The sequence below is a fragment of the Burkholderia sp. AU44665 genome (genome assembly GCF_030504405.1).
Lineage (GTDB): Bacteria > Pseudomonadota > Gammaproteobacteria > Burkholderiales > Burkholderiaceae > Burkholderia > Burkholderia semiarida.
Genome location: NZ_JAUJRI010000010.1, coordinates 169,741 through 226,794 on the forward strand (window position 1 = coordinate 169,741; position 57,054 = coordinate 226,794).

Annotated in this window: 52 protein-coding genes (2 of these 52 cut by a window edge); 12 read left to right on the forward strand and 40 right to left on the reverse strand. The window is 66.3% G+C overall.

The window, feature by feature from the left end; genetic code table 11:
• The 4 genes from QZM15_RS21330 to QZM15_RS21345 form a co-directional block, all read right to left on the reverse strand.
• On the reverse strand, positions 1-485 hold the 5' portion of the coding sequence (locus tag QZM15_RS21330; protein ID WP_302107209.1) for a radical SAM protein. 394 nt of this gene lie to the left of the window's left edge; 485 of the gene's 879 nt are visible here — the first part of the coding sequence; its start codon is at positions 483-485; its stop codon lies beyond the left edge, outside the window.
• Position 486: 1 nt separating this feature from the next.
• Positions 487-1,485 (reverse strand): phosphotransferase enzyme family protein, encoded by a 999-nt coding sequence (locus tag QZM15_RS21335; RefSeq protein ID WP_302107210.1) that lies wholly within the window; start codon positions 1,483-1,485, stop codon positions 487-489.
• Positions 1,486-2,235, reverse strand: coding sequence for an FkbM family methyltransferase (locus tag QZM15_RS21340; RefSeq protein WP_059583491.1), 750 nt, complete (start codon positions 2,233-2,235; stop codon positions 1,486-1,488).
• Between the two features lie 233 nt (positions 2,236-2,468).
• On the reverse strand, positions 2,469-4,061 hold the full coding sequence (locus QZM15_RS21345) for an ABC-F family ATPase (protein ID WP_060318733.1): 1,593 nt from the start codon (positions 4,059-4,061) through the stop codon (positions 2,469-2,471).
• A gap of 168 nt (positions 4,062-4,229) precedes the next feature.
• Between QZM15_RS21345 and QZM15_RS21350 the strand changes: the two genes are divergently transcribed.
• On the forward strand, positions 4,230-4,682 hold the full coding sequence (locus QZM15_RS21350; protein WP_059583495.1) for a lipocalin-like domain-containing protein: 453 nt from the start codon (positions 4,230-4,232) through the stop codon (positions 4,680-4,682).
• Between the two features lie 86 nt (positions 4,683-4,768).
• Here QZM15_RS21350 and QZM15_RS21355 read toward each other — a convergent pair whose 3' ends face one another.
• Entirely contained in the window at positions 4,769-7,063 is a 2,295-nt protein-coding gene (locus QZM15_RS21355; RefSeq protein WP_302107211.1) for an AsmA family protein, read from the reverse strand.
• 152 nt (positions 7,064-7,215) lie between these two features.
• Here QZM15_RS21355 and QZM15_RS21360 point away from each other — a divergent pair, with 152 nt between their 5' ends.
• Positions 7,216-7,917 carry an ATP-binding cassette domain-containing protein gene (locus tag QZM15_RS21360; RefSeq protein ID WP_302107212.1) on the forward strand — a complete coding sequence of 234 codons (702 nt, stop codon included), beginning with the start codon at positions 7,216-7,218 and terminating at the stop codon, positions 7,915-7,917.
• Complete coding sequence (gene fetB / locus QZM15_RS21365) at positions 7,914-8,717, forward strand: iron export ABC transporter permease subunit FetB (RefSeq protein WP_059583499.1); 804 nt, start codon at positions 7,914-7,916, stop codon at positions 8,715-8,717. The genes QZM15_RS21360 and fetB overlap by 4 nt, the downstream gene beginning before the upstream one ends.
• Positions 8,718-8,872: 155 nt before the next feature.
• Here the strand turns inward: fetB and QZM15_RS21370 are convergent, their stop codons facing one another.
• Both QZM15_RS21370 and QZM15_RS21375 read right to left on the reverse strand, forming a co-directional pair.
• The gene (locus QZM15_RS21370) at positions 8,873-9,424 is read right to left on the reverse strand and encodes a DUF6013 family protein (RefSeq protein WP_060318844.1); all 552 of its coding nucleotides are present in this window, start codon (positions 9,422-9,424) and stop codon (positions 8,873-8,875) included.
• A gap of 161 nt (positions 9,425-9,585) precedes the next feature.
• Positions 9,586-10,602 carry a zinc-binding alcohol dehydrogenase family protein gene (locus QZM15_RS21375; RefSeq protein ID WP_302107213.1) on the reverse strand — a complete coding sequence of 339 codons (1,017 nt, stop codon included), beginning with the start codon at positions 10,600-10,602 and terminating at the stop codon, positions 9,586-9,588.
• A 126-nt stretch (positions 10,603-10,728) separates the two neighbouring features.
• Here QZM15_RS21375 and QZM15_RS21380 point away from each other — a divergent pair, with 126 nt between their 5' ends.
• On the forward strand, positions 10,729-11,667 hold the full coding sequence (locus QZM15_RS21380) for a LysR family transcriptional regulator (RefSeq protein ID WP_226231836.1): 939 nt from the start codon (positions 10,729-10,731) through the stop codon (positions 11,665-11,667).
• 169 nt (positions 11,668-11,836) lie between these two features.
• A complete protein-coding gene (gene serB, locus QZM15_RS21385) occupies positions 11,837-12,682 on the forward strand; it encodes a phosphoserine phosphatase SerB (RefSeq protein WP_302107214.1) in 846 nt (281 codons plus the stop codon).
• An 87-nt stretch (positions 12,683-12,769) separates the two neighbouring features.
• Here serB and QZM15_RS21390 read toward each other — a convergent pair whose 3' ends face one another.
• From QZM15_RS21390 to QZM15_RS21410, 5 genes are all read right to left on the reverse strand, one after another.
• Complete coding sequence (locus tag QZM15_RS21390) at positions 12,770-13,951, reverse strand: cystathionine beta-lyase (protein WP_059645971.1); 1,182 nt, start codon at positions 13,949-13,951, stop codon at positions 12,770-12,772.
• A 113-nt stretch (positions 13,952-14,064) separates the two neighbouring features.
• Positions 14,065-14,607 (reverse strand): hypothetical protein, encoded by a 543-nt coding sequence (locus QZM15_RS21395; protein ID WP_059583507.1) that lies wholly within the window; start codon positions 14,605-14,607, stop codon positions 14,065-14,067.
• Between the two features lie 119 nt (positions 14,608-14,726).
• Positions 14,727-15,653, reverse strand: a complete 927-nt coding sequence (locus QZM15_RS21400) for a sugar kinase (RefSeq protein WP_059583510.1) — start codon at positions 15,651-15,653, stop codon at positions 14,727-14,729.
• Between the two features lie 3 nt (positions 15,654-15,656).
• Positions 15,657-17,018 (reverse strand): 30S ribosomal protein S12 methylthiotransferase RimO, encoded by a 1,362-nt coding sequence (gene rimO / locus QZM15_RS21405; RefSeq protein WP_059583511.1) that lies wholly within the window; start codon positions 17,016-17,018, stop codon positions 15,657-15,659.
• A gap of 189 nt (positions 17,019-17,207) precedes the next feature.
• On the reverse strand, positions 17,208-17,477 hold the full coding sequence (locus tag QZM15_RS21410; protein ID WP_185716567.1) for a hypothetical protein: 270 nt from the start codon (positions 17,475-17,477) through the stop codon (positions 17,208-17,210).
• Here QZM15_RS21410 and QZM15_RS21415 point away from each other — a divergent pair.
• From QZM15_RS21415 to QZM15_RS21425, 3 genes are all read left to right on the forward strand, one after another.
• Positions 17,456-18,148: an AidA/PixA family protein gene (locus tag QZM15_RS21415; protein WP_302107215.1), complete on the forward strand. Its 693-nt coding sequence runs from the start codon at positions 17,456-17,458 to the stop codon at positions 18,146-18,148. The two genes, QZM15_RS21410 and QZM15_RS21415, sit on opposite strands and share 22 nt — an antisense overlap.
• A 353-nt stretch (positions 18,149-18,501) precedes the next feature.
• Positions 18,502-18,756 carry a hypothetical protein gene (locus QZM15_RS21420; RefSeq protein WP_059583515.1) on the forward strand — a complete coding sequence of 85 codons (255 nt, stop codon included), beginning with the start codon at positions 18,502-18,504 and terminating at the stop codon, positions 18,754-18,756.
• An 834-nt stretch (positions 18,757-19,590) separates the two neighbouring features.
• Positions 19,591-19,866: a hypothetical protein gene (locus QZM15_RS21425; protein ID WP_302107216.1), complete on the forward strand. Its 276-nt coding sequence runs from the start codon at positions 19,591-19,593 to the stop codon at positions 19,864-19,866.
• Positions 19,867-20,098: 232 nt separating this feature from the next.
• Here the strand turns inward: QZM15_RS21425 and phaR are convergent, their stop codons facing one another.
• The 6 genes from phaR to QZM15_RS21455 form a co-directional block, all read right to left on the reverse strand.
• The gene (gene phaR, locus QZM15_RS21430; protein WP_006485265.1) at positions 20,099-20,665 is read right to left on the reverse strand and encodes a polyhydroxyalkanoate synthesis repressor PhaR; all 567 of its coding nucleotides are present in this window, start codon (positions 20,663-20,665) and stop codon (positions 20,099-20,101) included.
• Between the two features lie 118 nt (positions 20,666-20,783).
• A complete protein-coding gene (locus tag QZM15_RS21435; RefSeq protein WP_059583517.1) occupies positions 20,784-21,524 on the reverse strand; it encodes a 3-ketoacyl-ACP reductase in 741 nt (246 codons plus the stop codon).
• Positions 21,525-21,686: 162 nt separating this feature from the next.
• Complete coding sequence (locus QZM15_RS21440; RefSeq protein ID WP_089464802.1) at positions 21,687-22,868, reverse strand: acetyl-CoA C-acetyltransferase; 1,182 nt, start codon at positions 22,866-22,868, stop codon at positions 21,687-21,689.
• 99 nt (positions 22,869-22,967) lie between these two features.
• Positions 22,968-24,830, reverse strand: coding sequence for a class I poly(R)-hydroxyalkanoic acid synthase (gene phaC, locus QZM15_RS21445; RefSeq protein WP_302107217.1), 1,863 nt, complete (start codon positions 24,828-24,830; stop codon positions 22,968-22,970).
• Between the two features lie 356 nt (positions 24,831-25,186).
• Positions 25,187-26,026 carry a peptidoglycan editing factor PgeF gene (gene pgeF / locus QZM15_RS21450; protein WP_060316871.1) on the reverse strand — a complete coding sequence of 280 codons (840 nt, stop codon included), beginning with the start codon at positions 26,024-26,026 and terminating at the stop codon, positions 25,187-25,189.
• A gap of 6 nt (positions 26,027-26,032) precedes the next feature.
• Positions 26,033-27,241 (reverse strand): RluA family pseudouridine synthase, encoded by a 1,209-nt coding sequence (locus QZM15_RS21455; protein WP_302107218.1) that lies wholly within the window; start codon positions 27,239-27,241, stop codon positions 26,033-26,035.
• Between the two features lie 41 nt (positions 27,242-27,282).
• Between QZM15_RS21455 and QZM15_RS21460 the strand changes: the two genes are divergently transcribed.
• The gene (locus QZM15_RS21460; RefSeq protein ID WP_046545840.1) at positions 27,283-28,107 is read left to right on the forward strand and encodes an outer membrane protein assembly factor BamD; all 825 of its coding nucleotides are present in this window, start codon (positions 27,283-27,285) and stop codon (positions 28,105-28,107) included.
• 122 nt (positions 28,108-28,229) lie between these two features.
• Here the strand turns inward: QZM15_RS21460 and QZM15_RS21465 are convergent, their stop codons facing one another.
• The 3 genes from QZM15_RS21465 to QZM15_RS21475 form a co-directional block, all read right to left on the reverse strand.
• Entirely contained in the window at positions 28,230-30,479 is a 2,250-nt protein-coding gene (locus QZM15_RS21465) for an ATP-dependent DNA helicase (RefSeq protein WP_302107219.1), read from the reverse strand.
• Between the two features lie 55 nt (positions 30,480-30,534).
• Positions 30,535-30,750 (reverse strand): YdcH family protein, encoded by a 216-nt coding sequence (locus QZM15_RS21470; protein ID WP_006478692.1) that lies wholly within the window; start codon positions 30,748-30,750, stop codon positions 30,535-30,537.
• Between the two features lie 76 nt (positions 30,751-30,826).
• On the reverse strand, positions 30,827-31,564 hold the full coding sequence (locus QZM15_RS21475; RefSeq protein WP_059585320.1) for a hypothetical protein: 738 nt from the start codon (positions 31,562-31,564) through the stop codon (positions 30,827-30,829).
• A gap of 163 nt (positions 31,565-31,727) precedes the next feature.
• Here QZM15_RS21475 and QZM15_RS21480 point away from each other — a divergent pair, with 163 nt between their 5' ends.
• Positions 31,728-34,052: a Tex family protein gene (locus QZM15_RS21480; RefSeq protein ID WP_059585319.1), complete on the forward strand. Its 2,325-nt coding sequence runs from the start codon at positions 31,728-31,730 to the stop codon at positions 34,050-34,052.
• 113 nt (positions 34,053-34,165) lie between these two features.
• Here QZM15_RS21480 and QZM15_RS21485 read toward each other — a convergent pair whose 3' ends face one another.
• The 17 genes from QZM15_RS21485 to ndk all read right to left on the reverse strand — a co-directional run bounded on the left by QZM15_RS21485 (position 34,166) and on the right by ndk (position 52,921).
• The gene (locus tag QZM15_RS21485; protein WP_059585318.1) at positions 34,166-36,082 is read right to left on the reverse strand and encodes a potassium transporter Kup; all 1,917 of its coding nucleotides are present in this window, start codon (positions 36,080-36,082) and stop codon (positions 34,166-34,168) included.
• A gap of 274 nt (positions 36,083-36,356) precedes the next feature.
• Complete coding sequence (locus QZM15_RS21490) at positions 36,357-36,953, reverse strand: phosphoribosyltransferase (RefSeq protein WP_059585317.1); 597 nt, start codon at positions 36,951-36,953, stop codon at positions 36,357-36,359.
• An 8-nt stretch (positions 36,954-36,961) separates the two neighbouring features.
• Positions 36,962-38,308 (reverse strand): adenylosuccinate synthase, encoded by a 1,347-nt coding sequence (locus QZM15_RS21495; RefSeq protein WP_059585316.1) that lies wholly within the window; start codon positions 38,306-38,308, stop codon positions 36,962-36,964.
• A 113-nt stretch (positions 38,309-38,421) separates the two neighbouring features.
• The gene (locus tag QZM15_RS21500) at positions 38,422-39,570 is read right to left on the reverse strand and encodes an ATP phosphoribosyltransferase regulatory subunit (RefSeq protein WP_302107220.1); all 1,149 of its coding nucleotides are present in this window, start codon (positions 39,568-39,570) and stop codon (positions 38,422-38,424) included.
• Positions 39,571-39,683: 113 nt separating this feature from the next.
• Positions 39,684-39,875, reverse strand: coding sequence for a DUF2065 domain-containing protein (locus QZM15_RS21505; RefSeq protein WP_006478685.1), 192 nt, complete (start codon positions 39,873-39,875; stop codon positions 39,684-39,686).
• Between the two features lie 36 nt (positions 39,876-39,911).
• The gene (gene hflC, locus QZM15_RS21510) at positions 39,912-40,811 is read right to left on the reverse strand and encodes a protease modulator HflC (protein ID WP_059645746.1); all 900 of its coding nucleotides are present in this window, start codon (positions 40,809-40,811) and stop codon (positions 39,912-39,914) included.
• Between the two features lie 15 nt (positions 40,812-40,826).
• The gene (gene hflK, locus QZM15_RS21515) at positions 40,827-42,173 is read right to left on the reverse strand and encodes an FtsH protease activity modulator HflK (RefSeq protein ID WP_089464806.1); all 1,347 of its coding nucleotides are present in this window, start codon (positions 42,171-42,173) and stop codon (positions 40,827-40,829) included.
• A gap of 47 nt (positions 42,174-42,220) precedes the next feature.
• Positions 42,221-43,393 carry a GTPase HflX gene (hflX, locus tag QZM15_RS21520; RefSeq protein ID WP_179231732.1) on the reverse strand — a complete coding sequence of 391 codons (1,173 nt, stop codon included), beginning with the start codon at positions 43,391-43,393 and terminating at the stop codon, positions 42,221-42,223.
• A gap of 72 nt (positions 43,394-43,465) precedes the next feature.
• On the reverse strand, positions 43,466-43,705 hold the full coding sequence (gene hfq, locus QZM15_RS21525; RefSeq protein ID WP_006399927.1) for an RNA chaperone Hfq: 240 nt from the start codon (positions 43,703-43,705) through the stop codon (positions 43,466-43,468).
• Between the two features lie 142 nt (positions 43,706-43,847).
• Entirely contained in the window at positions 43,848-45,185 is a 1,338-nt protein-coding gene (gene der, locus QZM15_RS21530) for a ribosome biogenesis GTPase Der (RefSeq protein WP_059585312.1), read from the reverse strand.
• Between the two features lie 247 nt (positions 45,186-45,432).
• Positions 45,433-46,578, reverse strand: a complete 1,146-nt coding sequence (gene bamB / locus QZM15_RS21535) for an outer membrane protein assembly factor BamB (protein WP_059645732.1) — start codon at positions 46,576-46,578, stop codon at positions 45,433-45,435.
• A 41-nt stretch (positions 46,579-46,619) separates the two neighbouring features.
• Complete coding sequence (locus QZM15_RS21540; protein WP_006761402.1) at positions 46,620-47,249, reverse strand: tetratricopeptide repeat protein; 630 nt, start codon at positions 47,247-47,249, stop codon at positions 46,620-46,622.
• Between the two features lie 54 nt (positions 47,250-47,303).
• Entirely contained in the window at positions 47,304-48,644 is a 1,341-nt protein-coding gene (gene hisS, locus QZM15_RS21545; protein WP_302107221.1) for a histidine--tRNA ligase, read from the reverse strand.
• 20 nt (positions 48,645-48,664) lie between these two features.
• Positions 48,665-49,969, reverse strand: coding sequence for a flavodoxin-dependent (E)-4-hydroxy-3-methylbut-2-enyl-diphosphate synthase (ispG, locus tag QZM15_RS21550; RefSeq protein ID WP_059585331.1), 1,305 nt, complete (start codon positions 49,967-49,969; stop codon positions 48,665-48,667).
• A 112-nt stretch (positions 49,970-50,081) separates the two neighbouring features.
• Positions 50,082-51,095 carry a helix-turn-helix domain-containing protein gene (locus tag QZM15_RS21555; protein ID WP_124659404.1) on the reverse strand — a complete coding sequence of 338 codons (1,014 nt, stop codon included), beginning with the start codon at positions 51,093-51,095 and terminating at the stop codon, positions 50,082-50,084.
• Positions 51,096-51,300: 205 nt separating this feature from the next.
• The gene (gene rlmN, locus QZM15_RS21560) at positions 51,301-52,440 is read right to left on the reverse strand and encodes a 23S rRNA (adenine(2503)-C(2))-methyltransferase RlmN (RefSeq protein WP_060316423.1); all 1,140 of its coding nucleotides are present in this window, start codon (positions 52,438-52,440) and stop codon (positions 51,301-51,303) included.
• A gap of 55 nt (positions 52,441-52,495) precedes the next feature.
• Entirely contained in the window at positions 52,496-52,921 is a 426-nt protein-coding gene (ndk, locus tag QZM15_RS21565) for a nucleoside-diphosphate kinase (protein ID WP_040144283.1), read from the reverse strand.
• Between the two features lie 249 nt (positions 52,922-53,170).
• Here ndk and QZM15_RS21570 point away from each other — a divergent pair, with 249 nt between their 5' ends.
• On the forward strand, positions 53,171-53,869 hold the full coding sequence (locus QZM15_RS21570; protein WP_059585309.1) for a Bax inhibitor-1/YccA family protein: 699 nt from the start codon (positions 53,171-53,173) through the stop codon (positions 53,867-53,869).
• Positions 53,870-53,933: 64 nt separating this feature from the next.
• On the opposite strand, the gene rlmD is transcribed toward QZM15_RS21570, so the two are convergent.
• Positions 53,934-55,238 carry a 23S rRNA (uracil(1939)-C(5))-methyltransferase RlmD gene (gene rlmD, locus QZM15_RS21575; protein WP_264162848.1) on the reverse strand — a complete coding sequence of 435 codons (1,305 nt, stop codon included), beginning with the start codon at positions 55,236-55,238 and terminating at the stop codon, positions 53,934-53,936.
• Positions 55,239-55,562: 324 nt separating this feature from the next.
• Here rlmD and QZM15_RS21580 point away from each other — a divergent pair, with 324 nt between their 5' ends.
• Positions 55,563-56,417 carry an endonuclease/exonuclease/phosphatase family protein gene (locus tag QZM15_RS21580; RefSeq protein ID WP_302107222.1) on the forward strand — a complete coding sequence of 285 codons (855 nt, stop codon included), beginning with the start codon at positions 55,563-55,565 and terminating at the stop codon, positions 56,415-56,417.
• A gap of 29 nt (positions 56,418-56,446) precedes the next feature.
• On the opposite strand, the gene QZM15_RS21585 is transcribed toward QZM15_RS21580, so the two are convergent.
• Positions 56,447-57,054 carry the 3' portion of a 3'-5' exonuclease gene (locus tag QZM15_RS21585; protein WP_059645787.1) on the reverse strand. The gene runs 169 nt beyond the window's last position, so the window shows 608 of its 777 coding nt (coding positions 170-777); its start codon lies beyond the right edge, outside the window; its stop codon occupies positions 56,447-56,449.

Consider the following 57,054-nt stretch of genomic DNA (forward strand, 5'->3'; position numbering starts at 1 on the left):
TGGCGCTCGACATGCGCGACCAGATCGGCGGAAAGCGCCGGCTTCGGATAGCGCGAGATCGTCAGCGCATCCACCGCTTGCCAGAACGCGTCGGGCATCTCGCCGAGTTTCAGGCCGTTCGTCGTGACCGAGATCACGGGCGCGATGCCGGTGCCGCGCGCGCGCTCGACGATTTCGACGAGCGCCGGATGCAGCAGCGGCTCACCGCCAACCAGCTTGAACATGCGAGGGCGCAACACCTTCGCGGCCTTGCGCAAATCGGCTTCGATCGATGCGGGGCTCGCATGCCACTCGGGCAGGAGCGGCGACAGCGAGCAGCATTCCGCGCAAGTGAGATTGCAGTGATCGACGATATGCGCTTCCAGCGAGCGTGTCTGGACGCGTCCGTCCTCGACGCGGTAATCGCGATCGAGCGGCGGCGGAAACACGTGCTGCCGCTCGCCGGCGCGCGGCCGATTCGGGATCTCGTTCGGGCTCGTACTCACATCAGCTTCCTGCTTCCACGCAACGGGAAAAGAAATCGATCAGATGGTCACGCGCGTCCACCATCGCGGACGCCATCGTCACCGCGCCGTTCAGGTGCGACGCGAAGCGCGACGGATCGTCGAGCCAGCCTTGCACGACCCACAGCTTCAGCGCGTGCTGCAAGCAGGCGGCATCGACCGCCCATGCGATGTTTGCCGGGTTCACCGGCCGCACTCGCTGGTACGCACGCACGAACGCTTGCGCGCGGTCCGGCGCCTCCAGCGGCAAATGATTCAGGCATCGCACCAGTTCGTATTCGCGCGGGGCACCGATCGATGCTTCCCAGTCGAGGATCAGCGGCGGCAGCGTGCCCGTGAACAGATAGTTGAACTGGTTGTAGTCGTTGTGAATGGGATGCTGCGGGTCGTCGGCCGGAAACGCTTCGATGCTGCCCGGATAGTAGCGGTCGAGCATGCGCAGCGCGAGATCGACGTAGCGGCGCAGGTTCGCGGCGGCGGCAGCGTTCGCATCGGCTCGATCGAGTGCATCCAGCAGGCTGCCGCGTATCGCATCCGCGTCGATGGAAGTCAGCCGCGCATGGATCGTGTCGAGCGACGGCAGATGCAGTTGTTCGAGACTCACGTGCAACGCGGCCAGACTGGCGCCGAGCGCATCCCATTCGGTTGTCGAGAACGTATCGTAGGTTTTGAATTGCCCGACTTCCCAGCGGGTCAGCATCGCATGGGAATTTTGTCCTGACCAAAGCGATTCGCCGGACCTTGTACGCTTCAGCGTCTGCACATGGAAGCGAGTATCGCGGTGCGTTTCCAGATGCGCGAGGACGGCGGTTTCCTTCACCGCACGCGCATGGTGTTCGCCGGCATAGCGCTTGACTGCCACGCCTGCGCCGCTGTCGGTCGGCAGATGCCACACCCGTTCGCTGACCTGCGCGGGCGGCCCGCCGCGACCGAGCCCGTAGGCTTCGCGAATCTCGTCGAAGGTGGCGGCGAGCGTATCCATTCAGATGTGCTCGGCCGGCCCGTGCCGATACGGATGACCGGTCAGGAACGTGTTGTGTCCGACGTAGCGCAGCTTGTACATCGCCGGTCGGAACAACACCGACGGGTCGTTGTTCGCGATGCCGAGCAGCGGGTACAGGTCGCGCCGCACGAAGAACGCGTTGTTGCCCATGTCGTCGCAGCACACGAGCTCATAGCCCTTCTGCCTGCCAAGATGCACGAGCGATTCGAGGCTCGCGCCGTAATAGGTCGAGCCGTCCCATTCGTGGTCCGGATTGAAGCACATGACCCAGCGCTCGGGCGGCGTGTAGTACGGGTTGTATTCGATCACGACGATGCGCGGCTGGAACGCTTGCAGGCCGCGCCACACCCAGTAGTCGTTGCCGTCGATGTCGATCGACAGCAGGTCGAAGTCGGTCGGCACGTTCGCCTCGGTGAGCAACTGATCGACCGTGTCGGGCTGGACGCGATCATGATGCAGGCGGACGCGCTCCGCACCGGCGTAGTGCGCGGCAAGCTTGCCGAACCGGTATGCGCTGCCTTCCACCAGTACGCCGGCCCAATCCTGTTCGCGCAGCAGCCGCGCGGTATTGCTGTTGCGCAGGCCGTCGCTCGCGCCGATATCGACGCAGAAGCGGTGGGTCGGCGCGATCCGCTCCATCAGGCGCGACAGGATGCCCTCCTCGGTGCCCTGCGCGTACAGGCTGGGCGCAAGGCCGGACAGGTCGAGCGGGAGAAGATGGTCCTGCATCGAGGGCGGCTCCGGGTGAAATGGGGAATGATGGGGGTGTTGGGTGGGTAATTTACCCGAAGTCGATCAAGCAGAGGAAACCGGCATGCGCGGCACGGCGGGGTTCGGGCGCGGCGGATATGAAAAAGCCCGCATCGACATGGCTGTCGATGCGGGCCCGTAGCACTTCCGGCGGTTCGCTCCGTGCGGTGATGCCCGACCTGGCCTCACGCCCGGAGGAAACCTCGGGGCACTTACTCCTGCCCCTGACTCGTCAGGAACTCTTCATAATTCCCGCCGAAGTCGAACAGCGTGCCGTCCGTGCGCACTTCGATGATCCGGTTCGCCAGCCCGCTCACGAACTCGCGGTCGTGCGACACGAAAATCAGCGTGCCTTCGAACTGCTCGAGCGCGATCTGCAGCGACTCGATCGACTCCATGTCCATGTGGTTGGTCGGCTCGTCCATCAGCAGCACGTTGTGGCGGCCGAGCATCAGCTTGCCCCAGATCATGCGGCCCTTCTCGCCGCCCGACAGCACCTTCACCGACTTCTTGATGTCGTCCGACGAGAACAGCAGGCGGCCCAGCGTGCCGCGCACCATCGTTTCGTCGTCGCCGTCCTTGCGGTACTGGTCGATCCAGTCCATCAGCGTGATGTCGTCCGGGAATTCCTCGTACGTGTCCTGCGGCATGTAGCCGACATTCGCGTTCTCGGCCCACTTCACCGTGCCGTGATCGAGCGGCAGGTTGCCGAGCAGCGAGCGCAGCAGCGTCGTCTTGCCCGCGCCGTTCTCGCCGATGATCGCGATGCGCTCGCCCGGCTGCACCGACAGGTTGAAGTTCTGGAAGATCGTGCGCTCGTACTTCTTCGTGATCTCTTCGGCGACCACCGCGACGTTGTGCAGCTTCTTCTCGAACTCGAAGCGGATGAACGGGTTCTGCCGCGACGACGGCTTGAATTCCTCGATCTTGATCTTGTCGATCTGCTTCGCGCGGCTGGTGGCCTGGCGCGCCTTCGACTTGTTCGCCGAGAAGCGGCGCACGAAGTCCTGCAGTTCGGCCACGCGCTCCTTCGCACGGGCGTTCGCCGCCGCCTGGCGCTCGCGCGCCTGCGCCGATGCGAGCATGTAGTCGTCGTAGTTGCCCGGCCAGACCTTCAGCGTGCCGAAGTCCATGTCGGCCATGTGCGTGCACACCGAGTTCAGGAAGTGACGATCGTGGGAGATGATGATCATCGTCGAGTTGTACTCATTGAGCGTGTGCTCGAGCCAACGGATCGAGTTGATGTCGAGGTTGTTGGTCGGTTCGTCGAGCAGCAGCACGTCCGGCTTCGAGAACAGCGCCTGCGCGAGCAGCACGCGCAGCTTCCAGCCCGGCGCGACGTCGGCCATCGTGCCGTTGTGGAACTTCTCCTCGATGCCGATGCCCAGCAGCAGCGCGCCCGCGCGCGCTTCGGCGTCGTAGCCGCCGTATTCGGCGAACTTGCCTTCGAGCTCGGCCGCGTGCATGTAGTCGTCGTCGGTCGCTTCCGGGTTCGCGTAGATCGCGTCACGCTCGGTCATCGCGGCCCACATCTCGGTGTGGCCCATCATCACGACGTCGAGCACGCGCACGTCTTCGTACGCGAACTGGTCCTGGCGCAGCTTGCCGAGGCGCACGTTCGGCTCCAGCGCGACGTTGCCGGCGCTCGGCTCGAGGTCGCCGCCGAGGATCTTCATGAAGGTCGACTTGCCACAGCCGTTCGCGCCGATCAGACCGTAGCGGTTGCCCTCGCCGAATTTGACCGAGATATTCTCGAACAAGGGCTTCGGCCCGAATTGCATCGTGATGTTGGCAGTAGAAAGCACGGCAGGTCCCGTAAGAGAGAAATCGACGGAAAACCGTGTATTTTAGCAGGTGTCGGAGAAACTGCCGATCGCCCCGCCCCGGCAGCGCTTTCCGGCCACGCCGGCCCGCCGCCCGGCGGCCCGTCAACACGACGGCACGCGCGTCACCGCCGTCTACCGGAATCCCGCATGCTCGCCAGCCAGCTTCGCGAACGACTCGTCGGCGCATGGCGCCTCGTGTCCTACGAAATCCGCCCGCGTGACGGCGGGACCATCACCTATCCGCTCGGCCGCGACGCGCGGGGCTGGATCCTCTATACGCCCGACGGCTACATGTCCGCGCAGCTGATGGCGGCCGGCCGCCCGCCTTACGCGGACGGCGACCTGCAGGGCGGCAGCGTCGAGGAGCGCGCGGCCGCGGCGCACGGCTACATTGCGTATTCAGGCCCCTTCAACGTCGACGACGACGGCACGTTGACTCATGAAATGGACGTCAGCCTGTATCCGAACTGGATCGGCAACGTCCAGCAGCGTGTCGTCAGCCTGGACGGCGACCGGTTGCAACTCGGCACCACCGCCCCGATCCGGATCGGCGGCCGGGAGGTCGAACCGGTGCTCGTCTGGGCCCGCGCGCGCCGCTGAACGCCCCCGGCGGCGTCGCACAGCGGGCGCTCGAGCGCCGCAACCACCCCGGGCGCACCGGAGCAAGCCGCTCCGGCGGCTGAGCATTACTTGCCGGCCTTCTTGGCCGCCTTCTGCGCGGCCTGCGCCTTCATCTGCCCGAACAACTCGGAGCACGGCACGTCGCGGTTGTTGCTCGGCGCGATCAGCGGGATCAGCGCCGCGAACGGATTGATCAGCCCGAGCCCGACCATCGCGCCGGCGCGCAGCGCGAGCGCGCCCGCATCGACGCCGACCTTCGGGTTCTTGAACGTGCCCTTCGCATACAACGGCGAGCGCAGCGAGAAGATCCGGAAGCCCTTCGTGTGCGGATGGATCTTCAGGTCGAGCGATTCGTCGCGCAGGTTGATCGGGCCGTCGACGTTGATCAGCGCATCGTCGGTATCGAGCGCGAAGACCTTCGGCTCGAGCATGCCGTCGTTCGCGACGAAATCGATCGCCGCGCAATTGATGTTGACGTCGCGCGTGCCGAACAGCTTCTCGTAGACGACGTTCGCGACGTTCAGGCCCGCGGCCTCCATCAGCAGGAGGCTGATGCGGCCGTTCGTGATGAGCGCCTTCACTTCGCCGGTCGACGTCCCGGCGAGCGCGGCCGGCGAATTGCCGGTCGCCGACAGCGACGCGTCGCCGTTGATCTCGCCGAGCGCGGTCTGCATCACCTTCTGAGTCGGGAACAGCTGCTTGAGCTTCAGGTGGCGTGCGCTCAGCGTGAAGTGCCCCTTGAGCGGCGTGCGGCTACCGTCGAGATGCGCATTCGTCGCGAGCGTGCCGCCCGCGACGCCGAACTGCAGCGGCTCGAGCGTCAGCACGGCGTCCTGCAGCAGGATGTGCGTGTACAGGTTCGTAATCGGCAACTGCGGGCTCTTGATCAGCTTGCGGCCGGTGAACTTCACGTCTGCATCGATCGCGCTCCAGCGTTCGGTACGGAACGTCGCCACCGGCAGCACGCGGTCCGGCGGCTGGCGCGTCGTGTCGCCGCGCTTCTTCTTGCTCGCGGCCGAGTCGGCGCCGATCACCGGCGCGAGGTCAGAGAACTGCAGCAGGTTCGACACGAGTTCGCCCGACAGCTTCGGCCGCGGCTCGCGCTGCGCCCAGGTGAGCGTGCCGCCGAGATCGCTGCCGCCGACGCGGCCGTTGAAGTTCTCGTAGCGGAACGTGCTCGCGTTCGGCTTGAAGTTGCCGATCAAGCGCCCTTCGGTCGCGTAAGGCGGCGTATCGGGCAGCGTGATGCCGGTGAGCTGGTAAAGGTGCGACATCGACGTGCCCTGCAGCCACAGCCGCAGGTCGAGCGCCGCGAGATGCCTCGGGTCGGTCAGCGTGCCGACGATCGCGAGCCGCGTGTCGCCGGCCTTCACGTCGGCCTGCAGCGGGAACGGCCGCGTCGCGTTCTCGATCGCCAGCACGCCACCCACCTTGCCGGTGCCGCTGATCGGCACGTTCTTGTAGCGGCCGTCGAACTTCAGGCCGAATGCATAGGTCGGGCCGGCGGGCTTCGCGGGCGCCGCGGCCCCGCTCGCGCCGGACGCGGCAGCCGCTGACGCGGAAGGCGCGGACGAAGCGGATGCCCCCGACGAACCGCCAGCAGCCGGAGCAACGACACTCGCCGCCGACGCACCCGAGGCCGCAGCCGCACTTGCCGCCGACGCGCCCGACGCGGCTTGCGCATCGACCTTCGCGCCCAGTTGCGCGGCGCCGTGCTTGCCGACGCGCTGCGCCGACGCCGCTCGCGACGTCTGCTCCTGCTCCTTCAGCACGTCGCCGAGCGGGATAGGCTGGCCGAGCGTATCGATCGCGACGGTCAGATCGGCCTTCGTGATCGCGTCGCGATACGTGACGGTGCCCTTCGCGAAACCGAAACTGTCGAGCCGCACCTTCCAGCGCGACGGCTGGGACGATTGCTTGAACTGGAACGTCCACGTATTGCTGCCGTCCGCGCGCCGCTCGAGATCGACGGCGGGATTCACGACGTCGATCGACGGGATCACGATTTCATGCGCGAGCAGCGGCAGGATCGCGAGGTCGAAGTGCGCGGCGTCGAGCGTGACGAACTTGGGCGCCTGCGCCCAGTCGGGATTGCCGATCTCGAGCTGCGTGGCGGAGAAACTCGGCCACGGCACCCATGCGCGCCAGCCGGTCTCGCCATCGGGACGACGCCAGCCGACCTTGAGATCGCCGTTGATCGCGAACGGACGGCCAAGTGCCGTACTCACCTGTTCGTTGACCCACGGTTTCGCGCGGTTCCAGTCGAACGTGAAGAGAAAGATGCCGGCCGCCGCGATGAGCACCGCGACGATACCGACGATCCATGCAGCCGATTTGCCGATGGTTCGGGCTAGCGTCATGGCGGTTCCGTTGTTGTTCTGAAGTGTTGCCGCACCATGCCGGGCCGCTTGCGTGGACGAACGGCGCACGACAACTGCGGCTTTTCAATCGGTATTATGGCGCACGAGATGGCGGCCTTTCGGCGCCATTAACGCTTTTTTTCATTTTTGACATGACCTCCCCCACCGGCCTCATCGACGCGCGGCACATCGCGCGGCGCGACGCCAGCAGCGGCAAGACGCTGCTCGCCCCGACCGATTTCAGCCTCGCCGCGGGATCGCGAATTGCTATCACCGGACCGTCGGGGTCGGGCAAGAGCGTGCTGCTGCGCGCGCTCGCGCTGCTCGATCCGCTCGACGGCGGTCACCTCCTGTGGCGCGGCCGCCGGATCCGGCGCAGTGCGATCCCGCGTTACCGGCGCAGCATCGCCTATGTCCGCCAGCGCCCGGCGCAGATGGACGGCACCGTCGAATCGCAATTGCGCTACCCGTACTCGCTCGCGATCTATCGCGACGTCGCGTTCGATCGCGCGCGCGCCGAAGCGCTCGCCGCGCAGGCCGGCCGCGGCGCCGACTTTCTCGACAAGCGCGCGAGCGACCTGTCCGGCGGCGAAGCGCAGATTACCGCGCTGCTGCGCGTGCTGCAGCTCGACCCGGACGTCCTGCTGCTGGACGAGCCGACCTCCGCGCTCGATCCCGAATCGGCGCGCGCGATCGAGGCGCTCGTCGGCGCGTGGTTCGACGCGGCGCCCGACGCACGGGCCTACATGTGGATCTCGCACGATCCGGCCCAGGCCGCGCGGATCGGCACGATGCGACTCGTGATGCAGGCTGGCGTCCTGCACGCGGCCAACCCGACGGAGGCCGCGCAATGAGTCCGGCACTGCAGGATCTGAGCCTCGTCGACGTCGGCATCGCCGCCGCGCTCGTCGCCGTCAACGGCGCGATCTCGGCGGCGCTGTCGCTCGGCCTCGGCCGCAAGCTCGCGCTCGCGGCGGTGCGCACCGTGGTGCAGTTGCTGGCGATCGGCTACGTGCTCGGCTGGGTGTTCGGTCATCCGCACTGGTACGTCGTGCTGCCGCTCACCGCGCTGATGACGCTGATCGCCGGCTTCGCCGGCGCGGGGCGCGGCAAGCGCACGTACCGCGGCCAGCGCGTCGACAGCATCGCGTCGATCTGGTTCAGCAGCTGGTTCGTCGCGGCGGTCGGCCTGTTCGTCGTGATCCGCATCCATCCGTGGTACGCGCCGCAGTATGCGATCCCGATCCTCGGGATGATTCTCGGCAATACGCTGACGGGCGTCTCGCTCGGCGTCGAGCGGATGATGGAAGAACTCACGGCGCGCCGCGATCGCGTCGAAACCGCGCTCGCGCTGGGTGCGACGCGCTGGGAAGCCGCGCAGGACGCCGCACGCCAGGCCGTGCGCGCGGGCATGCTGCCGACGCTGAATCAGATGGCGGTGGTCGGCGTCGTGAGCCTGCCGGGGATGATGACGGGCCAGGTGCTCGCCGGCCAGTCGCCGCTGCAGGCCGTGCGCTACCAGATCGTGATCATGTTCCTGATCGCCGCGGCGTCCGCGCTCGGCACCGTCGGCGCGGTGCTGATGACCTATCGCCGGCTGTTCTCGGCCGATCACCGCTTTCTCGCGTCGCGGCTCGAAGAGCGCACGCAGTGACGCGCGGCGGCGACGGCGCGAGCCGTACCGCGAAGCGGGCAGCGGAGCGCATTGCAACGGCGGCACGGCGCGACTTGCTCGCGCGCCGCCCTGCTCGTCACGCCAATCGAACCGGTTGCGCGCGCACCGAAGAAGCCCCGGCTCGCGCGCACCGCTCAATGCTTGATCGACACCGTCACCTTGGTGCCGTCGCTCATCGTCACGGACTTCGACCCGCCGTTGGTCGGAATCGACACCCACTTCACCTGGCTCACCGACACGACGTCAGGACACTGCAGCGACTTGCCGCCGGCCGTCACGCTGCGCGTGCCTTTCGGTGCGGCCGCCTGGAAACTCAACTGCACGTTGGCGACGCCCTTCGCGTCGACCGACGGCGCGAGCCGCACCTGGGTCTGCCGCACCATCGCGCCGTTCGCGTCGCGCGGCAGGTTGTCGGCGTTCGGGCAGCCATCCGGCATCGCGACCGCGCCGCTCGGCGGCACCGATTTCCAGTTGAAATCGTCCGTCTCGCCCGAGCGAATCTTGCGGGTCTCCTGCGTGTTGCCGAAGGTCTTCGAGTCGACCTTGACGGTGTATTCGAGCTGTCCGGTACCGCCGCCCTTCAGGCTGCCCTTGACCGGCGGCGCCGCGAATACGCTCGCGCTGGCGCACGCCGCCGCGAACACGACCGACCACGATGCGGCGACCGACAAGCTGCGTTGGCTCATGCTGACCTCCTTGTCATGCGGCGGCACGCGCGTGCCGCGCGGTTTTAGATGCATGATGCGCTGCCAGTCTACCGCCAAGCGCGACGCAATGCGCCGCAAACGCATCGGGTGTTACCCCGCTTGCGTTCGCGGCGCCGCGACCTTAATCGCGCGTACCCGGCTCAGAACCCGCTCAGCACGAGCTTGCCGATCGCGCGCCCGCCCTCGAGCATCCGATGCGCGCGCCGCACGTTCTCGGCGTTGATCGTGCCGAGCTGTTCGCCGAGCGTCGTGCGCAGCGTGCCGCCGTCGACGAGCCGCGCGACTTCGCCGAGGATCCGGTGCTGCTCGATCATGTCCGGCGTCTCGAACATCGCGCGCGTGAACATGAATTCCCAATGAAACGCGGCGCTCTTCGCCTTCAGCAATTCGACCGGCACCGGCTTCGCGTTCTCGACGATCGTGCAAATGCCGCCCTGCGGCCGGATGACTTCCGCCGCGGCCGGGAAATGATGGTCGGTATCGTTGAAGATCAGCACGTAGTCGACCGTCGGATGCCCGAGCTCGCGCAACTGCGCCGGCAGGTCGCCGAAATGGTCGACCACCGCATCCGCGCCGAGCGCGCGCACCCATTCCGCCGACGCCGGCCGCGACGCGGTCGCGATCACGTGCAGCTTGCCGAGCGTCTTCGCGAGCTGGATCGCGATCGAGCCCACGCCGCCCGCGCCGCCGATGATCAGCACCGACTTGCCGGTGTCCGCGCCCTGCGGCGACACGCGCAACCGGTCGAACAGCGCTTCCCACGCGGTCAGCGCGGTGAGCGGCAGCGCGGCCGCCGCCGCGAAGTCGAGCGTGCGCGGCTTCAGCGCGGCGATCCGCTCGTCGACCGCGTGGAATTCGCTGTTCGCGCCGGGCCGCGTGATGCTGCCCGCGTAGAACACTTCGTCGCCGGGCCGGAACAGCGTGACGTCGGCGCCGACCGCGACGACCGTGCCGGCCGCATCCCAGCCGAGCACGCGCGGCGTCTCCTCGACTTGCGGCTTCGGCGCGCGCACCTTGGTGTCGACCGGGTTCACGGAAATCGCCTCCACCTTCACGAGCAGATCGCGCGGGCCCGGCACGGGCTGCGGCAGTTCGACGTCGAGCAACGCTTGCGGGTCGTCGATCGGCAGATAACGGGTCAATCCAACGGCTTTCATTTCGATACTCCTTTCAACGGAATTCGGACAGGCTGCGGCGCAACCTCCATGCGTGCCATCGTAGACACCCCGATCATTCGAGAAAACCGCTATATTTCCTGAAACATTTTCAGGAATTTCAGAATAATGACGTCCGATCCGATGCCTGCGCCCGACAAGCCGCTCGATCTGCTCGACGTCGCGCTGTTCGTGCGCGCGGCGCTGCTCGCGAACGTCAGCGCGGCCGGGCGAGAATTCGGCGTGTCGGCCGCGGTCGCCAGCGCGCGCATCGCGCAACTCGAACGCCAGCTCGGCGCGCGGCTGCTGCATCGCACCACGCGCCGCATCAGCCTTACGCAGGACGGCGAAATCTTCATGGCGCGCGCCGACGCGCTGCTGGCGGCCGCCGACGCCGCGCGCGCATCGGTCGGCCGCGGCCGCAGCGAGCCGTACGGGCGGCTGAAGGTGTCGATGTCGTCGTCGTTCGGCCGCCAGCACGTCGCGCCCGTAATTCCGGCGTTTCTGCGCCGCTACCCGTCCGTATCGCTCGATCTGCGGCTATCCGACGAGATCGTCGATCTGGTCGACGACGGCTACGACGTCGCGATCCGCCTCGGCGCGCTGAAGGATTCGACGCTCGTCGCCCGCAAGCTCGCCGTTAACCGCCGCGTGCTGTGCTGCTCGCCCGCCTACCTCGCCCAACGCGGCACGCCGCGCCATCCGGCCGACCTGACCCAGCACGAGTGCGTGATCCTCGGCGACCAGCGCGACTGGTCGTTCGCGACGCCGCAGGGCCCGCTCACGGTGCGGGTCGGCGGCCGGCTCGTCGCGAGCAACGGCGAGGCGATCCGCGAAGCGCTCGTCGACGGCTTCGGGATCGCGATCAAGTCGACCTGGGACGTCGGCCCGCTGCTCGCGAGCGGCGCGCTCGTCACCGTGCTCGACGATTACCCGTTCGCGGAAGACGTCGCGATCTGGGCCGTCTATCCGAGCCGCGCGCACGTGCCGCTGAAAACGCTCGCGTTCATCGCGTTCCTGGCCGAGCATTTCGGCGATCCGCCGTACTGGGATCGCGCAAACGGGTGAGCGCCACCGCTGCGCGCACGGTTTCGCTCCGGCGCCGGCCGCCCTGCGCGGCCAACCGGCTACAATGGCGCGTTCGCGACGCAACGGCCCGCAGCCGCACGGGGCCCGCGTTCGCAGGCGGCCGCCCGCGGGCCGCGCACGTCATTCATTCGCCTCCCAACCACTCGTCATGACCCACAATCTCGTCATCCAGAGTCTTGCGCCGCTGTCGGACGCCCATCACAAACCGCTGCTCGCGCTGTCGCGCGGCACCCGCGTCGTGCAGACCGACGATCACGCGCTGCGCATCGAAAACGCGAACCCCGCGCAACGCCTCGACATCGACGCGTACTGCGGCACGCATGCGCTCGACTTCGGCTTCGTCGAGGCCGGCCGCACGCTCGGCGATTTCGGGCTCGCCGTGATGGACATGGATTCGACGCTGATCACGATCGAGTGCATCGACGAGATCGCCGATTTCTGCGGGCTGAAAACGCAGGTCGCGGAGATCACCGAAGCGGCGATGCGCGGCGAGATCCGCGACTTCAACGAAAGCCTCACGCGCCGTGTCGCGCTGCTGGCCGGGCTCGACGCGCACGCGCTCGAGCGCGTGTACGAAGAACGGCTGCAACTGTCGCCGGGCGCCGAGACGATGCTGGCCGGCGTGAAGGCCGCCGGCCTGAAGACGCTGCTCGTGTCGGGCGGCTTCACGTTCTTCACCGAGCGGCTGAAAGGCCGCCTCGGCCTCGACTACGCGCATGCGAACACGCTCGAGATCGTCGACGGCAAACTCACCGGCAAGGTGCTCGGCGAAATCGTCAACGCGGACGTGAAGGCGCGCCTGCTGCGCGAGACGTGCGCGTCGCTCGGCCTCGAGCCGAGCCGCGCGATCGCGATGGGCGACGGCTCGAACGACCTGAAGATGATGGCCGAAGCCGGGCTGTCGGTCGCGTTCCACGCGAAGCCCGTCGTGCGCGATGCGGCCACCGTCGCATTCGACCATGTCGGCCTCGACGGGCTGCTGCGACTGTTCTGATCCCGCCGCACCGTCAATGAAAAACGCCGGCGCGATATCGCATCGCGCCGGCGTTTTGTTTTTGTGCCGGACGTTGCCGGCGTGCGATCAGCCGAGGGTGGCCTGCATCGCCCGCTCGATGTCGGCGCGCAGGTCGGCTTCGTCTTCCAGACCCACGTAGAAACGCACCAGCGTGCCGCGATGCGGCCAGTCCGGACGCATCGACGCGACGTCGTAAGGCATCGCGAGGCTGCACGCGCCGCCCCAGCTCCAGCCGATCGCGAACAGCTCGAGCGACTCGACGAAACGGTCGACCTGCTCCGCGCTATAGCGCGCGTCGAACACCACCGAGAACAGCCCGCCCGCGCCCGTGAAATCACGCATGAACGACGCATGCCCCGGACAGTCGGCGATCTGCGGATGCAGCACCGCCGCGATCTCCGGCCGCGCCTTCAGCCACTGCGCGAGCGCGAGCGCGCTCTTGCCGTGCGCGTCGAAGCGCACCTGCATGCTCGGCAGGCTGCGCAGCACGAGCGAGCAATCGTCGACCGACACGCCGATCCCGCAGCGCATCCGCGCGAGCTTCAGCTTCGCGTGCAGTTCCGCGTTCGCGGTGATCGTCGCGCCCATCAGCACGTCGCTGCCGCCCGACTGGTACTTGGTCAGCGCCTGCACCGAAATGTCGACGCCGTGCTCGAACGGCTTGAACGCGAGCCCCGCCGAAAAGGTGTTGTCGATCGCGGTGACCACGCCGCGCGCTTTCGCGGCCGCCGTGATCGCCTGCACGTCGGGCACTTCCATCGTCACCGAGCCGGGCGCCTCGAGCCAGATCAGTCGCGTGTTCGGCTGGATCAGCCCGGCAATGCCGGCGCCGATCAGCGGATCGTAGAAGCGCACGGTCAGGCCGAAATCCTTCGCGAGCCAGTTGCCGAAATCGGCGTTCGGGCCGTACACGTTGTGCGGAATCAGCACGTCGTCGCCGGCTTTCACGATCCCGAAGTAGACGTTCATGATCGCCGCGAGGCCCGACGGCTGCAGCAGCGCGTGCGTGCCGCCTTCGATCTCGGCGAGCCGCTGCGCGAGCGCGAGCGACGTCGGCGTCGCATGCAGCCCGTAGCGCCACTGGTTGTCGTCGTGCCAGACCAGCGCGCGCATCGTCGCGAGATCGGGGAACACGACCGTCGACGCGCGCGCGACCGGCGGCACGAACGAACGGAAGCCTTCCGGAATGACGTCGTCGGGTTGAACGATACGGGTTTGCAGTGCGCGCTTGGGAGTGGATGCAGTCATGACGGGGAGCCGGGCACGAGGCCGTTCGGTTGCGGAATATGCCGCTAGATTAGCCAAAATCGATGCGCTTGACCCGGTACAATGCGCGCCGCGCACACCGAGCCAGCACACGCTCAGTCGTCGGTACGCAGGTTGACGATGCCGCCCACCGTCTCGATTTCGTTCACGCGGCCGTCGCGCACCTGCAGCGCCGCGCGCTTGCCCGGCGCCAGACGCAGCACGACCGGCTGCGGATCCGATTCGTCCGAATTCATGCGGTCGGCCTTCAGGTCGCCCGTCGCGTCGAAGCGGCCGATCCACACGCCGGTGATGTTCGTGCCGTCGTTCGACTCCTCGATCTCGAGCGTATCGCCGTCGCGGTCGCCCGCGAGCAGCACGACCTCGCCCGTGTCGGCGAACTGGTATTCGCCGTGCACGCCTTCCTCGTCCGTCTTCGGGCCGAGATGCACGACGATCGGCCGATCGCCGAGCGTGCCTTCGTAGCGCGGCAGGCGGGCGAACTCGGGATTCGGCTTCAGCGGCCGCGCCGGCGCCGGTTCATCCTGCTGCACGCCCGGTACGACGGCCTGCGCCGCGACCACCGTCGGCATCGCGACGCCTGCTGCCAGCGCACCCGCGACGACGAGCGCCCGTTGCCATTCCGAATATCGACCCACCTTGTGTTGCTCCTTGCTTCAGATTGGCCCGACAACCGCGGACCGTGCCGGGTCGAGACCCGGTTCCTGCGTGGCCGCGCGAACCGGCGCCGCAAAGGCGCCGGCTTGCGCGATTCGCGTCAGCCCTGCATCAGGCGTTCCACCGCATCGCGGTGCGGAATCGGCGCGACCGCGCCGTAACCGGTCGTCGACAGCGCCGCCGCCGCGTTGGCATAGCGCGCGGCCGCGAACGGATCGTCGCCCGCGACGATCCGCGCGACGAACGCGCCGCCGAAGCAGTCGCCCGCGCCGGTCGCGTCGACGGCCTCGACCGCGAAGCCCGGCACGACGCGCCGCTCGTTCGGCGTCGCGACATACGCGCCTTCCTTGCCGAGCTTCAGTGCGACGACCCGCGGCCCGTGTTCGAGCATCGCGTCGACGATCGCGTCGCGATCGTTCGCGCCCGTGAGCGCCGTGACGTCGTCCCAGCTCGGCAGGCAGATGTCCGTCTGGCGCAGCGCCTCGCGCATCACCGCGCGGGCACGCGGCAGCGGCCACAGCTTCAGCCGCAGGTTCGTGTCGAAGCTGACCTGCGCGCCGTTGCTGCGCGCATGATCGATCGCCGCGAATGCCGCGTCGCACGCGGCCGTGCTGATCGCAAGACTGATACCCGACAAATGCACGGCCTTCGCGGCCGCGAGCGCGTCGAGCGGCAGGTCGACCGTCGCGTAGCGGCTCGCCGCCGACCCCGCGCGCAGATAGTCGAACTGATGGCCGTCGGCGCCATGCGTGACGAAATACACGCCGGTCGGCGCCGAACGGTCGATCCGCACGTACGTCGTGTCGACGCGCTCCGACGCCCACATGTCGGCCAGCAGGCGGCCGAACGGATCGTCGCCGATCGCCGACACGAAGCCCGTCGACGCGCCCTGGCGCGCCGCCGCGATGCAGAAGTTCGACGTATCGCCGCCGAAGCCCTGCAGGAATTCAGGACGCCCCGGCCGCGACTGGTTGAATTCGATCATCGCCTCGCCGAGCGCGAGAATCTCCGGGAATGCGGCGGCCATCGCTTACACCTCGCCCCACAGATCGTGCCCGTCGGCGCCCGTGATCTTCACGGACACGAAATCGCCGACCTTGTAGCGCTTCGATGCCTTCGCCGCCGGCTCGACGTAGACGACGCCGTCGATTTCCGGCGCGTCGGCTGCCGTGCGGCCGATGCCGCCTTCTGCGCTCACCTCATCGATCAGCACCTTGAGCGTCTTGCCGACCTTGCGCTGCATGCGGTTCGCCGATACTTCCTCGGCGACTTCCATGAAGCGTGCGCGGCGTTCCTCGCGGACTTCGTCCGGCAGCGCGCCATCGAGGTCGTTCGCGGTCGCGCCTTCGACCGGCGAATACGCGAAACAGCCGACGCGATCGAGTTCCGCTTCGCGGATGAAGTCGAGCAGCGTTTCGAACTGCGCTTCCGTCTCGCCGGGGAAGCCCGCGATGAACGTGCTGCGGATCGTCAGGTCCGGGCAGATCTCGCGCCACTTCTGCACGCGCTCGAGCACCTTCTCCGCGTTCGCCGGACGCTTCATGCGCTTCAGCACGTCCGGGTGCGCGTGCTGGAACGGTACGTCGAGATACGGCAGCACGTGGCCCTTGAACGGGCCTTCGGCCATCAGCGGAATCACTTCGTCGACGCTCGGATACGGATACACGTAGTGCAGGCGCACCCATGCGCCGTACTGCGCGGCGAGCTCGCCGAGCGCGGCGACGAGGTCGGTCATGCGCGTCTTGATCGGCTTGCCGTTCCAGAAGCCCGTGCGGTACTTCACGTCGACGCCGTATGCGCTCGTGTCCTGCGAGATCACGAGCAGTTCCTTCACGCCCGACTTGAACAGGTTCTCGGCTTCGAGCATCACTTCGGCGACCGGGCGCGAGACGAGGTCGCCGCGCATCGACGGGATGATGCAGAACGTGCAGCGGTGGTTGCAGCCTTCGGAGATCTTCAGATATGCGTAGTGACGCGGCGTGAGCTTGATGCCGGCCGCGGGCACGAGGTCGACGAACGGGTCGTGCGGCTTCGGCAGGTGCGAATGCACGGCCTGCATCACTTCGCCCACCGCGTGCGGGCCGGTGACGGCGAGCACCTTCGGGTGGACTTCCTCGATCAGGTTCGAGCCGCTTGCGCTCGACTTCGCGCCGAGGCAGCCGGTGACGATCACCTTGCCGTTTTCGGTCAGCGCTTCGCCGATCGCGTCGAGGCTTTCCTGCACGGCTTCGTCGATGAAGCCGCAGGTGTTCACGACGACGAGGTCGGCACCGTCGTAGCTGCCGGAGATTTCATAACCTTCGGCGCGCAGTTGCGTGATGATCTGTTCGGAATCGACGAGCGCTTTCGGGCAGCCGAGGCTGACAAAACCTACTTTGGGGGACTGAGACATCTGGGGTGTGGGGGCGTGGCGGCAAAAGCGTGAGTTTACAGCCGTTTAGGGACCGCGAGGCAAAATCCCGCAGCGCTAGCCGGCGCGCGCCCATGCCGGGTGCTCGTCGGCTCCGTGCCGGTCATTGACGATCGCGTCGGGGGACGGACGGTCCGCATCCCCCGCCCCTCACGGCGCGGGCAAAGCGTGTTAATGGGGACAGAAAACCGAAATTGCGGGCTCTATCCGGCCCCGGGCGCGCTGGCGCGTGGTCGAAACCTTCGACCAGATCTTCACGACACCACGGCTCCTGATGGTGCCATTCCCGTTTATGCCGACAAGGCGATGTGGCGAAATATCGGGACGCGTCGACTTCTCGTAATTGCGCTGCGTTTCGATGCCGTCCGCGCGTAATTGGCTGTAATGGATCGACTGTTTTCCAGCATGTACGGTTGGTCGTGCGCGAGCATCGAACAGCACGCCGCAAATCCAGGAACACGGCCTTATACACGCGTACCAGGAATGCGAACCATCCACTTACCCGAGGAAATGAAATCTACAAGGGACCCAGCGTTGAAGCCAGCATTCAGGAAATCACGTTACTCTCGGTTATTAATGCAGAAAAAGTAATAGAAGAAGCGAATGGGAAAGTGTCGTCCGACAAAAGCCGCCCCGTCCAGGTCGGGCACAATCACCAGTACCTGCTGTGCGACGACCCCTATCGCCCATCCGAAAACCAAGGGGCATGGAATATCAAGTTCTATGCGAAAAAGTTCGATTCCGTCAATTTTACTGGGACCACGATTCACACCAATTCACGCTACGCCGTCATTGTCTACGATCTTGTCCATCAGAGCGGCGATAACGTATTGGATTTGCGCCCGGGAATCGGGCTGACCCACCGCGGCTATACGTTGGCGCGGGCCGCGGAGCCCAATCCGGAGACGAAGGACGGCCTTGATGCGATCCATGTCCCGAGTTCGTTCTCGCTCTTCGACACGCGCGTCATTGGAAACGGAACGGAGGGTTTCTGGATCCGGTTTGCGTTGTATACGCTCGCGCCGATGGGGAAACGCAAAAGTTCCATAGCTACTACGAATGGGATCCGACGATCACCACCTTGGCGCTGTGAGCCGAAGCGCGTTGCGTGACACGTGCTCGCTTCGGTCGAGTGGGCACGCCTGTCAGGGACCGTCACGCTCGACACCGCCGATCAGGCGGCAACCATTCATCAGCGTGTCGTCGCGCCTCATTCGGGCGGCGGCGCGACGAGCACGCTGAGCGATTCTGCCCGGCACAACGGCTAACGCGCCATGGATACATCGCTTCCTGGCGACCCTGTTCTCTCATGCGTGCCACCGCCTGAGGATCTGCTTCACCTTCTGCAAAGGCGACATGGCGCGCCATCGGCGCCACATGCCACACCGAAATCGGCCCGAACCCAGCCGGCCGCTATGCGAAAATCGAACCCTCCACCCTTTTCAATCGACCCAACGGGGTTCGCATGACCACGCACATCACGATCGAATTCACCGAGCACGCGGCGGAAGCCATCGGCGAGCAAACGAGCACCAGCTTTTCGTATGATCAGGGCGCGCACGTCCCGCAACCGGGCGACTTCGTCGAGCTCGAAAACTCCCGGCAGACGTTTCTCGTGATCGGCCGCGTGTTCTCGCTCAAGGCGAACTACAGTGCGGTCAAGCTCGTTCTCGATCTACCGCCGTCGGATGACGAACATGGATTCGATCCGGAATCTTGACGCCTCCAGTTCCGTGACGAAATCGCCAAAAATCCGCCGCAGCAGGCCCGTACTCGCTCCGATGCTCGCGCCGGATACGTTGCTGCCGTCAAGCACTGGTTGAACCAGACCGCATCGTCGCCATCGCCGATCGACCACAGCGCCACGTCGCGTTGCGGTCGGCCGGTTGTCGGCGCAGGCGCGCGACTATCGCTATCGACCGTCCCCGCACGCACCCAGCCTGTGCGCCACCGTTATCGCATGCCTGCGCGTCGCAGCACGCCGCCGGGCGAATCTTCCTGCCATCGCCTGTAGCGTTCCGAAACGCGCATACGAAACGTGCGCGCCCCGCGCATCGCCCGGTACGAAGTCGCCGTTCACGTCGAAGCCCGCCAACGGGCCGCCCGTCTATTTCGCGAGCACCGATGCGCGGCCCGCGCCAGCGCGATTAGCGCTTGCCCGACCGATCGGCCGGCACGGCGGCTCGCTCGTCGCTGGCCTCGGGTTTGTCGATGAATCGTATTCAAAAAATCCGACCGACAAAATAAAAGTAGAAAAACAAACCACACAAAAATCACCAAACCACACCACAACCCAAAACCACAACTCGAAATAATCTATAAATTTATTTTTTTACGACCACCGAATCACCCCATCCTTTGCAAATCATCACAAGACACAATTCACAAAAATATTTTGAAATAGTCAATAATCCACAAAAATCATTTCCAAATCCGCCACCCCCATCCAACACTCGATCAATCTCCAATATATTCGACACCCATTCAGCCCGGCAACACTGAACCGCGCATTACCCGTACCACAACCAAGCAATCCATTCATCAAGGAAAGACCATGAGAAAACTCGCGGCCACCCTCGTTTCGGCCATGATGCTTGCTGCATCCTCGTACGCCTCTGCGGAATCGCTTTGCAAGGCAGGCAAGATCGACAAGATCGAAACCGATACGAGCGGCAATCTCCTCGTATCCATCAACGATGGCATTTATTCGTTCAGTGCAAAGGAAGTTTTTCCGATTATCTATTCGGCATTTTCCGAAAATAGAAATCTCTTTATTTACGGAAACAACTGCGCGAACGGATCGGCGGCAGGCCGCTTCGCGGTTCGATAAGCCGGCCGAAAATCCGGCCATCGGCATCTTTTACAATCAGCGCTTTATCTGATATTCGGCCGACCGGGCTTTGCCGGTCGGCCTTTTTAATTTGCACTGATGCGCCACGGTACGACAACGCCCATGCACTCGCGGGCAATGCCACCGTGCGGACAATCGTTCCGCGAAACGGCCCGTTGCCGTCCCGCGCGATGCCGGCGCGACACTTTGCGCGCCCACGCCGGATCGCCGCTTACTTCTTCTCCGGTTCCGACGCTCCCGGCTGCTTGAACGGGAACGTGCTGAACATCGATTTCGCCTGGTTCTGCATCTGTTCCTGCATCTGCACGAACATGTTCTTCGACTGCTCGATGTAGCTCGTCATCATCCCTTGCATCATCGGCGCCTGCATGTTCATGAACTGCGACCAGACTTCCGGATTCATCGCGTTCCCTTCGTACAGGTTCTTCGATTGATCCGCGAGCTTGTTCTGGATGTCGATGAACGCCTGGATGTTCTTTTCCAGGTACGTGCCCATCATGCCCTGCATCGCATGACCGTAGAAACGGATGATCTGCGACAGCATCGACGACGAGAACATCGGCACGCCGCCGCTTTCCTCTTCGAGGATGATCTGCAGGAGGATGCTGCGCGTCAGGTCTTCGTTGGATTTCGCATCGACGACCTTGAAATCCTCCTGCTCCAGCACGAGCTGCTTCACGTCGGTCAGCGTAATGTACGTGCTTGTCTCGGTATCGTAGAGCCGGCGGTTCGGATACTTCTTGATGAGCCGTTCGGCCGTCTTCTTTGTAGTAGTCATGTAACGCCTTTGAGTGCAGCGTAGCGCAAGTGACGAATCCCCGCCGCCCGAATCCGGGAGGCGGGGGCCTTCGGAAAACGCCCGGCCGCGCGGCCATCCGCCCGCGCGGCCCGGACGCTCAGCCCATGTGCAGGCCGCCGTTCAGCGAGAAGTCGGCGCCCGTCGCGAAGCCGGAATCGTTCGACGCGAGCCACGCGACGATCGAGCCGATTTCTTCCGGCCCGCCGAGACGCCGCACCGGAATCGTCGCAACGATCTTCTCGAGCACGTCCGGACGGATCGCCTTCACCATGTCGGTACCGATGTAGCCCGGCGACACGGTGTTGACCGTCACGCCCTTCGTCGCGACTTCCTGTGCGAGCGACATCGTGAAGCCGTGAATGCCGGCCTTCGCGGTCGAGTAGTTCGTCTGACCGAATTGCCCCTTCTGGCCGTTCACCGACGAAATGTTGATGATGCGGCCCCAGCCACGTTCGACCATCCCGTCGATCACCTGCTTCGTCACGTTGAACAGGCTCGTCAGGTTCGTGTCGATCACCGCCGTCCAGTCTTCATGCGTCATCTTGCGGAACACGACGTCGCGCGTGATGCCCGCGTTGTTGACCAGCACGTCGATCTCGCCGACTTCGGCCTTCACCTTGTCGAATGCTGCCTTGGTCGAGTCCCAGTCGCCGACGTTGCCTTCCGACGCGATGAAGTCGTACCCGAGCGCCTTCTGGTCCTCGAGCCATTTCACCCGGCGCGGCGAGTTCGGGCCACAACCTGCCACCACCTTGAAGCCGTCCTTCGACAGACGCTGGCAAATGCTGGTGCCGATGCCGCCCATCCCGCCGGTTACGTACGCAATTCGCTGAGACATAAATCTCACTCCATTTTTTGGTTTCGAGAGCTGCCGGAGCCCCCTCTGACTTCACGTGACGCCGGCCGAAGCCGCAATCGGCCGGCGCACGGATTCGGTTCGCCGATGGCGAACGGCTGGTTACGGACGGCCGGTTACGGACGGCCGGTCACGGACGGCCGGTCACGGACGCTCGACCGCGAGCGCGACGCCCATCCCGCCGCCGATGCACAGCGACGCCAGCCCGCGCTTCGCATCGCGCTTGGCCATCTCGTGCAGCAGCGTCACCAGGATCCGGCAGCCCGACGCGCCGATCGGGTGGCCGATCGCGATCGCCCCGCCGTTCACGTTCACCTTCGACGTGTCCCAGCCCATCTGCTTGTGCACCGCCAGCGCCTGCGCCGCGAACGCCTCGTTGATCTCCATCAGGTCCAGGTCGCCCGGCGTCCAACCCGCGCGCTCCAGGCACCGGCGCGAGGCCGGCACCGGACCCATGCCCATCACGCTCGGATCCACGCCCGCGTTCGCGTACGCCTTGATCCGCGCCAGCGGCGTCAGGCCCAGCGCCGCCGCCTTCTGCGCCGACATCACCAGCACCGCCGCCGCGCCGTCGTTCAGCCCCGACGCGTTCGCCGCCGTCACCGAGCCGTCCTTCGCGAACGCCGGCTTCAGCCCGGCCAGCGATTCGGCCGTCACGCCGTGACGCACGAATTCGTCGGTCGCGAACTGCAGCGGCTCGCCCTTGCGTTGCGGGATCGACACCGGCACGATCTCGTCGTTGAAGCGCCCGGCCTTCTGCGCGGCTTCCGCCTTGTTCTGCGACAGCGCCGCGAATGCGTCCTGCTCCTCGCGCGTGATCCCGTATTCCTTCGCGACGTTCTCCGCCGTGATGCCCATGTGGTACTGGTTGTACACGTCCCACAGGCCGTCGACGATCATCGTGTCGACCAGCTTCGCGTCGCCCATCCGGAAGCCGTCGCGCGAGCCCGGCAGCACGTGCGGCGCCGCGCTCATGTTCTCCTGGCCACCCGCGATCACGATGTCCGCGTCGCCCGCGACGATCGCGTTCGCCGCCAGCATCACGGCCTTCAGGCCCGAGCCGCACACCTTGTTGATCGTCATGCCCGGCACGGCGCTCGGCAGCCCCGCCTTGATCAGCGACTGCCGCGCCGGGTTCTGCCCGGAGCCGGCCGTCAGCACCTGGCCCATGATCACTTCGCTGACCTGCTCGGGCTTCACGCCCGCACGCTCCAGCACCGCGCGGATCACCGTCGCGCCCAGTTCAGGCGCCGCCACCTTCGCCAGCGAGCCGCCGAATTTGCCGACCGCGGTCCGCGCGGCCGATACGATCACTACGTCCGTCATTTCCCTTTCCTCCAGGCCCGCACGACACGGCGCATCGTTACCGGCCCTGTTAAAAAAACTGCGGTGCACCGGACAGCGTGCGCCGCTGTCCGGTTTTCGTCAATCGCGCTGCAACACGTAGCGCCCGGGCGCCGGCTCGATCACCGGGAATTGCGCGGAACCGGGCTGGGCCGGCGGCGCGATCTTGCGGCCGCCGTACGCGTCGAGCCACTCGACCCACGTCGGCCACCAGCTTCCCGGCTGCTCGGTCGCCGCGGCGAACCAGTCGTCCGCGGATTCGGGCAGGTCCTCGTTGACCCAGTAGCTGCGCTTCTTCTTCGCCGGCGGGTTGATCACGCCCGCGATGTGCCCCGACGCGCCGAGCACGAACTTCAGCGGGCCCGAGAGGATCGACGTCGATGCGTAGGCCGTCTGCCACGGCACGATGTGATCCTCGCGCGAACCATAGATGAAGGTCGGCACGTCGATCAGCGACAGGTCGACCGATTCCCCGCACACGGTCAGCGCCCCCGGCTCGCGCAGCTTGTTCTCGAGATAGGTATGGCGCAGGTACCACGCGTACATCGGGCCCGGCAGGCTCGTCGAATCGCTGTTCCAGTACAGCAGGTCGAACGGCGCGGGCGTGCGGCCCTTCAGGTAGTTGTCGACGACGTAGTTCCACACGAGATCGTTCGGCCGCAGGAACGAGAACGTGTTCGCGAACTCGACGCCGCGCATCAGCCCCGGTTGCGCGCCGTTCTTGCCGCCGATGGTCTGCTCGCGCATCTGCACGTGCGCCTCGTCGACGAACACGTCGAGGATGCCCGTATCGGTGAAGTCGAGCATCGCGGTGAGCAGCGTCATCGACGCGGCCGGATGTTCGCCGCGCGCGGCGAGCACCGCGAGCGCGGTCGCGAGCATCGTGCCGCCGACGCAGAAGCCCAGCGTGTTGATCTGCTCGCGGCCGCTGATCTGCTGCACCGCGTCGATCGCGGCGAGCAGCCCTTCGTTCATGTAGTCGTCCCAGGTCTTGTGCGCGACCGACGCATCCGCGTTGCGCCACGACACGAGAAACACCTGATGGCCGTTCGACAGCGCGTGCGCGACGAGCGAATTCTCGGGCTGCAGGTCGAGGATGTAGAACTTGTTGATGCACGGCGGGACGATCAGTAGCGGCCGCTCGAACACCTTGTCCGTCTTCGGCGTGTACTGGATCAGCTGGATCAGGTCGTTCTCGTACACGACCGCGCCTTCGGTACACCCGAGGTTCTTGCCGACCACGAACTGCGATTCGTCGGTTTGCGAAATCTTGCCGCGCTGCAGATCGCCGAGCAGGTTCATCATCCCCTGCCGCAGGCTTTCGCCATGCGTCTCGAGGATCGATTTCTGTGCTTCGGGATTGAGTGCGAGGAAGTTGCTCGGCGCGGCGGCGGCCGTCCACTGCTGGACCGTGAAACGGATGCGCTCGCGCGTCTTCGGATCGGTCTGCAACGCGTCGGCCAGCTCCTGCAGGTAACGCGCGTTGAGCAGATACCAGGCGGCCGCAAACGCATGCGCGGGCGACGCCTTCCACGCGTCGCCGCTGAAGCGGCGGTCTTTCAACTCCGGCGACTCGAGCTTCGCGGCGGCCGCCTGCTGCATCAGCGTCATGCAATCGCGCGCGTAGTCGGCCTGCAATGCCTGGAGCCGTTCGGGCGGAATCGCGGCAACCGGCAGTTTCAGCCCCGCGAACGGCGACGCCATCGCGCCGAGGTCGGGCATCGACGGCATCTGGAACGGAAACGACGTCGGAAACTGGAATGTCGCGAACGGATTGACGGAGGCCGACGCCGTCGCGGCGCGCGCCGGATCCGCAAAACCACGCCACGCGTTCAACCACGACTCGAACATCTGCTGCATCGGCTGGGCAGCCGGATCGAAACCGGTACTGCCCGCGGAAGTGCCCGCATGCGCGGACGTCGACGAATTTTTCGATGCTGTCATTACCTGCCTTACCGGTGATTCGTGAGCGTCAATCGTGAAATCCTGCTCGCGCGCGGCGTGCCGGCTGCGAGCCGGGCCGTCATGCTCTGGAGAGGCGTCTCCAGATTCTGCCGCAGTGCGGTATTTTTATCATTATCGTTTTCCCCATGTGATGCGCGATCAAACCACTGAACATTTCCGCACGGAGATAATCCTCGCACAACAGACGGGACAAGGGTTCCGACAAAACATAAAACATTTTTTCTGGCTTGACGTCGGAATTTTTCATTCAGTCGCGCATGCAACGCCGCATTGCCGCCTCAATATCGAGATAAAGCGATTTCGCGGCGCAACAAAACCCGCGCATGCGCGTGCGATCAATCGGCGAGCCAGATTGCCGCGGCCATGCGGCCCGTCACGCGGTCGCGTCGATACGAATAGAAGCGCGTGCGTTCGGCGACCGTGCAAGCCGTCCCGCCGCTCACGTGCGCCACTCCCGCACGCGCGAGTCGCAGGCGCGCGAGCGCGTAGAGATCGGCGAGAAACTTGCCGGGCGCGCCGTCGATCGCGACGAACGCATGACGGGTTTCATCATGCTCCGACTGCGGAGCCGTGTCGAGAAACGCATCGCGCACGTCGGCGCCGACCTCGAACGCCCGCGGGCCGATCGCCGGCCCGAGATAGGCATGCAGCGTATCCGCCGCGCCGCCCGCGAGCGCCGCGACGCGCGCCGCGGTCTGCTCGACGATGCCGGCCGCGAGCCCGCGCCAGCCCGCATGCGCGGCGCCGACCGCGCGACCCTGCGCGTCGCACAGCAGCACGGGCAGGCAATCGGCCACCATCACGACGCAGACGGCGCCTGGCTGGTCCGTGACGCTCGCGTCGGCCTGCACCGGCGCCGTGGCGGCAGGCGCCGCGGCGATCACCGCGTCCGCCTGCACGATCTGCGCGCCGTGAACCTGTTCGAGCCATGCGGCGCTCGACTGGCCCGCGAGCGCGAGCACGCGCGCGCGATTGACGGCGACATGGTCCGGATCGTCGCCGGTATGCAGGCCGAGATTCATCCCGCCCGGCAGCGCGGCGCCGTCCTGCCAGCGCCCGTACGGACCTTCGCTCACACCGCCGTTGCGCGTCGTGATCAGCGCACGCACGCGCGGCGACACCTGCCAGTCGGGCTGCACGCAGTCCCGCCACGTCAACGGCGCCAGGTTCGTCATCGGCACTCACTCCTCCTCATCGTCCAGATACGGCTCGTCGTCGTGATACTCGCCGCCGAAATCGTCATCGTCGTAGACACCGTCGTCGTCGTCGAATTCCTCGTCGCCCTGTCCGAAGCCGAGCGCCGCGACGAGCGCATTCATGTCGTCCGGCAGCGGGCAGCGCCACTGCATCGCCTTGCCCGTGACCGGATGCACGAGGCCGAGCCGCCACGCATGCAGCGCCTGCCGTGCGAATCCGTCCGGCAGCGGCGTGACCGAACGCTTGCCGCGCGCATGCCCGTAGACCGGATCGCCGAGCAGCGGGTGCCCGGCGTGCGCGCAATGCACGCGGATCTGGTGCGTGCGGCCGGTCTCGAGATCGCACTGAATCGCCGACACCGGCTGACGTTGCCACAGGCATGTGTCAACCGTGCGGAAATGCGTGCGCGCGGGCTTGCCCGACGCCCCCGTGACGACGGCCATGCGCGTACGCTCGCGCGGGTCGCGGCCGATCGGCGCGTCGATCGTGCCCTCCTCCGGCATCGTGCCCCACACGAGCGCGAAATAGCGGCGCTTCACCGTGCGGGCCTGCAACTGGCGCACGAGGTCCGTCTGCGCGGCCAGCGTGCGTGCGACCACCATCAGGCCGGAAGTTTCCTTGTCGAGCCGGTGGACGATCCCTGCCCGCGGCAGGCCGGCCGCCGCGTCGCCGTAGCGATGCAGTAGGCCGTTGAGGATCGTGCCGCTCCAGTTGCCGGCGGCCGGATGCACGACGAGGCCGGCCGGCTTGTTGATGACGACGAGCGCGTCATCCTCGTAGATCACGTCGAGCGGCACGGGCTCAGGCGTGAACGCGAGCTGCTCGGGCAGCAGGTCGGGCACGAGCGCGATCTTCGCGCCGAGCGGCACCGGCTGGCGGATCTTCGCCGGCGCGCCGTCGACGAGCACGCGCTGCGCCTCGATCCAGTTCTGCAGGCGGCTGCGCGAGAATTCGGGGAACAGTTGGGCGAGCGCCTTGTCGAGCCGTTCGCCGGCAAGCGACAGCGGCACTTCGACGATGCGCGGCGCGTCGTCGCCCGCCGCGGACGGCACCACGGGCGGCTGCATGGCGTCGCCGGCCAGATCGTCATCGAGGGAATCCCCCGACGCAGCGTCGGCGGGCCGATCGCTTGGGCTATAATCTTCGCGATTTGGTGTGCCCGGCTGGGCATTCTGCGAACTTGAACGGGTCATTTAGACTGGGTCACCGAGACTTGAAGCTAGGACATGCGAGCATGATGAATTCGACCAAACGCACGGCCAGAACCGTCGCCGCCCGGGCTGCGGCGGTAGCGGCCGCGGCCCTCATCGCCGGCTGCCACGGCTTGCCGCAGAAGCAGGACGAGACGGCTACCTGGTCGAACAACAAATTATACTCAGAGGCCCAGGACGCACTGTCCGGCGGCGACTGGGGCAAGTGCGCGAAATATTTCGAATCGCTGCAAGGCCGCGATCCGTTCGGCCATTTCGCGCAGCAGGCGCAGATCAACGTTGCATACTGCAACTGGAAGGACAACGAAGCGGCAGCGGCCGACCAGGCCGTCGATCGCTTCATCCAGCTCCACCCCGATCACCCGGATATCCCGTACGCGTACTACCTGAAGGGGATGATCCACTTCAACGACGATCTCGGCCTGTTCGGGCGCTTCTCCGGCCAGGACATGAGCGAGCGCGATCCGCAGGCGCTGCGCGAATCGTACGATGCGTTCAAGGTGGTCGTCGACCGCTTCCCGAAGAGCAAGTACGCGCCCGATGCGGCCGCGCGGATGCGCTACATCGTCAACGCGCTCGCGTCGCACGAAGTGCATGCGGCCGACTACTACTACCGCCGCGGCGCGTATGTCGCGGCCATCAACCGCGCGCAGCTCGCGATCAAGGACTACAAGGGTGCGCCGGCGATCGAGGATGCGCTGCACATCATGATCCTGTCGTACGGCAAGCTGAACCAACCGGAACTCGCCGAAGACACCAAGCGCGTGCTCGCGGGCACGTTCCCCGACAGCCCGTACGTGACGGGCCATTCGCGCCCCGGTACGAAGAAGTCGTGGTGGCAGTTCTGAAGCACGGCGCGACGTAACACCCCGGCGCGCACACAAAAAACCCGGCCAACGAGCCGGGTTTTTTATTGGCGCCGCATGCAGGCAGCGCCGGTGCGTTCGCGCGGCCAGCGCCGCGCATGCGGTCACGCGCGCTTGTCCGAGCGGTGCTCGTCGAAGAAATCCTGGACGACCGCGATCTCGCGCGTGCGCTTGAACGGCGGCAGGCTCTGCCAGATCCGGCGCCCGTACGGCTTGTCGACGAGCCGCGTATCGCAGATCATCAGCACGCCGCGATCCGTCTCGGCACGAATCAGCCGGCCCGCGCCCTGCTTCAGCGTGATCACGGCCTGCGGCAATTGATGCACCGCAAACGGGCTCAACCCCTTCTTCGTCAACGCATCGAGCCGCGCGGCCAGCACCGGATCGTCCGGCGGCGCGAACGGCAGCTTGTCGATCACGACCAGCGACAACGCATCGCCGCGCACGTCCACGCCTTCCCAGAAACTCTGGCTGCCGACCAGGATCGCATTGCCGTACGCGCGAAAGCGGTCAAGCAGCTCCGTGCGGCTTGCGTCGCCCTGCACGAGCAGCGGCATGTTCCAGCCGCGCGATTCGATCACGTCGCGCAGCTTCGACGCGATCCGGTCGACCGCGCGCAGCGTCGTGCACAGCATGAACACGCCGCCGCCGGACGCCTCGATCGCCGGCAGCGCGGCATCGAACACGGCATCGGTGAACGCGGGCGAAGACGGCTGCGGCAGGTTGCGCGGCACGTACAGCAGCCCCTGCGACTGGTAATCGAACGGGCTGGCGAGCGTCATCGAACGGCGCGAGCTCAGGCCCATCTGCGCCGCGTAGTGCGTGAAATCGCCGCGCACCGACAGCGTGGCCGACGTGAACACCCATGCGCGCGGCACGCCCGCACGCTGCTTCGCGAAAATCGGCGCGACCGACAGCGGCGTTTCGTGCAGTTGCACGGTATGCGCGAACACCTCGACCCAGCGCACCTTCTCGTTCGGATCGCCTTCGGATGCCGCGTTGTCGCCGGCGGCTGCCGCATCGGCCTGCGCGGCCGCTTCCGACGCGCCGGGCGCGACCCAGCCGGCCAGCAGGTCCTGCAGCTCGCGGGCGCGGCGCAGGCACGCACCGAGCGATTCCGCGCGCTCGGCCTGGCTCGCGAGCGCCGATGCGAGCGCATCGAGCGCGACGTCGAGCGCGTCGAGCGCACCGAACATCGGGTGATCGTCGCCCAGTTGCGCGAGCGACATGCGCACGATCTGGTCGTTCGCGAACGCGAGGCGCAAGTCGCGCGCCGCACGCTCGAGATCGCCGCCGAGCTTCACCCACTCGACCGCGTCGCGCGCATGGCTCAGGCCTTCGGCCACGGTGTCGCGCGCGAGCTCGAGAATCTGCGTCGTCGACAGCGTTTCGCCGAAGAACAGCGTCGCCGTCTCCGGCAACTGGTGCGCTTCGTCGAAGATGATCGTGTTCGCGTTCGGCAGCAGTTCGGCCATCCCCGTGTCGCGCAACATGATGTCCGCGAAGAACAGGTGATGGTTGACGACGACGATGTCGGCCTGCTGGGCCTCGCGCCGCGCCTGCATCACGAAGCATTCCTTGTAGTGCGGGCATTCCTGGCCGAGGCAGTTGTCCCGCGTCGACGTGACCATCGACCACACGGGCGCGTTTTCGGGCACGCTCGCGAGTTCGGCCTTGTCGCCGCTCTTCGTGATTTTCGCGAAGCGGACGATTTCCTGCAGATAGGCCGTGTCCTGCCGCGACGGCAGCCGGCCGTTGTCGGCCGTGCGTTGCAGGTAGTAGTGGCACAGGTAGTTGGCGCGGCCCTTGAGCATCGCGACCGACACCGGCACCGCGAGCGCGTTGCGCACGGTCGGGATGTCGCGCAGGAACAATTGGTCCTGCAGATGCTTCGTGCCGGTCGACACGATCACCTTGCCGCCCCACAGCATCGCAGGCACCAGATACGCGTAGGTCTTGCCGGTACCCGTGCCGGCCTCGACGATCAGCGTGTTGTCGCCCGCGTCGTGGTCGGATTCGGCGGCCGCGGCGTCGTCCGCGGCCGGCGCGGCCGTCTTGTCGGCGTCGCCCAGGCGGCGCGCCGGCCGCTTGCGGGTTTCGAAGATCTCGGGCTCGGGCATCCGGCGTGCGGATGCCTCCATCGCGGACGCGACCGCCCGCGCCATCTCGATCTGCGACGTACGCGGCCGGTAACCGTCGAGTGCGCGCGCCAGCAATCCGCCTTCGCCAAAGATCGTGTCGAGTTCGTCGACGCGCTTGCGGCTCAGCTCGAAAGTGCCTTCGGGCGCACGAGCGCGCGCGGCGGACGTCGTGTCACGCCGGGCATCGGGGGTGGCTTCAAGCGGTGAATTCAAGGCAAGCGTTCCTGTGTCCAGCGCCCGGGCGGCGCCGGCGCTTGCCAGGCCGCGCTCAGGCGCGCTTATCCGGTTCGAGCTGCGATTGCAGCAAAATGATTTTGTCCTTGGCCGCCAGCTTTTCCTTCTTCAGGCGGTGCAGCGTGATGTCGTCGATGTCGGAGTGTCCTTCCTTCAGCTCGATCTCCCGAGCGAGCTGCTGGTGCTGCTCCTGCAATGCAGCCAAACGGTTGTGCAATTCCTGCTGCTGTTCCGTGTGACGGTTTTGCATAGTTGCCTCCTCATCGAAGCAGCGCGACGGCTGGCGTGCCGACGCGCCCGAGACTGATCCCGATCAATTCAACACGTTACTGCCCCTGCTGTTGCTGCTGCCTGGCCTTCTCGGCCGCTTCCTGCTGACGCCGCTCGACATCGGCCTTGTGCTGCGCGGCTTCCTTCTGCTTCTGCTCGTAGCGCGCGGCGTTGTCCGCCCGCTCCTGCGCCTTCTGCGCCGCCTGCTGGTGCGCCTGGTCGAGCTTGCGCTGGAAATCCGCCTGCTTCTGGTCGTATGCCTGCTTGCTCGCCGCGCGTTGCGGCCCTTCCGCGCCGCGCTGCGCCTGCTTCAGTGCATTCTGCTCCTGCTTGTCGCGGAATGCAGCCGCGTTCGCCGCGTCGTTCGCCGCCCGCTGCGGCGCTTCCGCCGCGTTCTGCGCCTGCTTCAGCGCCTGCTGCTGGTCGCGCTGCTGCGCCCGCACAGCGCGCTGCTCGTCGTTGAGCGCGAGCTGCTCCTGGCGGATGCTCGCCCGCTCCTCGCGCATCCGGTCGCGCGCCTTGCCGAGACAGTGATTGACGAAGAATTTGCTGTAGCAATCGTGCTCCGCCACCGCATAACGATAATCGTTTTCCGCGGAGCGCTGATTGAGCACTTTTTGACGGGCGTCGAAATCCGGGGCGGCGGAGGCGGCAACGGGCGCGGACGCGGCGGCGTCCGAGGCCTGCGCGAATGCGCCGGAAGCCCCGGCAGACAAAGCCGCGGCGAGCGCTGCGCCGAGCGCGACGAGAGAAATACGGGAAGTTGGCAACGTCGTAGGAAAGCTGCGGGACATGTGTCAAATTCTATCACCCCCGGCTGGACGCTCCGCCATTTATGGCAAAATGCCCCGCTCCATTCACCCGCGGCCTTGCCCCGGCGGGCCCACCGTGCAGTCCGCCGCTGCGGGCCTGCCGGCCCGCGCCGCGATTTCAGCAGGCAGACAGACCATCCACGACATGACGGAAACCGTAGCACTCAAGATCGTACAGCGCATCGCCACCGAACTGTCCGTCCAGCCGCGCCAGGTCGCGGCGGCCGTGCAACTCCTCGACGAAGGCTCGACCGTTCCGTTCATTGCCCGGTACCGCAAGGAAGTGACCGGCAACCTGGACGACACGCAGCTGCGCCAGCTCGAGGAACGCCTCCTGTACCTGCGCGAGCTCGAGGATCGCCGCGCCGCGATCCTGTCGAGCATCGACGAACAGGGCAAGCTGACCGACGAACTGCGCGCCGCGATCGACGCGGCCGACAGCAAGCAGGTGCTCGAAGACCTTTATCTGCCGTACAAGCCGAAGCGCCGCACGCGCGCGCAGATCGCCCGCGAAGCCGGCCTCGAGCCGCTCGCGCACGCGCTGCTCGCGAACCCGCTGCTCGACCCGCAGGCGGAGGCGGCCGCGTACGTCGACGCCGACAAGGGCGTCGCCGACGTGAAGGCCGCGCTCGACGGCGCGCGCGACATCCTGTCCGAACAGTTCGGCGAGACGGCGGAGCTGCTCGGCAAGCTGCGCGACTACCTGCACAACCAGGGCGTGGTGTCGTCGGCCGTCGTCGAGGGCAAGGAAAACGAGGAAGGCGAGAAATTCCGCGACTATTACGACTACGCGGAAACGATCAAGACCGTGCCGTCGCACCGCGCGCTCGCGCTGTTCCGCGGCCGCAACGCCGGCGTGCTGACGATCAAGCTCGGCCTCGGCGAGGAGCTCGACGCGCAGGTGCCGCACCCGGGCGAGGCGATGATCGCGCGCCATTTCGGGATCGCGAACCAGAATCGCCCGGCCGACAAATGGCTGTCCGACGTCTGCCGCTGGTGCTGGCGCGTGAAGGTGCAGCCGCACATCGAAAACGAACTGCTCACGCAGTTGCGCGAAACGGCCGAAACCGAGGCGATCCGCGTGTTCGCGCGCAACCTCAACGACCTGCTGCTGGCCGCGCCGGCCGGTCCGAAGGCGGTGATCGGTCTCGACCCCGGCCTGCGCACGGGCGTGAAGGTCGCCGTGGTCGACCGCACCGGCAAGCTGCTCGCGACCGACACGATCTACCCGCACGAACCGCGCCGCGACTGGGACGGCTCGATCGCGAAACTCGCGCGCATCGCCGCGCAGACGCAGGCCGAGCTGATCAGCATCGGCAACGGCACCGCGTCCCGTGAAACCGACAAGCTCGCGAGCGAATTGATCGCGAAGCACCCCGAACTGCGGTTGCAGAAGATCGTCGTGTCGGAAGCCGGCGCGTCGGTCTACTCGGCGTCCGAGCTCGCCGCGAAGGAATTCCCGGAGCTCGACGTGTCGCTGCGCGGCGCCGTGTCGATCGCCCGCCGCCTGCAGGACCCGCTCGCCGAGCTCGTGAAGATCGAGCCGAAGGCGATCGGCGTCGGCCAGTACCAGCACGACGTGAACCAGCGCGAACTCGCCCGCTCGCTCGACGCGGTCGTCGAGGATTGCGTGAACGCGGTCGGCGTCGACGCGAACACGGCGTCCGTCCCGCTGCTCGCCCGCGTGTCGGGCCTGAACGCGACGCTCGCGCGCAACATCGTCGACTACCGCGATGCGAACGGCCCGTTCCCGTCGCGCGAGCACCTGCGCAAGGTGCCGCGCCTGGGCGACAAGACCTTCGAGCAAGCCGCCGGCTTCCTGCGCATCAACGGCGGCGAGAATCCGCTCGACCGCTCGTCGGTGCACCCGGAAGCATATCCGGTCGTCGAACGGATGCTCGCGAAGATCAACAAGCGCATCGACGACGTGCTCGGCAACCGCGAAGCGCTGTCGGGCCTGTCTCCGATGGAATTTGTTGACGAACGTTTCGGCCTGCCGACCGTGCGCGACATCCTGGCCGAACTGGAAAAGCCGGGTCGCGATCCGCGTCCGGAATTCAAGACGGCCACGTTCCGCGAAGGCGTCGAGAAGGTATCGGATCTCGTGCCGGGCATGACGCTCGAAGGCGTCGTGACGAACGTCGCCGCGTTCGGCGCGTTCGTGGATATCGGCGTGCACCAGGACGGCCTCGTGCACGTGTCGGCGATGTCGACGAAGTTCATCAAGGACCCGCACGAAGTCGTGAAAGCCGGCCAGGTCGTCAAGGTGAAGGTGCTCGACGTCGACGTGAAACGCCAGCGCATTGCGCTGACGATGCGCCTCGACGACGACGCGGCAGCGCCCGGCATGTCGTCGCGCGGCGGCCAGGATCGCGGCAACGCGGGGCGCGGTGCCGCTCGCCCGCAGCGTTCCCGCGAGCCGGAACCGGCAGGCGCGATGGCCGCGGCATTCGCGAAGCTCAAGCGCTGAGCGCGAAGGCGCCCGAAGCAATAAAAAACCCGCCTTCCGGCGGGTTTTTTATTGCTTCGGCGAAACGCGCAGCCTGGCCGGCATGGGCCGCATGCACGGCCCCACCGCACCGGTCAGATCTCGATCTTCGTGCCGAGCTCGACGACGCGGTTCGCCGGAATCGAAAAGAAATCGGTCGGCTTCGCGGCGTTCTGATGCATCCACGCGAACACGCGCTCGCGCCAGATCGACATCCCCGGCAGATGCGTCGGCACGACCGTTTCGCGCGCGAGGAAGAACGACGTATCCATCAACTCGAACGTCATGTCGTGCGAGCGGCCGAATTCCTCGAGCACCGCCTTCACGTCCGGCGTCTCGTTGAAGCCGTACTCGGCCTTGACGATGTACAGCCCGCCGCCGGCATCGCGTGAGCTCAGGCGCTTGTCGTCGCGCACGTAAGGAAAATCGCGCGTGACGAACGTCAGGAAAATGGTTCGCTCGTGCAGCACCTTGTTGTGCTTCAGGTTGTGCAGCAGGCTGACGGGGACGAGCTTGTCGTTGCCGGTCAGGTAGATCGCGGTGCCCGACACGCGATGCGGCGGATGCGCGAGCAGCCCCTGCAGGAACGGCTCCAGCGGAATACCGTCGGCCGCCGTGCGCTCCTTGACGATGTGGCGCCCCTTGTACCAGGTCATCAGCAGGAAGAACAGCAGCGCGCCGATGCCGAGCGGCAGCCAGCCGCCCTGCGCGACCTTCAGCAGGTTCGCGCCGAAAAAGCCGAGGTCGATCGCGAGGAACACGGCGATGATCGCGCCCACCAGCAGCCGGTTCCAGTTCCACACCTTCACCATCACGACGCACGCGAGCACGGTCGTGATCACCATCGTCGCCGTCACCGCGATACCGTACGCAGCCGCGAGATTGTCCGAACTCTTGAAACCGACGACGATACAGAGGATCACGAACAGCAGCAGCCAGTTCACGACCGGCACGTAGATCTGACCGATCGCGAGCTCGGACGTATGCAGCACCTTCATGCGCGGCACGTAACCGAGCTGGATCGCCTGCGACGTCAGCGAATACGCGCCCGAGATCACGGCCTGCGACGCGATCACGGTCGCGACCGTCGACAGCACGACGAGCGGCAGCAGCCCCCATTCGGGCGCCAGCAGGAAGAACGGATTCTCGATCGCTTTCGGATTCTGGATCAGCAGCGCGCCCTGGCCGAAATAGTTCAGCACGAGCGACGGCATCACGAGCCCGTACGCGGCGTAGCGGATCGGCTTCGCACCGAAGTGGCCCATGTCCGCATAGAGCGCTTCCGCGCCGGTCAGCACCAGCACGACCGAGCCGAGCACGACGTAGGCCTGCAGCAGGTGGTCGGCCATGAACGACGCCGCGTAATACGGATTGATTGCCGCGATGATGCCCGGCACGCGAACGATGTGGTACACGCCGAGCGCCGCGATCACGACGAACCACAGCACCATGATCGGGCCGAACAGCTTGCCGACCAGCGCGGTACCGTGCCGCTGGATCCAGAACAGCGCGATCAGGATCACGATCGTGATCGGCAGCACGAGATGGGACAGGTGCGGCGTCGCGATCTCGAGACCTTCGACGGCCGACATCACGGAGATCGCCGGCGTGATCACCGCGTCCCCGTAGAACATGCACGCGCCGAATATCCCGAGTGCCATCAGCGCGCCCGCGACACGGGTTTTGGAGTCGAGCGGCCGCAGCGACAGCGCCATCAGCGCGAGCACGCCGCCTTCGCCGTTGTTGTCGGCGCGCATCACGAACAGCAGGTATTTGACGCCGACCACCAGCACGATGGCCCAGAACAGCAGCGAGATCACGCCGAGAATCGACCCTTCGGTCAGCGGAATCCCGTGCGCGGGGCTGAACGCCTCCTTGAGCGAATACAGCGGGCTGGTGCCGATGTCGCCGAACACGACGCCGATGGCTGCTATCGCTAGCGCCCGCATCGAATGTTGTTGCGTCGAATGCGGCGCGTGTGCGGCGTCGGTCGCGTGAGTCGTGTCGTTCATATGAAGCGTAATAATCGGGTCCGGGTCGGACAAAACGAGCGCTATTCTACTCGCGCCCCCGTGAAACGCCGCCCTGCCGTGTTGCCGTGGAACCACGTGATCCACGCCGCGCATGCAATCCGGCGCCACCTGTGGCAGGGCTGCCATCATAGCCGGGACCGCGCCGCCTGCCTATCGGGGTGCGCAAGGCGCGCCGCGCGGCGCAACGCGCGCACCAACGAAAACGGCGCCGCAAGCGGCGCCGTACCAGGCTTTCCTTCGATCGGCCGGCCGCTTACGCGCCCGAACCGTCGCGCTGCGCGCGACCGCGCTTGATCCACGCCTCGAGGTTGTGCGGACGAACCGTGTCCCACTCCTCGAACGGCTGATGAATCCACGGATTCGTCGGCAGGAACTGCGTGTGATAGTCGGGCTTGACCTTCGAGCAACCCTTGTACCAGAGCACGGCCGAACGCACCGCCGTGACCGCCGGATAGCGCTCCTTCAGGTGCTCCTGCACGCGCGCGAGCGTGACGCCCGAATCGACGAGATCGTCGACCAGGAGCACGTTGCCCGCGAGATGGCCGCGCGTCATCGTGATGTACTGCGCGATGTCGAGCTCGCCCTGCTGGGTGCCGGCCGCTTCCCGGTACGAGCTCGTCGCGAGGATCGCGAGCGGCACGTCATAGATGCGCGACAGCTGGTCGCCGACGCGCAGGCCGCCGCGCGCGAGGCACAGGATCTGGTCGAACTTCCAGCCCGACGCATGCACCTGGAGCGCGAGCAGCTCGATCAGACGGTGATACTCGTCCCAGCCTACCCACAGGTTCTTGTCGTCGTTGCGCGGATCGGTCATCAAGTCTGCCGCCGTCATCGTGATTTGCTGCGTCATCTTGGGAATTACACCTTGAACGGATGGCGGAGCAGGATCGTTTCGTCGCGGTCCGGGCCCGTCGACACCATGTCGACCGGCACGCCAGCCACTTCCTGGACGCGGCTCAGGTAAGCCTGCGCGTTGGCCGGCAGCGCGTCCCACGTCTTGATGCCGACGGTGCTTTCCTTCCAGCCGGCGAACGTTTCGTACACCGGTTCGCAGCGCGCGACGTCGACCGCGCCACGCGGCAGAATGTCCACGTCCTTGCCGTCGACCTGGTAGCCGACGCACAGCTTGACTTCATCGAGACCGTCGAGCACGTCGAGCTTCGTCATGCACAGGCCCGACACGCCGTTGATCTGGATCGAGCGGCGCAGCGCCGCTGCATCGAGCCAGCCGGTGCGGCGCGGACGGCCGGTAACCGAGCCGAATTCCTTGCCGACGTTCGCGAGCGTGACGCCGACCTGGTCCTGACGCTGCGGGTTGTCCGCATCGTACAGTTCGCTCGGGAACGGGCCCGAGCCGACGCGCGTGCAGTACGCCTTCGTGATGCCGAGGATGTAGTTCAGCTTCTGCGGACCGACGCCGGCGCCGGCCGATGCCGCGCCCGCGACGCAGTTGCTCGACGTGACGAACGGATAGGTGCCGTGGTCGATGTCGAGCAGCGTGCCTTGCGCGCCTTCGAACAGCAGGTTCTGGCCCGCGTTGTTCGCGTCGTACAGGCGGCGCGACACGTCGGCCACCATCGGCTTCAGGCGGTCGGCATAGCCGAGCATCGTGTCGAGCGTGGCCTGGAAGTCGACGGCCGCACCGCCCAAATATTGGGTCAGCACGAAATTGTGGAAATCGAGGTTTTCGCGCAGGCGATCGGCGAAGGTCTTCGCGTCGAACAGGTCCTGCACGCGCAGCGCGCGACGGCCGACCTTGTCTTCGTACGCGGGCCCGATGCCGCGGCCCGTCGTGCCGATCTTGCCCGCGCCCTTGCGCGCTTCGCGCGCCTGGTCGATCGCGATGTGATACGGCAGGATCAGCGTCGTGGCTTCGGAGATGAACAGACGGTCGCGCACGTTCACGCCGGCTTCTTCGAGCTCGCCGATTTCCTTGAACAGTGCTTCGGGGGACAGGACGACGCCGTTGCCGATGTAGCAGGCGACGCCTTCACGCATGATGCCCGACGGAATGAGGCGCAAGATCGTTTTCTTGCCGCCGATGATGAGGGTGTGGCCGGCGTTGTGACCGCCCTGGAAACGCACGACGCCCTGAGCGTGGTCCGTCAGCCAGTCGACGATCTTGCCCTTGCCTTCATCACCCCATTGCGTTCCCACGACGACGACATTGCGCCCGGGAGTCACGTTCACTGCGCTGGCAGACATGTTGATTCGTTAGCTGGTTAAAAACGTATTCTACCTATGTTCGCGGGCGATTCCGAATTTTTCCGTTTCGCTTCAACGATATGCACGCCGAAGCGCGACCCGCGAACGCCTGTTTATCGGGGTTCGACCACCCATGCGCCGTTGCGCTCCACGAGCGAGCGATCGCACGCGAATTCGTCGAGCACGTGGTCGTGGCCCGGGAGCGCCTGGATCACGACCTCGCCCGCATCGCGCAGCGCTGCGACAGCCGCGCCCAGCGCGTCGTCCTGCGCCCATGGCGCAAGGATCGCGGTGCCGCGAGCCTCGACCGGCGAAATCCGCGCGAGCTCGCGCAGGTCGAGCGAGAAGCCGGTTGCCGGACGCGCCCGGCCATAGGCCTGCCCCACGTGGTCGTAACGGCCGCCGCGCGCAATCGCGTTCGGCACGCCGTCGATGTAGGCGCTGAACATCGCGCCACTGTGGTACGCGTAGCCGCGCAGGTCGGCGAGATCGATCGCGACTTCGACGCCCTTCGCCTGCGACGCAAGCTGCGCGAGATCGTCGAGCGCCCGCGTGATTTCGGGCAGCACCGGCAGGCGCGTACGCGCCTCGGCGAGCACGCTCGCGTCGCCGTAGAGGTTCGGCAGCGCGCGCAGCGCGGCACGCGTATCGGCGCCGAGATCGTCGGTGAGTTCGTTCAGCAGCGGCACGTCCTTGCCCGACAGCGCGTCGTACAGCAACTCGCCGCGCTCGGCGGCCTGCGCGTCGCGCGCCAGCAGCGCCGCGAGCACGCCCGCGTGACCGAGGTCGAGACGGATGCGCGACAGGCCCGCGAGATGCAGCGCATCGAGCATCAGCTGCTGGATCTCGAGATCGGCTTCCAGCCCGGCGTGCCCGTAGATTTCGGCGCCGATCTGGATCTGCTCGCGCGTCGCGTGCAGGCCGCGCGGACGCGTATGCATCACGTGGCCCGCGTAGCAGAGGCGCGTCACGCCCTGCCGGTTCAACAGGTGCGCGTCGATCCGCGCGACCTGCGGCGTGATGTCCGCGCGCAGGCCGAGCGTACGGCCCGACAACTGGTCGACCAGCTTGAAGGTGCGCAGGCGCAGATCGGCGCCGCCGCTCGTCAGCAGCGACTCGAGATACTCGAGCAGCGGCGGCATCACCATTTCGTAGCCGTACGAACGGAAGCGATCGAGCAGCCTGCGGCGCAGCTCCTCGATCTTGCGCGCTTCCGACGGCAGCACGTCGGCGATATTCTCGGGAAGTAACCAGGTCGACATCGGTACGGTCCTACGACGGGAAACGGCGCGCGACACGCGCGCCGCGAGTTGAATCGGAACTTCGAAATCGGGCGGAACGAACGGCGGATGCGCCATCCGGATCGGGGCGCCAGTCAGGTCGCGAGCAACAGCAGCACGAGCCCGAGCACCATCACGATCAGCCCGCCGATCCGGATATGATGCGGCGGCCGCTCCGCTATTCTACGAAACGTGTCGCGCCAGGCGACGGGAAACACGAAAGGGAACGCCCCCTCGATGATCAGCATCAGCGCTACCGCGAGCAACAACGAGCCAGCCAGGTCCATGCGAGCGACGGCGCCGCTCGACGCGGCGCCCCAAGGTCAATGTTTGCGGGGAGCGGGCGCCGCCGGTGCGGCGCCGCCCGTCGGGCTGCGCATGAAGCGGAAGAACTCGCTGTCGGGATCGACGACGATGATGTCGTTGCGCTTGAACGTATTCCGGTAGGCCTGCAGGCTCGCGTAGAACTGATAGAACTGCGGATCGCGGCCGAACGCGTCGGCGGCGATCGTCGCGGCCTTCGCGTCGCCCTCGCCCTTGATCGTCTGCGCGGACTTGTACGCGTTCGCGAGCACGGCCTGCTGCTCGCGTTCGGCGTCGGCCTTGATCTGCTCGACGTCGGCCGCGCCTTGCGCACGCACCTGGGCCGCCTGATCGCGCAACGCGCCGATCATCCGTTGATAGACGGCGTCCGCCTGCGCGGCCGGCAAGTCGACACGCGTGAGCTGAACATCGACCACGTCGACGCCGAAACCGGACGCTTGCGCCTTCGCCGCATCGCGCGCGGCCTCGGCGATCGCGCGCTGGCCGCCGAGCGCATCGTCGAGCGCGCGCTTGCCGAATGCGTCGCCGAGCGCGCCCTTCAGCACGCCGGCCAGCCGGTCGGCGGCCGCCGCCGGGTCGCCGCCCGTCGCGGTGAAATACTTCATCGGATCGCTGATCCGGTACTTCGCCGCATACGCGACCAGCAGGTCGTGCTTGTCTTCGGTTGCCAGTTGCAGCGGATCGGACGACTCGAGCGACTGCACGCGCGTGTCGATCAGCGTGGCCGTCTGCAGCGGCGGCGGCAGCTTGAAGTGGACGCCGGGGCCCGCGAGCTCCGGTTGCGTACCGTCGCGGCCCGACAGCACGGCCGCATGGCGCGGATCGACGGTGAGGACCGTCGACGATGCCGCGAAGGCGACGATCACGATTGCGACGACGAGCGCAATGATTCGGTTCATGTTCTGCGCTCCCCGTTACTTCGTATCGTCTTCACGCGACCGGCTGCGAAACGCTTCGCGCGATCGCAGCACGTCGACGCCCGACGCGGTGGCGGCCGGTGCGGCGCTCGCCGGTGCCGGCGCGGCTGCCGCCGGCGTCGTGGCAGCCGGGGCCGACGCCGCATCGGGCCCGGACGCGCCGGTCGACGCCGCGGCGTTTTGCCGCCCCTGCTCGACGAGCTTGTCGAGCGGCAGATACACGACGCTGTTGCCGCCCTTGTTGCCGACGAACACCTTCGTCGCGTTCGAATAGATTTCCTGCATCGTCTCGAGATACATCCGCTCGCGGATGACCGCGGGCGCCTTCGAGTACTGCGCGTAGACCTGCTTGAAGCGGTCCGCATCGCCTTCGGCTTGCGTGACCACGCGATCGGCATACGCCTTCGCTTCGTCGACGAGCTTCGCCGCATCGCCCTGCGCCTTCGGCAGCAGGTCGCTCGCGTAGGCCTGCGCGGCGCGCTTCGCGGCCTCGCGCTCGTCGCGCGCCTTCGCCACTTCGGCGTACGCGGCCTGGGTCTGGTCGGGCGCCGCGACGCTCTGCATCGTGACGGCCGTCACCTCGAGCCCCGACTGGTAGCGGTCGAGATCACGCTGGATCGCGGTGGAAAGCTGCTCGCGCAGCGCATCGCGATCCTGATTCAGCATGTCGGCCGCACTGCGCGTGCCGACGATCGCGCGCACCGCGGCCTGCGCGGCCTGCGACACGCTGCGTTCGGGATCGACGCTGCGGAACAGGTAATCGGTGGCGGAACGAATCCGGTACTGGACGATGAAGCGCACGTCGACGATGTCGGCATCGCGCGTCAGCATCGCGGCCTCCTTCACGTTCGCGAGGCGCACGACGTTATTGCGGCCGATCTCGATCGAGCGGACCTGCGACGTGTCCACGATCTCGTGCGACGCGAACGGATACGGCGCGCGCCAGTGCACGCCCTGGCCGACCGTGCCCGACAGCTTGCCGAGCTGCAGCACGACGCCCGTCTGGCCTTCCTGCACGACGAACAGCCCGCTGCCCGCATACACCGCGACCAGCACGCCGATCACGATGCCGACGCCCACCCGTGCGGCCCGGCCGTTGTCGGGACGCAAGCCGTTACCGCCCTTGCCGCCGAACAGGCCGCTCAGGCGTCGGTTGAAGTTGCGCCACATCTCGTCGAGATCGGGCGGACCGTCGCCGTCGCCGCCTTGCGGACGCTTCGATTCGTTCGCGCGGGGGCGGGATCCGTCCTTGCCATTGCCTTCGCCGCGTCCCCAGCGGGGATCGTTGATCGACAACAAGGCGCGCATCCGCCGCCAGGTACTCCGCTCGTTGTATTCGTTCACCAGAGTTTGTTCACCAGATTGGAAGCCGGCGAACCGGCCGGGGCCGGTTAGCGCCCGTGTTCGGAAATCGTGTGGTCTTCGTGCGGTTCAGCGGACGTGCCATCGAGCGCGTCGGACAAGGTCGCGCTGGAAAGGTGTTCCGCGGAGGCGATTTCGGCGATGGCGGCACGCAACGTATCAAGACCCTGACCGGTGCGCGCGCTCAAAAAGACGCGCGAAATATTACCATATTCGTCCCGCTCGACCGCGTCGCCGCGGGCCGCCAGCTCGGGCACGGCGTCGATCTTGTTGAACACCAGGACCTGCCGGACCGTGTCCGCACCGATCTCGTGCAGCACGCCGTTGACCTGCTCGATTTGCTCGAGCCGGACCGCGCTCGACGCATCGACCACGTGCAGCAGCAAATCCGCATGGATCGTTTCCTCGAGGGTCGCCCGGAACGCCGCGACGAGCTGGTGAGGCAGCTCGCGGATGAACCCGACCGTATCGGACACGACGATCTGCCCGACCTCGTCGCCGAGGTACACGCGCCGCGACGTCGTATCGAGCGTCGCGAAAAGCTGGTCGGCCGCGTAGGCCTGCGCTTTCGTCAGCGCATTGAACAGCGTCGACTTGCCCGCGTTCGTATAGCCGACGAGCGACACCGACATCGTGCCGCTGCGCGCGCGCTGCCGGCGCTGCGTGCTGTGCTGGCGGCGCAGCCGGTCGAGCCGCGACTTCAGCATCTTGATGCGTTCGCCGATCAGCCGGCGGTCGGTTTCGAGCTGGGTTTCGCCGGGGCCGCGCAGGCCGATACCGCCCTTTTGCCGTTCGAGGTGGGTCCACGCGCGAATGAGCCGGGTCGACAGGTATTGAAGCTGCGCGAGCTCGACCTGCAGCTTGCCTTCGTGGCTGCGGGCGCGCTGCGCGAAGATGTCGAGGATGAGGCTCGTGCGATCGACCACGCGCCTGTTAAGCGCCTGCTCCAGATTGCGTTGCTGGGCTGGCGCCAATGCGTGGTTGAAGATGACGATTTCGACGTTGTGCGCGTCGCAGGCGAGCCGCAACTCTTCGGCTTTGCCGCTGCCGATGAACATCTTGGCATCGGGACTGGCGCGACGACCCGTGAGGGTGACGGCGGGACGGGCTCCCGCACTGGAGGCGAGAAGACTGAGTTCTTCGAGACTGGCTTCGAAATCGGTCTTGCCGAAATCGATGCCGACGAGCGCTGCGTTGATCAAATTATCGGGTGTCAAGATAAGGCGGCTGGCATCGGTCGCTCGCGGCGACCGGATGCCGGCCGCTGCGATAGGTTAGGACGAGGCTTCCGCGTCCGGGTGGAAATTCACCGGGCGCGCCGGCACGACCGTCGAGATGGCGTGCTTGTAAACCATCTGGGTCACCGTATTACGGAGCAACACGACGTACTGGTCGAACGATTCAATGTTCCCTTGAAGCTTGATGCCGTTGACGAGGTAGATCGAAACGGGAACGTGCTCTTTGCGCAGTGCGTTCAAAAACGGGTCTTGTAACAATTGCCCTTTGTTGCTCATGGCGTACTCCATCTTTTTTTGCAGGTTGATCTGGATTGGCGGCGAAGAAAAAGAGATCCGGCGCCAATCGCTACACTATAGCTGATTTTGCCTGCCCCGCCCGGTGCATAGGCCTTCCGGCCTAGCCGTGGCGGGCCATGCGTCAGCCCTTGTCCGCGTACGGATTGTTCGACGAACGGAACTCTATGCGCAATGGAGTCCCGGTCAGCGAGAAAGTTTCGCGGAACCGGTTTTCGAGGTAGCGCTTGTAGGTTTCCGTCACCGCGTCGAGTGCGTTGCCGTGAATCACGATGATCGGTGGATTCTGGCCGCCCTGGTGCGCGTAGCGCAACTTCGGACGCACCGGGCCGCGACGGCGCGGCTGCTGGAATTCGACGGCCTCGATCAGCGCGCGCGTGAGCTTCGGCGTCGGCAGTTTCGCCATGGCCGCCGCGTAGGCGTCGTCGACCGAGCGCATCAGCGCGCCGATACCCGTCTTCTTCGCGGCCGAAATGAAGTGCGATTTCGCGAAGTCGAGGAATTTCAGCTTGCGGGTCAAATCCGCTTTCGCGCGGTCGCGCGCGTGGTCGTCGAGGCCGTCCCACTTGTTGACGCCGATCACGAGCGCGCGGCCCTGCTCGACGACGAAGCCGGCGATGTGCGCGTCCTGGTCGGAAATGTCCTGCTGCGCATCCAGCAGAAGAATGACGACGTTCGCGTCGGAGATCGACTGCAGCGTCTTCACGACCGAGAACTTCTCGATCGCCTCGAACACCTTGCCGCGGCGGCGCAGGCCGGCCGTGTCGATCAGCGTGTATTTCTTGCCGTTACGCTCGAAGTCGACGTAGATCGAATCGCGCGTCGTGCCCGGCATGTCGAACGCGATCACGCGGTCCTCGCCGATCAGCGCGTTGACGAGCGTCGACTTGCCGACGTTCGGACGGCCGACGATCGCGATCTTGATGCCGCGCGACGGATCATCCTCGTCCGCTTCCTCGGGCTGGCCCGCGTACGCGACTTCGAGCGCCTCGTTGATCATGTCGGTCACGCCGTCGCCGTGCGCGGCCGAGATCGCGCGCGGATCGCCGAGCCCCAGCTCGTAGAACTCGGAGGCGACCGCCGTGTACTTCATCCCCTCGGCCTTGTTGACGACGAGGAAGATCGGCCGGCCGGTCTTGCGCAGGTAGTCGGCGATCGACTTGTCCTGCGGCGCGAGCCCGTTGCGGCCGTCGACGATGAACACGACGACATCGGCTTCCTCGACGGCCTGCCGCGTCTGGCGCGCCATTTCGTGCAGGATGCCGTCCTTCGCGACGGGTTCGAAGCCGCCCGTATCGACGACCAGGTAGGGCCGTTCGCCGACGCGCCCTTCGCCGTAATGGCGATCGCGCGTCAAGCCCGGCAAGTCGGCGACCAGCGCATCGCGCGAGCGCGTGAGCCGGTTGAACAGCGTGGATTTCCCCACATTGGGGCGCCCAACGAGGGCAATGACCGGTTTCATCTGTGTTTTCTACGGTGAAGCGCAGCAGCGGGAGGCCCGCTGCTGCGGGCGGCTGCGCTGAATGAAAATATCACGAATTCGCGCCGCGCCGGATGCGCGCGCCGGGCGCGCGTCGCGCGCCGTCGTCTTTCGTCTCGAACTGCCTTTCAAATACCGAGCGGCCGGGAACGCCGGCCGCCTTCAAGTCGCGGGGCCGCGGCGCGCGGGACCGGCCCGCCGCGCCGCGGCCCCGCCTGTTTCCCGCGTGTCAGCGCGGACGGAACCCGTACAGGCCGCCGTCCTTCGTCTGCACGACGAGCGTATTGCCCGCGAGAACCGGCGCCGCCGTAATCGCGCTGCCGTCGGTCTTCATTCGCGCGATGAAGCTGCCGTCTTCGCGCGACAGGAAATGCACGAAGCCCTTGTAATCGCCCATCACGACCGCGTGCCCGAGCAGGTACGGCACGCCGACGTCACGGCTCTTCAGCTTGTCGTTGCGCCACAGCTGGTTGCCCGTGGCCGCGTCGTACGCGGTGACGACCGACCAGTCGTCGCCGCCGGCGACCACCGAATCGTCCTGCGCGAGGCCGCTGCGGCTCGAGAACGGTTTTTCCCACAGCGGACGGCCCGAGTTCGCATCGAAGCAGCCGAGCTGACCCTGGAACGTCACCGCGCAGGTTTCCGCGCCCACGAGCGTCGGCGGGCCGCTGACGTCGTTGATGCGCTCGACCTCGGTCACGCCCTTCGGGAACGACACGGGGGTCTGCCAGAACGGCTCGCCCGTCTGCAGGTTGATCGCGACGAGACCGCCGCCCGGGAAGCCCGCGAGCACGGCCGCGTCGCCCGCGAACGTCATGCCGGCCGACACGCGCAGATTCAGCGGCACCGCACGGTTGCGGTAGTTCCACTTCTGCTCGCCCGTCTGCGCGTTGAACGCGATCACCTGGCCGTCGATCGTGCGCACGATCACGAGACCATTGCCGACGAGCGGCGGCGAGAAGATCTCGCCCTGCACGGTGGTCTTCCACAGTTGCTTGCCGTCCGGGCCCAGCACGAACACGCCGCCCTTCAACGCACCGACCGCGGTCAGGTTGCCGTCGCTGCCGACACCGGCCGACAGGTCCGAACCCACCTTCGAGCGCCACAGCGTCTGGCCCGTCTTCGCGTCGATCTTCTCGACCGAACCGTTTTCGCCCGCCGCATAGACGGCGTCGCCCACGGCCACCGGCGAGAACAGGTAGCGTCCGCCCTTGCCGACGCTCGCCTTCCAGACCTGTTGCACGTCCATCACGGGCTTGAACTCGGTGAGCGGCGTCGGCACGCGGCGCGCGTCCTTCGACGACGAGCAAGCCGCCAAAGCGAGGACAGCCGCCGCGCAGGCAACGGGCACAGCGTAACGTTTCAGCAAATTCATCGGTTAGCGAAGCAGAGTTAAGAGGTTGAGGGGGCCGGGATTCAGCCGCCGAGCGCGTCCAGCTTGAACTGCACGAGCTGGCGTGCCGACTGGTCGTCCTTCGACAGGCCGTCGAGCGCAAGCTTGTAAGCCGCGCGCGCATCGTCGGTCTTGCCTTGCGCGGCCAGCAGATCGCCGCGGCGATCGGCCACGAGGCCCTTGAACGCATCGACCGGCGTACCCGACAGCAGCGCGAGGCCCGCATCGTACGCCTTCTCGTCGAGCAGCAGCGACGCGAGCCGCAGCTTCGCGATCTGCTTGTACTCTTCGTCCTTGGCGTGATCGGCGGCCCATTGCAGCTGCGCCTTCGCGCCTGCCGCATCGCCGGCCGCGTACAGCGTCTTCGCGGCCGCGAGCGCCGTCATCTGCGCATACGGCGTGCTGCCGAACTTGTCTTCCATGTCGGCAGCCGCGCGGGCCATCGTCGCCTTGTCGTTCGCGGCGGCCGCCTTCTGAACCTGTTCGTACAGCCCGGATGCCTCGGCGGCCTGACGGCGCTGCCAGTAGTTCCAGCCGTTGAATCCGGCCGCGACGACGAGCGCCGCGAGCACGATCCACGTGGTGAGGTTGCCCCAGCGGGCCCACCACGCCTTGAGACTTTCAATCGATTCTTGTTCGTCGTGATAACTCATCGGCGAGCGATTCCTTCCTGTTCAGCTTTTCTTGTCGAGCGGATGCCAGCGCGATCAGTCGTCGCCGTCTTCGGCGGATGCAACCATCGCATTGATTAGGAATTCGGTCAAGCTTTCGACCGGTACGGTCTGCTGAACGTTCTTTTCCCCTTCCGCGCCCGCGCCGCGCAGCGCTTTCACGCCCACCGTGCCGTTCGCGACCTCTTCTTCGCCGAAGATCACCGCGAACGCGGCGCCGCTTGCATCGGCCCGCTTCATCTGCGACTTGAAGCTCGCCGGCGCGCCGTCGGCGCTGCAGTGGAAGATCACGTCGAGGCCCGTGTCGCGCAGGCGCTCGGCCGCGATGAACGCCTGTTCGCGCGCGGTTTCGCCCTGGTGCACGACGTATACGTCGACGCCTTCCTGCTCGGGCGCGAGATCCTCTTCCTTCAGCAGCTCGAGGATGCGCTCGATGCCCATCGCCCAGCCGCACGCGGCGGTCGGCTTGCCGCCGAGCTGCTCGATCAGCGGATCGTAGCGGCCGCCGGCCGCGACCGTGCCCTGCGCGCCGAGCTTGTCGGTCACCCACTCGAACACGGTCAGGTTGTAGTAATCGAGGCCGCGCACGAGACGCGGATTGATCTTGAACGGAATGTTGTTCGCGAGCAGCATGCGCTGCAGCCCTTCGAAATGCGCGCGCGATTCGTCGCCGAGGAAATCGATCAGCTTCGGCGCGTTCTGCGCGATCTCCTGCAGCGCGGGATTCTTCGTGTCGAGTACGCGCAGCGGGTTCGTGTACAGGCGGCGCTTCGCATCCTCGTCGAGCACGTCGGCGAACTGCTCGAGGTACTTGATCAGTTCGACGCGGTGCGCGGCGCGCTCTTCGGCGAGGCCGAGCGAGTTGATCTCGAGCTTGATGCCGGTCAGGCCGAGGTCGTCCCACAGGCGCTGGCACATCATGATGATCTCGGCATCCGCATCGGGACCCGCGAAGCCGAGCGCCTCGACGCCGACCTGGTGAAACTGGCGATAACGGCCGCGCTGCGGACGCTCGTGACGGAACATCGGGCCGATGTACCACAGGCGCTTCGGGCCGTCGTACAGCATGTTGTGCTCGATCGCCGCACGCACGACGGCCGCGGTGTTTTCCGGGCGCATCGTCAGGTTCTCGCCGTTCAGCGCGTCGGTGAAGCTGTACATCTCCTTCTCGACGATGTCGGTGACTTCGCCGATGCCGCGCGTGAAGAGCTGCGTATGTTCGACGATCGGCGTGCGGATGTTCTGGTAGCCGTACGCGCGCAGCAGCGATTTCACGGTAGCTTCGAAGAATTCCCACAGGCCGGCATCCTGCGGAAGGATGTCGTTCATGCCTTTGACGCCGGTGAGCTTCTCGATCTTGCGTTTCTGTTCAGTCATCGTTCGTGTGTGTGGACGAATTAGTTCAGGGCCTCGGTGCGGCCGTAATTGCGTGCGACGTAGTCGCTGACGATCTGCTGGAATTCCTCGGCGATCCGCTCGCCGCGCAGCGTCTTGACCTTTTCGCCGTCGATGAAGACCGGCGCGGCCGGGTTCTCGCCCGAGCCCGGCAGGCTGATGCCGATGTTCGCGTGCTTCGATTCACCCGGGCCGTTGACGATGCAGCCCATCACCGCGACGTTCATCTTCTCGACGCCCGGATACTCCTTGCGCCAGACCGGCATCTGCTCGCGCAGATACGTCTGGATCTGCATCGCGAGTTCCTGGAACAGCGTGCTCGTCGTGCGGCCGCAGCCCGGGCACGCGATCACCATCGGCGCGAACGAGCGCAGGCCCATCGTCTGGAGGATTTCCTGGCCGACGATCACTTCGCCCGTGCGCGACGCGCCCGGCTCCGGTGTCAGCGAAATGCGGATCGTGTCGCCGATCCCTTCCTGCAGCAGCACGCCGAGCGCCGCCGTCGACGCGACGATCCCCTTCGAGCCCATGCCGGCCTCGGTCAGCCCGAGGTGCAGCGCGAAGCCGCAGCGGCGGCCGAGTTCGCGGTACACCGCGATCAGGTCCTGCACGCCGCTGACCTTGCACGACAGCACGATGCGGTCGCGCCCCAGGCCAAGCTCCACCGCACGCTCGGCCGAGCCGATCGCCGACTGGATCAGCGCCTCGTACATCACGCTCTGCGCGTCCCACGGCTGCGCGCGCGCGGCGTTCTCGTCCATCATGCGCGCCAGCAGATCCTGGTCGAGGCTGCCCCAGTTCACGCCGATCCGCACCGGCTTGTCGTACTTCGCCGCAGCCTCGATCATCTGCGCGAACTGCGTGTCGCGCTTCGCGCCCTGACCGACGTTACCGGGGTTGATCCGGTACTTCGACAGCGACTCCGCGCAGCCCGGGTAGTCGCGCAGCAGCAGGTGGCCGTTGTAGTGGAAATCGCCGACGAGCGGCACCGTCACGCCCATCCGGTCGAGCTGCTCGCGAATCGCCGGCACGGCGGCCGCGGCTTCGGGCGTGTTGACCGTGATGCGCACCAGCTCGGAGCCCGCATTCGCGAGTTCCTTGATCTGGATCGCCGTGCCGATCGCGTCGGCCGTGTCGGTATTCGTCATCGACTGTACGCGCACCGGCGCGTCGCCGCCGATCGTCACGAGTTGCCCGCCCCAGCGGACATCCACCGCATGCGATACGCGGCGCGGCTGATGCCCGCCGAACACCGGCTCGGTTGAACAAATCTGACTGCTGCGTGGGGATTGAGCTTCGGATTGCATCGATAGATCCATTTACGCGGAATGCGCCGCGACGCGGCGCATGAATTGAAAAAGCGCCGTGCCCTCACGGCCCGCCGATATCGACGGCAGGCCTTCGCCACGGCGCTTGACGTCAGGGCAGCGTGAACCGCGCCACGTTACCCCGCGCTGCCGAATATTTTGCCGGATCGACCGGTTTTCCGTCGAACGCAACCGCGTCGAGGCCGGCCTTGTTGCCGATCGTGACCTTGAACGGTCCGTCACCGGCGACCTGCTTCGTTTCGCCGGCGCGCACCAGCGCCGAGAACAGCTCCTTGCCATTCTTGTCGCGCACGCTGAACCAGCAATCCTGCTTGACCTTCAGTTCGACCATCGACTGGCCCGCCGCGACCACGACGCTCGCCGGCTGGGCCGGCGCGGCCGTGCTTGCCGCCGCCGTTGCCGCCACGGGCTGCGATGCCGCAGCCGTCGCGACCGGGGCGGCGGGCGCCGGGACAGCCGATGCAATCGCCTGCGCCGGGGCCGCCGACGCGGCAGCCGGGGCCGGAACCTCATTCGCCACCGCCGCCGACGCACCGTTCGGGGCCGCTTCTTCAGCGGAGGACGCTGCCGCCGCGCTCGCGGCCGACGCATGTTCGGCGTCGCCGCCCTTGAAGCGCGCGAGCAGGCTCGACGAATCGCCGCCAGTGTGCCACATCAGTGCGGCGACCACCGCGACGATGACGATCCCCGTTCCCCACAGCCAGGGATGGTGGCGCGACGAGCCGCCCAGCGGAATCGACACACGGCCGCGCGGCAGATCCGTGCCCGACGACGCCGGCATCGACAGGTCGACTTCCGGCACCCCGCGCTCGCGGCGCAGCGCCTGCGCGAACGGTTCCGGATCGACGCCGAGCATCTTCGCGTAGCTGCGCACGACGCCGAGCGCGAAGGTCACGCCGGGCAAATGGCTGATGTCGCCGGCCTCGAGCGCCCGGAGTTTGTGCGGTGCGACCTTGAGTCGCGCCGACACGTCGTCGACCGACCAGCCCTTCGTCTCCCGAAGCTGCGCCAGCCGGCTGCCGACCGCCGCCAGCGATTCCAGTCCCGCCGGTGCCGGCTTCGCGGCATTCGTCTCTGCGCCGTTAGACGGCTGCGGCTCACTCATCCTTGTCCTCGCGTCGATTCTTCTTCACTGGCGGGTGCCGCCGGCTCCTGCCGGCCGGCACCCGCAACGGTTCATACCCTGCGCGGCGCCGAGGCGCCGCGACCGATCGCTATTCGCGTGTTGCACCGCCAAACGGTTCGGGCACCCTGGGCAGGTGCCCCGAACCAGGCGTCCCCGACTAGGCGTCCCCGACTGGGCGTCCCCGTCAAACTGCCCGAACTTCGATGATCTTTCCTGCTGCGCCCGTCCGCTCCGCGAGGCGCGTGCGATCCTTCACCGCGCCGGCCAGTTGCCCGCACGCGGCGTCGATGTCGTCGCCGCGCGTCTTGCGCACGGTCGTGACGACGCCCGCGTCGATGAGGACTTGCGCGAAGCGCTTGATCTGCTCCGGCTTCGAGCGGATCAGGCCAGATTCCGGGAACGGATTGAACGGGATCAGGTTGAACTTGCACGGCACGTCGCGCGTGACGGCCAGCAGTTCGCGCGCATGCGCTTCGGTGTCGTTGACGCCGTCGAGCATGCAGTATTCGAACGTGATGAAGTCGCGCGGCGCGACTTTCAGATAACGCTGGCACGCAGCCATCAGCTCGCGAAGCGGATACTTCTTGTTGAGCGGCACCAGCTCGTCGCGCAGCGCATCGTTCGGCGCATGCAGCGAAACGGCCAGCGCGACCGGCAACTCGGCGCCGAGGCGGTCCATCATCGGCACCACGCCAGACGTCGACAGCGTGACGCGACGGCGCGACAGGCCGTACGCGTTGTCGTCGAGCATCAGGCGCATCGCGGGGACGACCGCGCTGTAATTCAGCAGCGGCTCGCCCATGCCCATCATCACCACGTTGGTGACGACCCGCTCGGCCCGGCCATTCGGGCCGGGCGCGCGGCCCAGGGACGCGCGCAAAGCAAACTCGGCCATCCGGAGCTGGCCGATGATTTCGGCTGTCGACAGGTTGCGGGAGAAGCCCTGCTTGCCCGTCGAACAGAAGCGGCAGTTCACCGCGCATCCGGCCTGCGACGACACGCACAGCGTGCCGCGCGTCTCTTCCGGGATGAACACGGTTTCGACCGCATTGCCGTTTCCGACGTCGATCAGCCACTTGCGCGTGCCGTCGGTGGAAACGTGATCGCTGACGATATCCGGCATCACGATCGACGCGCGGCCCTTGAGCTTTTCCCTCAGGGACTTCGCGAGATCGGTCATGCCGTCGAAGTCGCCGGCGTTGTACTGGTGGATCCAGCGCTGCAACTGCTTGGCGCGGAACGGCTTCTCGCCCAGGCTGCCGCAGTACGCGACAAGACCCTCGGCGTCGAAGTCGAGAAGATTGACGGAAGTTTCGCTCGTCATGATGTGCTGCCTTGCCGCGTGCGCTGAATCCTGCCTACTTGCTGTCAGCCAGGGCTTAACGCGAGTAAACGTTCATTTCCGGGAAGAAGAACGCGATTTCGACCGCTGCCGTTTCGGCGGCGTCCGAGCCGTGCACGGCGTTCGCGTCGATGCTGTCGGCGAAGTCGGCGCGGATCGTGCCCTTTTCCGCCTTCTTCGGATCCGTCGCGCCCATCAGATCGCGGTTCTTCAGGATCGCGCCTTCCCCTTCCAGAACCTGGATCATCACCGGGCCCGAGATCATGAAATCGACGAGATCCTTGAAGAACGGACGTGCCGCGTGGACTGCGTAGAACTTCTCTGCGTCAGCACGCGACAGGTGTGCCATGCGCGCTGCGACGATCTTCAGGCCGGCGCCTTCGAAACGGCTGTAGATCTGGCCGATCACGTTCTTTGCCACCGCATCCGGCTTGATGATCGACAGGGTGCGCTCGATTGCCATAAAAACTCCAAAAAATTAAGAAGTTACAGGTTCAAATGAATCCGCTATTGTAGCACGATCCCGTGTATCATTGCGATTGAACCCTTACACGAATGAAAGGTTCAGAATCCATATGTTTTGTTCCGCCGAGCCATTGAAACCTCGCGGCACGGAACGTATCTTAGCCATAGCTGCCCCGGTTTGCTGCGCCGCACATCGCGCGCGCCGAACCGGCCCCGGACGCCCACGCGTTCAATGTTAGGAGAAACCATGAACGACTATCCGTACAATTTCGGCCGCGGCGGTTCCGTCAGCACCGCCGAGGTTCGCAACCGCGTGCTGCGGAACACGTACTGGCTGCTCGCGCTGTCGATGGTGCCGACCGTGCTGGGCGCCTGGGTCGGCGTCGCGACGGGCTTCTCGCTGTTCGCGGCCACGAGCCCGATGATGAGCCTGCTCGCGTTCTTCGCGATCGCGTTCGGCTTCATGTTCGCGATCGAGCGGACGAAAAACAGCGCGGCCGGCGTGTTCGTGCTGCTCGGCTTCACGTTCTTCATGGGCCTGATGCTGTCGCGGCTGCTGAGCTTCATCCTCGGCTTCTCGAACGGCCCGTCGCTGATCATGCTCGCGTTCGGCGGCACCGGCATCATCTTCGCCGTGATGGCGACGATCGCCACCGTCAGCAAGCGCGACTTCTCGGGGCTCGGCAAGTGGCTGTTCATGGGCGTGATCGTGATCCTGCTGGCGTCGGTCGCGAACATCTTCCTGCAACTGCCGGCGCTGATGCTCACCGTGTCGGTGCTCGCGATCGCGATCTTCTCGGCCTACATGCTGTTCGACGTCCAGCGCGTCGTGAACGGCGGCGAGACGAACTACATCTCGGCCACGCTCGCGATCTACCTCGACCTGTACAACGTGTTCACGAACCTGCTCGCGCTGCTCGGCATCTTCGGCGGCAACCGCAACTGACGTTCGTTGCGCACCCATGAAAAAACCGGCCCGCGGGCCGGTTTTTTTACGTCCGCCGCCCGGCTCAGTCGCGCTCGAACAGCGCAATCGATTCGACGTGCGACGTATTCGGGAACATGTTCACGACACCAGCGCCCTTCAAGCGGTAGCCGGCCTCGTGCACGAGCAGGCCCGCATCGCGCGCGAGCGTCGACGGGTTGCACGACACGTAGACGATGCGTTTCGGCAGCGGGCCTTCGCCGCTCTGCGCGATCTCGGCCAGCGCCTTCGACACCGCGAGCGCGCCTTCGCGCGGCGGGTCGATCAGGAACTTGTCGAATGCGCCGAGCGCGCGCAGGTCGTCGCCCGTCACTTCGAACAGGTTCCGGCACGCGAACGTCGTGTGGCCGTCGACACCGTTCTCGCGCGCGTTCGCCAGCGCGCGCGTGGTCAGCGTGTCGCTGCCCTCGATGCCCATCACTTCGCGCGACAGCCGCGCGAGCGGCAGCGTGAAGTTGCCGATTCCGCAGAACAGGTCGAGCACGCGGTCGTCGCGCGACGGCGCGAGCAGGCGCAGCGCGCGGCCCACCAGCACGCGGTTGATCTGGTGATTGACCTGCGTGAAGTCGGTCGGCTTGAACGGCATGCGGATGCCGAATTCCGGCAGCGTGTAATCGAGCGACACGTCGAGCGGATAGAACGGCGTTACCGTGTCCGGCCCCTTCGGCTGCAGCCAGAACTGCACCTTGTGCTCGTCCGCGAACGCGCGCAGGAGCGCTTCGTCGTCCGCGTTGATCGGCTCCAGCACGCGCAGCACGAGCGCCGTGACCGCCGAGCCGACCGCGAGTTCGATCTGCGGCATCCGGTCGCGAATCGACAGCCCCTCGACGAGCCGGCGCAGCGGCACGAGCATCGCCGACACGTGCGGCGGCAGCACTTCGCAGCTCGTCATGTCGGCCACGTAGCTGCTCTTCTTCTCGTGGAATCCAACCAGCACGCCGCCCTTCTTCGCGACGTTGCGCACGGTCAGGCGTGCGCGGTAGCGATAGCCCCATGACGGGCCGTGGATCGGCGCGAACATCGTTTCCGCGCGCAGCTTCGCCAGGTGCCACAGATTGTCTTCGAGCACGCGCTGCTTGACCGCGACCTGCGCGCGCATGTCGAGATGCTGCATCGAGCAACCGCCGCAGGTGCCGAAGAACTTGCATTTCGGCTGCGTACGCATCACGCTCGGACGCAGAATGTCGACGACCGTCGCTTGCTCGTAGCTCGGCTTGCGGCGATAGCTCGAATAGGTCACGCGCTCGCCCGGCAGCGCGCCTTCGACGAAGATCACCTTGCCCGGCTGGCCGTCCTCGGTCACCGTGCGGCCGACACCGCGCGCTTCCATGTCGAGCGATTCGATCTCGAGAACCGGTGCAGGCCCGGGCGGAACGGGCGCATTTTTCGATTTGCGCGCAGAAGTGGGGACGGCTTCGGACACCAGCTTTTCCTGACAAACGTTGAAGAAGGCGAGATTGTAGACGACGAAGGCCCTCGCCGCGTGCTTTGGATGAGGCACGCATCGGGCACGCGGGCATAAACCATGCGGCGCGGGCCCGGACGGCCGCTCGACGCGGCTTTCCGATTCGCCCGCGGCCGGCGTGGGCCACGGAATCAGCGGAGGCAACGTCCGAGGCCCAACATCCCTACCCGCCCGACAGGAGGTTCGACCATGCGATTGATCGACTGGAACATCCAATGGGGCCGGGACGCGGATGGCGTCGTCGATCTTCCGCGCACCGTCGCGGCCATCCGCCGGCTCGGCGATTTCGACGTGCTGTGCCTGCAGGAAGTCACGCGCGGCTTCGACGCACTGCCCGGCCGGCCAGGCCCGGATCAGTTCGCCGAACTCGCGGCGCTGTTGCCCGGCTATACGATCGTCGACGCCATCGGCGCCGACCTGCCGGCCATCCGGCCCGGGGGAGCACGCCGCCAGTTCGGCAATGCGATCGCGACGCGGCTGCCGGTCGGGCGCGTGCTGCGCCAATTGCTGCCGTGGCCCGCGGACGCCGGCGCGCCGTCGATGCCGCGCGTCGCGCTCGATATCGAGTTGCAGGCGCCCTTCGGGCCGTTGCGCGTGATCACCACGCATCTGGAGTATTACTCGGCGCGCCAGCGGCTTGCACAGGTCGACGCGCTACGCGCCCGGCATCGCGAGGCCTGTGCGCACGCGGACCACCCCGCGCCCGCCGAAACCGCCGACGGGCCGTTCAGCGCGACCGGACAACCGCGCGACGCGATCGTCTGCGGCGATTTCAACAGCGCATTCGGCAGCGAGGCATACCGACGCTTTCTGGAGCCGATTGCCGACGCGCCGCGTTTCGTCGACGCGTGGGTCGCGCTGCATCCCGGTCGTACGCCGCCGCCGACGGCCGGCGTCTACGATACGGTGCAATGGTCGGACGGCCCGCTCGCGTGCGATTTCGTGTTCGTGACCGACACGCTGTTGCCGCGCGTCACCGGCTGCGAGATCGACGGCGACGTACGCGCGTCCGATCACCAGCCGGTGCTGCTCGAGCTGGCCTGAACGCGCAGGTTGCGGCGCCGCCGCCCGCGCTACGCGTCGAAGCCGGCCAGGTATTCGGCCCAGTGCGGCGCCGGCTCCAGCGCGAGCGCGTTCTTCACGAGCAGGATTTCGTCCGCGTACTCGCTCGGCGTCAGCCCGCCGCGCATCAACTGAAACCGGCAATACAGCAGGTAGGTGTTGACGACGTCGGTTTCGCAATAGTTGCGGATTTCGTCGATCCGGCCGTCGCGGAACGCCGGCCATACCTGGCTGCCGTCCATCCCGAGCTTGCCCGGGAAACCGCACAGCTTCGCCAGCGCGTCGAGCGGCGCGTTCGCGCGCGCCTGATACATCGCCAACACGTCCATCAGGTCGGTATGCCGCGAGTGATAGCGCGAGATGTAGTTGTTCCACTTGAATTCGCGGTCGTCCTCGCCGAGATCCCAGTAGCGGGTGGCGGGAATGCCGTGCACGAGCGCGCGGTAATGGAGCACCGGCAGATCGAAACCGCCGCCGTTCCACGACACGAGTTGCGGCGTGTATTTCTCGATCACGCGGTAGAACGACTGGATCAGCGTGGCTTCGTTGTCCTGCGGCGTCCCGAGCGAGCGCACGCGAAAACCGTTGTTGTCGCGGAACACGCACGAGATCGCCGCGA

What these genes read in the sequence shown, in the direction of transcription:
- QZM15_RS21335 (WP_302107210.1), bottom strand. Translation starts at nt 1,485, where the DNA reads ATGGATACGCTCGCCGCCACCTTCGACGAGATTCGCGAAGCCTACGGG.
- QZM15_RS21340 (WP_059583491.1), bottom strand. Translation starts at nt 2,235, where the DNA reads ATGCAGGACCATCTTCTCCCGCTCGACCTGTCCGGCCTTGCGCCCAGC.
- QZM15_RS21350 (WP_059583495.1), top strand. Translation starts at nt 4,230, where the DNA reads ATGCTCGCCAGCCAGCTTCGCGAACGACTCGTCGGCGCATGGCGCCTC.
- QZM15_RS21355 (WP_302107211.1), bottom strand. Translation starts at nt 7,063, where the DNA reads ATGACGCTAGCCCGAACCATCGGCAAATCGGCTGCATGGATCGTCGGT.
- QZM15_RS21360 (WP_302107212.1), top strand. Translation starts at nt 7,216, where the DNA reads ATGACCTCCCCCACCGGCCTCATCGACGCGCGGCACATCGCGCGGCGC.
- fetB (WP_059583499.1), top strand. Translation starts at nt 7,914, where the DNA reads ATGAGTCCGGCACTGCAGGATCTGAGCCTCGTCGACGTCGGCATCGCC.
- QZM15_RS21370 (WP_060318844.1), bottom strand. Translation starts at nt 9,424, where the DNA reads ATGAGCCAACGCAGCTTGTCGGTCGCCGCATCGTGGTCGGTCGTGTTC.
- QZM15_RS21375 (WP_302107213.1), bottom strand. Translation starts at nt 10,602, where the DNA reads ATGAAAGCCGTTGGATTGACCCGTTATCTGCCGATCGACGACCCGCAA.
- QZM15_RS21380 (WP_226231836.1), top strand. Translation starts at nt 10,729, where the DNA reads ATGACGTCCGATCCGATGCCTGCGCCCGACAAGCCGCTCGATCTGCTC.
- serB (WP_302107214.1), top strand. Translation starts at nt 11,837, where the DNA reads ATGACCCACAATCTCGTCATCCAGAGTCTTGCGCCGCTGTCGGACGCC.
- QZM15_RS21390 (WP_059645971.1), bottom strand. Translation starts at nt 13,951, where the DNA reads ATGACTGCATCCACTCCCAAGCGCGCACTGCAAACCCGTATCGTTCAA.
- QZM15_RS21400 (WP_059583510.1), bottom strand. Translation starts at nt 15,653, where the DNA reads ATGGCCGCCGCATTCCCGGAGATTCTCGCGCTCGGCGAGGCGATGATC.
- rimO (WP_059583511.1), bottom strand. Translation starts at nt 17,018, where the DNA reads ATGTCTCAGTCCCCCAAAGTAGGTTTTGTCAGCCTCGGCTGCCCGAAA.
- QZM15_RS21420 (WP_059583515.1), top strand. Translation starts at nt 18,502, where the DNA reads ATGACCACGCACATCACGATCGAATTCACCGAGCACGCGGCGGAAGCC.
- QZM15_RS21425 (WP_302107216.1), top strand. Translation starts at nt 19,591, where the DNA reads ATGAGAAAACTCGCGGCCACCCTCGTTTCGGCCATGATGCTTGCTGCA.
- phaR (WP_006485265.1), bottom strand. Translation starts at nt 20,665, where the DNA reads ATGACTACTACAAAGAAGACGGCCGAACGGCTCATCAAGAAGTATCCG.
- QZM15_RS21435 (WP_059583517.1), bottom strand. Translation starts at nt 21,524, where the DNA reads ATGTCTCAGCGAATTGCGTACGTAACCGGCGGGATGGGCGGCATCGGC.
- QZM15_RS21440 (WP_089464802.1), bottom strand. Translation starts at nt 22,868, where the DNA reads ATGACGGACGTAGTGATCGTATCGGCCGCGCGGACCGCGGTCGGCAAA.
- phaC (WP_302107217.1), bottom strand. Translation starts at nt 24,830, where the DNA reads ATGACAGCATCGAAAAATTCGTCGACGTCCGCGCATGCGGGCACTTCC.
- pgeF (WP_060316871.1), bottom strand. Translation starts at nt 26,026, where the DNA reads ATGACGAACCTGGCGCCGTTGACGTGGCGGGACTGCGTGCAGCCCGAC.
- QZM15_RS21455 (WP_302107218.1), bottom strand. Translation starts at nt 27,241, where the DNA reads ATGACCCGTTCAAGTTCGCAGAATGCCCAGCCGGGCACACCAAATCGC.
- QZM15_RS21460 (WP_046545840.1), top strand. Translation starts at nt 27,283, where the DNA reads ATGATGAATTCGACCAAACGCACGGCCAGAACCGTCGCCGCCCGGGCT.
- QZM15_RS21470 (WP_006478692.1), bottom strand. Translation starts at nt 30,750, where the DNA reads ATGCAAAACCGTCACACGGAACAGCAGCAGGAATTGCACAACCGTTTG.
- QZM15_RS21475 (WP_059585320.1), bottom strand. Translation starts at nt 31,564, where the DNA reads ATGTCCCGCAGCTTTCCTACGACGTTGCCAACTTCCCGTATTTCTCTC.
- QZM15_RS21480 (WP_059585319.1), top strand. Translation starts at nt 31,728, where the DNA reads ATGACGGAAACCGTAGCACTCAAGATCGTACAGCGCATCGCCACCGAA.
- QZM15_RS21485 (WP_059585318.1), bottom strand. Translation starts at nt 36,082, where the DNA reads ATGAACGACACGACTCACGCGACCGACGCCGCACACGCGCCGCATTCG.
- QZM15_RS21490 (WP_059585317.1), bottom strand. Translation starts at nt 36,953, where the DNA reads ATGACGCAGCAAATCACGATGACGGCGGCAGACTTGATGACCGATCCG.
- QZM15_RS21495 (WP_059585316.1), bottom strand. Translation starts at nt 38,308, where the DNA reads ATGTCTGCCAGCGCAGTGAACGTGACTCCCGGGCGCAATGTCGTCGTC.
- QZM15_RS21500 (WP_302107220.1), bottom strand. Translation starts at nt 39,570, where the DNA reads ATGTCGACCTGGTTACTTCCCGAGAATATCGCCGACGTGCTGCCGTCG.
- QZM15_RS21505 (WP_006478685.1), bottom strand. Translation starts at nt 39,875, where the DNA reads ATGGACCTGGCTGGCTCGTTGTTGCTCGCGGTAGCGCTGATGCTGATC.
- hflC (WP_059645746.1), bottom strand. Translation starts at nt 40,811, where the DNA reads ATGAACCGAATCATTGCGCTCGTCGTCGCAATCGTGATCGTCGCCTTC.
- hfq (WP_006399927.1), bottom strand. Translation starts at nt 43,705, where the DNA reads ATGAGCAACAAAGGGCAATTGTTACAAGACCCGTTTTTGAACGCACTG.
- der (WP_059585312.1), bottom strand. Translation starts at nt 45,185, where the DNA reads ATGAAACCGGTCATTGCCCTCGTTGGGCGCCCCAATGTGGGGAAATCC.
- bamB (WP_059645732.1), bottom strand. Translation starts at nt 46,578, where the DNA reads ATGAATTTGCTGAAACGTTACGCTGTGCCCGTTGCCTGCGCGGCGGCT.
- QZM15_RS21540 (WP_006761402.1), bottom strand. Translation starts at nt 47,249, where the DNA reads ATGAGTTATCACGACGAACAAGAATCGATTGAAAGTCTCAAGGCGTGG.
- hisS (WP_302107221.1), bottom strand. Translation starts at nt 48,644, where the DNA reads ATGACTGAACAGAAACGCAAGATCGAGAAGCTCACCGGCGTCAAAGGC.
- ispG (WP_059585331.1), bottom strand. Translation starts at nt 49,969, where the DNA reads ATGCAATCCGAAGCTCAATCCCCACGCAGCAGTCAGATTTGTTCAACC.
- QZM15_RS21555 (WP_124659404.1), bottom strand. Translation starts at nt 51,095, where the DNA reads ATGAGTGAGCCGCAGCCGTCTAACGGCGCAGAGACGAATGCCGCGAAG.
- rlmN (WP_060316423.1), bottom strand. Translation starts at nt 52,440, where the DNA reads ATGACGAGCGAAACTTCCGTCAATCTTCTCGACTTCGACGCCGAGGGT.
- ndk (WP_040144283.1), bottom strand. Translation starts at nt 52,921, where the DNA reads ATGGCAATCGAGCGCACCCTGTCGATCATCAAGCCGGATGCGGTGGCA.
- QZM15_RS21570 (WP_059585309.1), top strand. Translation starts at nt 53,171, where the DNA reads ATGAACGACTATCCGTACAATTTCGGCCGCGGCGGTTCCGTCAGCACC.
- rlmD (WP_264162848.1), bottom strand. Translation starts at nt 55,238, where the DNA reads ATGGAAGCGCGCGGTGTCGGCCGCACGGTGACCGAGGACGGCCAGCCG.
- QZM15_RS21580 (WP_302107222.1), top strand. Translation starts at nt 55,563, where the DNA reads ATGCGATTGATCGACTGGAACATCCAATGGGGCCGGGACGCGGATGGC.